Origin of the sequence: Halomonas sp. ML-15, from assembly GCF_014779595.1 — a bacterium.
In the GTDB taxonomy this organism is placed as follows: Bacteria; Pseudomonadota; Gammaproteobacteria; order Pseudomonadales; family Halomonadaceae; genus Franzmannia.
This window is the reverse complement of record NZ_JACXZT010000010.1, coordinates 57057-114249: the sequence shown is the minus strand read 5'-3', so window position 1 is coordinate 114249 and position 57193 is coordinate 57057. Positions and strand designations below refer to the sequence as shown.

54 protein-coding genes (2 of these 54 only partly in view) are annotated in these 57193 nt (G+C 63.2%); 28 read left to right on the top strand and 26 right to left on the bottom strand.

Features of this window, described 5'->3' with window-relative positions; translation table 11 throughout:
• Nucleotides 1-943 carry the 3' portion of an ABC transporter permease gene (locus IEI94_RS07530; protein WP_191166695.1) on the top strand. Its footprint begins 752 nt before the window's first position, so the window shows 943 of its 1695 coding nt (coding positions 753-1695); its start codon lies off the left edge, out of view; its stop codon occupies nt 941-943.
• Complete coding sequence (locus tag IEI94_RS07525; RefSeq protein ID WP_191166694.1) at nt 940-1569, top strand: ATP-binding cassette domain-containing protein; 630 nt, start codon at nt 940-942, stop codon at nt 1567-1569. Before IEI94_RS07530 ends, IEI94_RS07525 begins: the two co-directional genes overlap by 4 nt.
• Nucleotides 1570-1579: 10 nt before the next feature.
• Here IEI94_RS07525 and IEI94_RS07520 read toward each other — a convergent pair whose 3' ends face one another.
• Both IEI94_RS07520 and merR read right to left on the bottom strand, forming a co-directional pair.
• Nucleotides 1580-2350, bottom strand: a complete 771-nt coding sequence (locus tag IEI94_RS07520; RefSeq protein ID WP_224749995.1) for a YiiX/YebB-like N1pC/P60 family cysteine hydrolase — start codon at nt 2348-2350, stop codon at nt 1580-1582.
• 94 nt (nt 2351-2444) lie between these two features.
• The gene (gene merR, locus IEI94_RS07515) at nt 2445-2855 is read right to left on the bottom strand and encodes an Hg(II)-responsive transcriptional regulator (RefSeq protein WP_191166693.1); all 411 of its coding nucleotides are present in this window, start codon (nt 2853-2855) and stop codon (nt 2445-2447) included.
• A gap of 106 nt (nt 2856-2961) precedes the next feature.
• Here merR and merF point away from each other — a divergent pair, with 106 nt between their 5' ends.
• The 3 genes from merF to IEI94_RS07500 all read left to right on the top strand — a co-directional run bounded on the left by merF (nt 2962) and on the right by IEI94_RS07500 (nt 4824).
• The gene (gene merF, locus IEI94_RS07510; protein WP_191166692.1) at nt 2962-3219 is read left to right on the top strand and encodes a mercury resistance system transport protein MerF; all 258 of its coding nucleotides are present in this window, start codon (nt 2962-2964) and stop codon (nt 3217-3219) included.
• Nucleotides 3212-4618, top strand: coding sequence for a mercury(II) reductase (merA, locus tag IEI94_RS07505; protein WP_191166691.1), 1407 nt, complete (start codon nt 3212-3214; stop codon nt 4616-4618). Before merF ends, merA begins: the two co-directional genes overlap by 8 nt.
• A 68-nt stretch (nt 4619-4686) precedes the next feature.
• A complete protein-coding gene (locus IEI94_RS07500; protein WP_191166938.1) occupies nt 4687-4824 on the top strand; it encodes a hypothetical protein in 138 nt (45 codons plus the stop codon).
• A gap of 15 nt (nt 4825-4839) precedes the next feature.
• On the opposite strand, the gene IEI94_RS07495 is transcribed toward IEI94_RS07500, so the two are convergent.
• Complete coding sequence (locus tag IEI94_RS07495; RefSeq protein ID WP_224749994.1) at nt 4840-5337, bottom strand: DoxX family protein; 498 nt, start codon at nt 5335-5337, stop codon at nt 4840-4842.
• Nucleotides 5338-5472: 135 nt separating this feature from the next.
• Between IEI94_RS07495 and IEI94_RS07490 the strand changes: the two genes are divergently transcribed.
• Together IEI94_RS07490 and IEI94_RS07485 are read left to right on the top strand one after the other, a co-directional pair.
• Nucleotides 5473-6177, top strand: a complete 705-nt coding sequence (locus tag IEI94_RS07490; protein WP_191166689.1) for a TIGR04283 family arsenosugar biosynthesis glycosyltransferase — start codon at nt 5473-5475, stop codon at nt 6175-6177.
• Complete coding sequence (locus IEI94_RS07485; protein WP_191166688.1) at nt 6167-6790, top strand: TIGR04282 family arsenosugar biosynthesis glycosyltransferase; 624 nt, start codon at nt 6167-6169, stop codon at nt 6788-6790. The genes IEI94_RS07490 and IEI94_RS07485 overlap by 11 nt, the downstream gene beginning before the upstream one ends.
• 116 nt (nt 6791-6906) lie before the next feature.
• Here the strand turns inward: IEI94_RS07485 and IEI94_RS07480 are convergent, their stop codons facing one another.
• The gene (locus IEI94_RS07480) at nt 6907-7275 is read right to left on the bottom strand and encodes a hypothetical protein (protein WP_191166687.1); all 369 of its coding nucleotides are present in this window, start codon (nt 7273-7275) and stop codon (nt 6907-6909) included.
• 364 nt (nt 7276-7639) lie between these two features.
• Nucleotides 7640-7996, bottom strand: a complete 357-nt coding sequence (locus IEI94_RS07475) for a hypothetical protein (protein ID WP_191166686.1) — start codon at nt 7994-7996, stop codon at nt 7640-7642.
• A 254-nt stretch (nt 7997-8250) separates the two neighbouring features.
• Here IEI94_RS07475 and IEI94_RS07470 point away from each other — a divergent pair, with 254 nt between their 5' ends.
• Nucleotides 8251-8862 carry a sigma-70 family RNA polymerase sigma factor gene (locus IEI94_RS07470; RefSeq protein ID WP_318153374.1) on the top strand — a complete coding sequence of 204 codons (612 nt, stop codon included), beginning with the start codon at nt 8251-8253 and terminating at the stop codon, nt 8860-8862.
• A gap of 42 nt (nt 8863-8904) precedes the next feature.
• On the opposite strand, the gene IEI94_RS07465 is transcribed toward IEI94_RS07470, so the two are convergent.
• The 4 genes from IEI94_RS07465 to IEI94_RS07450 form a co-directional block, all read right to left on the bottom strand.
• Nucleotides 8905-9378, bottom strand: a complete 474-nt coding sequence (locus IEI94_RS07465; RefSeq protein ID WP_191166685.1) for a DUF302 domain-containing protein — start codon at nt 9376-9378, stop codon at nt 8905-8907.
• 106 nt (nt 9379-9484) lie between these two features.
• Nucleotides 9485-10036, bottom strand: coding sequence for a hypothetical protein (locus tag IEI94_RS07460; protein ID WP_191166684.1), 552 nt, complete (start codon nt 10034-10036; stop codon nt 9485-9487).
• Nucleotides 10033-11073, bottom strand: coding sequence for a DUF3179 domain-containing protein (locus IEI94_RS07455; RefSeq protein WP_191166683.1), 1041 nt, complete (start codon nt 11071-11073; stop codon nt 10033-10035). Before IEI94_RS07455 ends, IEI94_RS07460 begins: the two co-directional genes overlap by 4 nt.
• 41 nt (nt 11074-11114) lie before the next feature.
• Nucleotides 11115-11429: an EthD family reductase gene (locus IEI94_RS07450; protein WP_191166682.1), complete on the bottom strand. Its 315-nt coding sequence runs from the start codon at nt 11427-11429 to the stop codon at nt 11115-11117.
• A 275-nt stretch (nt 11430-11704) separates the two neighbouring features.
• Between IEI94_RS07450 and IEI94_RS07445 the strand changes: the two genes are divergently transcribed.
• Complete coding sequence (locus IEI94_RS07445) at nt 11705-12295, top strand: sigma-70 family RNA polymerase sigma factor (RefSeq protein ID WP_224749993.1); 591 nt, start codon at nt 11705-11707, stop codon at nt 12293-12295.
• Entirely contained in the window at nt 12295-12525 is a 231-nt protein-coding gene (locus IEI94_RS07440; RefSeq protein WP_224749992.1) for a zf-HC2 domain-containing protein, read from the top strand. The genes IEI94_RS07445 and IEI94_RS07440 overlap by 1 nt, the downstream gene beginning before the upstream one ends.
• Nucleotides 12526-12628: 103 nt before the next feature.
• Here IEI94_RS07440 and IEI94_RS07435 read toward each other — a convergent pair whose 3' ends face one another.
• From IEI94_RS07435 to doeA, 13 genes are all read right to left on the bottom strand, one after another.
• Entirely contained in the window at nt 12629-13945 is a 1317-nt protein-coding gene (locus IEI94_RS07435; protein ID WP_224749991.1) for a DcaP family trimeric outer membrane transporter, read from the bottom strand.
• A gap of 300 nt (nt 13946-14245) precedes the next feature.
• Nucleotides 14246-14605, bottom strand: coding sequence for a hypothetical protein (locus IEI94_RS07430; RefSeq protein ID WP_191166681.1), 360 nt, complete (start codon nt 14603-14605; stop codon nt 14246-14248).
• 34 nt (nt 14606-14639) lie between these two features.
• Nucleotides 14640-15134, bottom strand: coding sequence for a DUF302 domain-containing protein (locus tag IEI94_RS07425; protein ID WP_191166680.1), 495 nt, complete (start codon nt 15132-15134; stop codon nt 14640-14642).
• Between the two features lie 110 nt (nt 15135-15244).
• The gene (locus tag IEI94_RS07420; protein WP_191166679.1) at nt 15245-15913 is read right to left on the bottom strand and encodes a haloacid dehalogenase type II; all 669 of its coding nucleotides are present in this window, start codon (nt 15911-15913) and stop codon (nt 15245-15247) included.
• Between the two features lie 145 nt (nt 15914-16058).
• Complete coding sequence (locus IEI94_RS07415; RefSeq protein WP_191166678.1) at nt 16059-17462, bottom strand: aspartate aminotransferase family protein; 1404 nt, start codon at nt 17460-17462, stop codon at nt 16059-16061.
• Between the two features lie 264 nt (nt 17463-17726).
• Nucleotides 17727-19208 (bottom strand): NAD-dependent succinate-semialdehyde dehydrogenase, encoded by a 1482-nt coding sequence (locus IEI94_RS07410; protein WP_191166677.1) that lies wholly within the window; start codon nt 19206-19208, stop codon nt 17727-17729.
• Nucleotides 19209-19400: 192 nt separating this feature from the next.
• Complete coding sequence (locus tag IEI94_RS07405; RefSeq protein WP_191166676.1) at nt 19401-22184, bottom strand: aminotransferase class I/II-fold pyridoxal phosphate-dependent enzyme; 2784 nt, start codon at nt 22182-22184, stop codon at nt 19401-19403.
• The gene (locus IEI94_RS07400; RefSeq protein ID WP_191166675.1) at nt 22177-23205 is read right to left on the bottom strand and encodes a C45 family autoproteolytic acyltransferase/hydolase; all 1029 of its coding nucleotides are present in this window, start codon (nt 23203-23205) and stop codon (nt 22177-22179) included. The genes IEI94_RS07405 and IEI94_RS07400 overlap by 8 nt, the downstream gene beginning before the upstream one ends.
• A 5-nt stretch (nt 23206-23210) precedes the next feature.
• Nucleotides 23211-24677, bottom strand: coding sequence for a biotin carboxylase (locus IEI94_RS07395; protein ID WP_191166674.1), 1467 nt, complete (start codon nt 24675-24677; stop codon nt 23211-23213).
• 176 nt (nt 24678-24853) lie between these two features.
• The gene (locus tag IEI94_RS07390) at nt 24854-25729 is read right to left on the bottom strand and encodes a carbon-nitrogen hydrolase family protein (RefSeq protein WP_191166673.1); all 876 of its coding nucleotides are present in this window, start codon (nt 25727-25729) and stop codon (nt 24854-24856) included.
• A gap of 196 nt (nt 25730-25925) precedes the next feature.
• Nucleotides 25926-26396: an Lrp/AsnC family transcriptional regulator gene (locus IEI94_RS07385; protein WP_191166672.1), complete on the bottom strand. Its 471-nt coding sequence runs from the start codon at nt 26394-26396 to the stop codon at nt 25926-25928.
• A 26-nt stretch (nt 26397-26422) separates the two neighbouring features.
• A complete protein-coding gene (gene doeB, locus IEI94_RS07380) occupies nt 26423-27436 on the bottom strand; it encodes a N(2)-acetyl-L-2,4-diaminobutanoate deacetylase DoeB (protein ID WP_191166671.1) in 1014 nt (337 codons plus the stop codon).
• Nucleotides 27437-27651: 215 nt separating this feature from the next.
• The gene (gene doeA, locus IEI94_RS07375; RefSeq protein WP_191166670.1) at nt 27652-28851 is read right to left on the bottom strand and encodes an ectoine hydrolase DoeA; all 1200 of its coding nucleotides are present in this window, start codon (nt 28849-28851) and stop codon (nt 27652-27654) included.
• Between the two features lie 333 nt (nt 28852-29184).
• On the opposite strand from doeA, the gene IEI94_RS07370 reads away from it, so the two are divergent.
• From IEI94_RS07370 to IEI94_RS07350, 5 genes are all read left to right on the top strand, one after another.
• A complete protein-coding gene (locus tag IEI94_RS07370; protein ID WP_191166669.1) occupies nt 29185-30111 on the top strand; it encodes a 2-hydroxyacid dehydrogenase in 927 nt (308 codons plus the stop codon).
• A gap of 82 nt (nt 30112-30193) precedes the next feature.
• Nucleotides 30194-30760: an isochorismatase family protein gene (locus tag IEI94_RS07365; RefSeq protein ID WP_224749990.1), complete on the top strand. Its 567-nt coding sequence runs from the start codon at nt 30194-30196 to the stop codon at nt 30758-30760.
• Complete coding sequence (locus IEI94_RS07360) at nt 30757-32109, top strand: nicotinate phosphoribosyltransferase (RefSeq protein ID WP_191166668.1); 1353 nt, start codon at nt 30757-30759, stop codon at nt 32107-32109. Before IEI94_RS07365 ends, IEI94_RS07360 begins: the two co-directional genes overlap by 4 nt.
• Before the next feature lie 101 nt (nt 32110-32210).
• Nucleotides 32211-32900 carry a hypothetical protein gene (locus IEI94_RS07355; protein ID WP_318153373.1) on the top strand — a complete coding sequence of 230 codons (690 nt, stop codon included), beginning with the start codon at nt 32211-32213 and terminating at the stop codon, nt 32898-32900.
• A 118-nt stretch (nt 32901-33018) separates the two neighbouring features.
• Nucleotides 33019-33945 (top strand): lysine exporter LysO family protein, encoded by a 927-nt coding sequence (locus IEI94_RS07350; RefSeq protein WP_191166666.1) that lies wholly within the window; start codon nt 33019-33021, stop codon nt 33943-33945.
• 95 nt (nt 33946-34040) lie between these two features.
• On the opposite strand, the gene IEI94_RS07345 is transcribed toward IEI94_RS07350, so the two are convergent.
• A complete protein-coding gene (locus IEI94_RS07345) occupies nt 34041-35531 on the bottom strand; it encodes a carbohydrate porin (protein WP_191166665.1) in 1491 nt (496 codons plus the stop codon).
• A 454-nt stretch (nt 35532-35985) separates the two neighbouring features.
• Here IEI94_RS07345 and IEI94_RS07340 point away from each other — a divergent pair, with 454 nt between their 5' ends.
• From IEI94_RS07340 to IEI94_RS07290, 11 genes are all read left to right on the top strand, one after another.
• On the top strand, nt 35986-37257 hold the full coding sequence (locus IEI94_RS07340) for an ABC transporter substrate-binding protein (protein WP_191166664.1): 1272 nt from the start codon (nt 35986-35988) through the stop codon (nt 37255-37257).
• 16 nt (nt 37258-37273) lie between these two features.
• Nucleotides 37274-38251: a carbohydrate ABC transporter permease gene (locus IEI94_RS07335; RefSeq protein ID WP_191166663.1), complete on the top strand. Its 978-nt coding sequence runs from the start codon at nt 37274-37276 to the stop codon at nt 38249-38251.
• Nucleotides 38251-39093, top strand: coding sequence for a carbohydrate ABC transporter permease (locus IEI94_RS07330; protein ID WP_191166662.1), 843 nt, complete (start codon nt 38251-38253; stop codon nt 39091-39093). Before IEI94_RS07335 ends, IEI94_RS07330 begins: the two co-directional genes overlap by 1 nt.
• A 212-nt stretch (nt 39094-39305) precedes the next feature.
• Entirely contained in the window at nt 39306-40925 is a 1620-nt protein-coding gene (locus tag IEI94_RS07325) for an alpha-glucosidase family protein (RefSeq protein ID WP_191166661.1), read from the top strand.
• Nucleotides 40926-41007: 82 nt separating this feature from the next.
• On the top strand, nt 41008-42114 hold the full coding sequence (locus IEI94_RS07320; protein WP_191166660.1) for an ABC transporter ATP-binding protein: 1107 nt from the start codon (nt 41008-41010) through the stop codon (nt 42112-42114).
• 102 nt (nt 42115-42216) lie between these two features.
• On the top strand, nt 42217-43269 hold the full coding sequence (locus IEI94_RS07315) for a LacI family DNA-binding transcriptional regulator (protein ID WP_318153372.1): 1053 nt from the start codon (nt 42217-42219) through the stop codon (nt 43267-43269).
• A gap of 132 nt (nt 43270-43401) precedes the next feature.
• The gene (locus IEI94_RS07310; protein WP_191166659.1) at nt 43402-44661 is read left to right on the top strand and encodes an efflux RND transporter periplasmic adaptor subunit; all 1260 of its coding nucleotides are present in this window, start codon (nt 43402-43404) and stop codon (nt 44659-44661) included.
• Nucleotides 44658-47759: an efflux RND transporter permease subunit gene (locus IEI94_RS07305; RefSeq protein ID WP_191166658.1), complete on the top strand. Its 3102-nt coding sequence runs from the start codon at nt 44658-44660 to the stop codon at nt 47757-47759. The genes IEI94_RS07310 and IEI94_RS07305 overlap by 4 nt, the downstream gene beginning before the upstream one ends.
• The gene (locus IEI94_RS07300; RefSeq protein ID WP_191166657.1) at nt 47759-49204 is read left to right on the top strand and encodes an ATP-binding protein; all 1446 of its coding nucleotides are present in this window, start codon (nt 47759-47761) and stop codon (nt 49202-49204) included. The genes IEI94_RS07305 and IEI94_RS07300 overlap by 1 nt, the downstream gene beginning before the upstream one ends.
• Nucleotides 49188-49886, top strand: coding sequence for a response regulator (locus tag IEI94_RS07295; RefSeq protein ID WP_191166656.1), 699 nt, complete (start codon nt 49188-49190; stop codon nt 49884-49886). Before IEI94_RS07300 ends, IEI94_RS07295 begins: the two co-directional genes overlap by 17 nt.
• Before the next feature lie 101 nt (nt 49887-49987).
• On the top strand, nt 49988-50695 hold the full coding sequence (locus IEI94_RS07290; protein WP_191166655.1) for a hypothetical protein: 708 nt from the start codon (nt 49988-49990) through the stop codon (nt 50693-50695).
• A gap of 87 nt (nt 50696-50782) precedes the next feature.
• Here the strand turns inward: IEI94_RS07290 and IEI94_RS07285 are convergent, their stop codons facing one another.
• The 3 genes from IEI94_RS07285 to IEI94_RS07275 form a co-directional block, all read right to left on the bottom strand.
• Complete coding sequence (locus IEI94_RS07285; RefSeq protein ID WP_191166654.1) at nt 50783-52102, bottom strand: TRAP transporter large permease; 1320 nt, start codon at nt 52100-52102, stop codon at nt 50783-50785.
• The gene (locus IEI94_RS07280) at nt 52099-52695 is read right to left on the bottom strand and encodes a TRAP transporter small permease subunit (protein ID WP_191166653.1); all 597 of its coding nucleotides are present in this window, start codon (nt 52693-52695) and stop codon (nt 52099-52101) included. The genes IEI94_RS07285 and IEI94_RS07280 overlap by 4 nt, the downstream gene beginning before the upstream one ends.
• Nucleotides 52696-52795: 100 nt before the next feature.
• Nucleotides 52796-53953 carry a TRAP transporter substrate-binding protein gene (locus IEI94_RS07275; RefSeq protein WP_224749989.1) on the bottom strand — a complete coding sequence of 386 codons (1158 nt, stop codon included), beginning with the start codon at nt 53951-53953 and terminating at the stop codon, nt 52796-52798.
• Nucleotides 53954-54545: 592 nt separating this feature from the next.
• Between IEI94_RS07275 and betT the strand changes: the two genes are divergently transcribed.
• Both betT and IEI94_RS07265 read left to right on the top strand, forming a co-directional pair.
• Nucleotides 54546-56576 (top strand): choline BCCT transporter BetT, encoded by a 2031-nt coding sequence (gene betT, locus IEI94_RS07270; protein ID WP_191166651.1) that lies wholly within the window; start codon nt 54546-54548, stop codon nt 56574-56576.
• 149 nt (nt 56577-56725) lie between these two features.
• A protein-coding gene (locus IEI94_RS07265) for a L,D-transpeptidase family protein (RefSeq protein ID WP_191166650.1) crosses the window boundary here: on the top strand, nt 56726-57193 show its start. The gene runs 597 nt beyond the window's last position; the window shows 468 of its 1065 coding nt (coding positions 1-468); the start codon lies at nt 56726-56728; the stop codon falls past the right edge of the window.

Here is a 57193-nt window from a genome sequence, read left to right as displayed (position 1 = left end):
GGCTTCGGCGGGCGCCCTGCTGCAGTTGGGGGTAACCCTGGCGGCACTGGCCAGCTGGTGGGGGCTGGAGTGCCTGGTGCGACGGCTGGGCCGGGGCTGGGTGGCGGGCGGCCAGCGCCAGCGCGGCGAGCGCCGTCTGCGCATCATCGGCAAGACGTTGATCCTGCTCGCCGCGATCACCGCCCTGGTCGGCATCGCCGGCCTGGCGCTCAACTCCCTGGCCGGTTTCTGGCGCTTCCCCGACGCCCTGCCCCAGACCTTCACGCTGCAGCACTGGCAGCGCGCGCTGCCGTCACTGGGCGGTCCGGTCGCCGCCACCCTGATCATCGCCGGCGCGGCGACGCTACTTGCCACGGCGCTGGTGCTGGCCGCCCTGGAGAACGAACAGCGCAGCGGGTGCCAGCCGGCCCAGGGCCAACTAGCCTCGGCGCTGACCCTGCTCTATCTGCCGCTGATCGTGCCGCAGATCGCCTTCCTGTTCGGCCTGGTGGTGGTCATGGAAGCCCTCGGCACGCGCCCCACCCGCTGGCTGGTGATCTTCGGTCATCTGCTGTTCGTGCTGCCCTATGTGTTCCTGTCGCTGTCGGAGGCCTACCGGCGCTTCGATCCGCGATGGTCGCGGGTCGCGCTGACCCTGGGCAGCACACCCAACGGCGCCTTCTGGCGGGTACGCCTGCCGATGCTGCTGGCACCGCTACTGACGGCCATGGCGGTAGGACTGGCGGTTAGCATCGGTCAGTTCCTGCCGACTCTGCTGCTGGGCGCCGGACGCGTGACCACCGTCACCACCGAAGCCGTGGCCCTGGCCGCCGGCGGCAACCGCCGCCTGATCGGCGTCTGGGCGCTGGTCCAGGCCAGCCTGCCGCTGCTGGGTTTCATCATCGCCGTGGGCCTGCCGCGGCTACTCTGGTCCAACCGCCGCGGAATGCGAGGAACGCCATGACTGCTCCCTGCCTCGAATTCAACCAGGTGCATATCGCCCTGCAGGGTCGGACGCTACTCGCGCTCGATGCCCGGGTCGCTCCCGGCGAGGTGCTCACGGTGATGGGCCCGTCAGGCTCGGGCAAGTCGACCCTGCTGGCCTATGCCGCCGGCTTCCTGGCCCCCGCCTTCCACGCCTCGGGCCAGGTCCTGCTGGGCGGCCAGGACATCACCGCGCTGCCGGCGGAGCGGCGCGGCATCGGCCTGCTGTTCCAGGATCCGCTGCTGTTCCCGCATCTCTCGGTCGCCGGCAACCTGCGCTTCGGCCTGCCGCGGGGGACCCAAGACAAGTCGGCCAGGGTCGCGGCCGCGCTGGCCGATATCGGCCTGGCCGGCTTCGGCGACCGCGACCCGGCCACCCTCTCCGGCGGCCAGCAGTCGCGGGTGGCGCTGATGCGCCTGCTGCTCTCGGCGCCCAAGGCGGTACTGCTCGACGAGCCTTTCTCCAAGCTCGACACCACCCTGCGCCACGAGATGCGCCAGCTGGTATTCGGCCGCTTGCGTGACGCCGGCCTGCCGAGCCTGCTGGTGACCCACGACCACGCCGACGCCGAAGATGCCGGCGGCCGAGTGATCGAATTGTCGTGAAACCATGCGCTCAGGACGGCGGCAGTGCAGTGGGCAGCTCGCGCCAGACGAGACGATGGGGATCAAAACCAGCCTGGAGTGCTGGCTTGATGATCTGAAAATAGGGAGAGAGATCAAAATCCCGGGGCGTGAACAGGGTATGGTGCCGTCGGTGTAGCACGCCTCCCCACCTCTCCTGTCGCGATGTCTCGACGCGCTCGCGGATAGGCAATATCGGATATTGCACCGACTGGAAGGTCTGAGCGATCAAGGTCGAGCAGATCGCCCGGGTGGGGTCTCCACTCCCCAATGCCAGCATTCGCCGACGCCAAGGCACTGGCACGGGTGGCAAGGGCATCAAGTAGCGAGCCAGATCGAGGATATTGCGCAGATCATAGCGATATCCCACCCGCTGGCAGGCAAATTCGACTAACGCCTTTATCTCGTGAGCATCCAGGCCGACGGGACGACATATCCGTAGCGGGACATCGATAAATTCATCCCGCCCCACAAGGCGTACGCCCTCGGCCAGATCCGCCTCGACAAAGCAGTCCTGCGCTAGTCCTCCCGCTTTCAGTGCCGCGTCACTGCCGACGAATAGCGCCGCATGTGACCAGGAGGATTGCGTTAGGTACTTGATCACCGTGCTCAACCGAGAGGAGCCTTCCACCAGCAAGACATCCCCCGGCTGCAGACAGTCCAACACCTCGGGTTCGATCTGCGATAGAGATCGATGCCAGGGCCGTGGTTGGGCAAGCCAGCAGCTCAAACTGTAACCGCAACGTTCTAGCATCGTGGACATCAGCGCCTCCTCGAACCACTGCTCTAGGCTGCTGGTCCAGTTTTGTCGCCATAATGGCCGGCTGCCTTACAGGGGCATGTAAGTTAGCCCCTTGCTAGAGACCGCGATGCAATGACGCAATCAGCGGGCAGCTGACATTGCCTTGCTGGGCGTGGCATCGGTCGACCAGCTCGCTCAATACCCCCTCGATGCGTTGCAACCTCGCGATTTTGTCTCGCACGACTTGCCGTTTGTGTTCGGCAAGCTGGCTCGCTTCCCAACAGTGGGTGCCATCATCCAACCGCAGCAGATCGTCGATCTCGTCGAGACTGAAGCCTAGCTCCTTGGCACTTTTCACGAACGTCAAACGGCCGAGATCAGCAGAACCATAGCGTCGAATCCCCCCGTGGGGACGCTCGGGCTCAGGCAACAAGCCGCGGCGCTGGTAATAGCGAATCGTCTCGACATGTACATTTGCCGCCTTGGCCAGTCCGCCGATGGTCAGCGTGTTTGATGCCTTGTGCATACGCCTTGACTCCGTATCCAACTACGGAAGTAACCTTATCTCGTACAACAAGACCATGAAAGGCGAAGCGGCATGGCGGCCTCAACGCCCGGGATCAGGAGTGACCATGAAGAATCCCAAGACCCTACTGCACGTAGGCCTGATAGGCAGCGTCCTGGTGGCACTGTGCTGCGTTACACCGATCATTGCGATTCTGCTCACCACCTTGGGGTTGGCGGCCCTGATTGGCCATCTGGACCTCGTGCTGCTGCCTGCCCTGGCCTTCTTCATCGGCCTGACCCTGTATGCGCTATGGCGCAAGAAGCAATGCGCCACCTGCAATGACAACGCCACGTCCCAAACAAGGAATCCCCCTCATGCGTGATGACAAACCCCTGCATATCGCAGTCATCGGCAGCGGCGGCGCGGCCATGGCGGCCGCCTTGAAGGCGGCCGAGCGCGGTGCCAAGGTCACCCTGATCGAACGCGGTACTCTCGGCGGCACCTGCGTCAACACCGGCTGCGTGCCCTCGAAGATCATGATCAACGCCGCACATATTGCGCATCTCCGCAGGGAGAGTCCCTTCGACGAGGGGGTGAGTGCCCAAGCACCGGTGGTAGATCGGGCGAGACTGCTTCAGCAACAGCAGGCGCTCGTGGAGGAACTGCGTGACACCAAGTACGCAGGAATACTGCGCGACCACCCTGCCATTACGGTCCTCAACGGGGAAGCCAGATTTGTCGATTCCCACAGCCTGACGGTCACGTTGAATGAGGGCGGCGAGCAGACGGTCCGCTTCGATCGCGCCTTCATCGGCACCGGCGGCCGCCCGGCACTGCCTCAGATCCCCGGCCTGGTTGACACCCCGTACTTGACCTCCACCAGCGCCCTGGCACTCGACACCCTTCCCAAGCGGTTGATCATCATCGGCGCCTCGGTGGTGGCTCTGGAACTGGCCCAGGCCTTCGCCCGGCTCGGCAGCCGGGTGAGTCTGCTAGCCCGCAACCGAGTGCTGTCCCAGCAAGACCCGGCAGTGGGAGAGGCAGTGGAGGAGGCGTTTCGTCGCGAGGGCATCGAGGTATTGACCCAGACCCGGGTCAGCCACGTGGACCACAGGAACAATGAGTTCATTCTAGACACCGGTGCCGGCAACCTGCGCGCGGACCAACTGCTGGTGGCTACCGGACGCACACCCAATACCGAGACGCTGAACCTGGCAAATATCGGCGTCAGAACCACACGAGGCGCGATTCTGGTCGATGAGCAGCTTCAAACCAGCGTCCCCGGCCTCTATGCTGCCGGTGACTGTACCGATCAACCGCAGTTCGTCTATGTCGCCGCCGCCGGGGGCAGCCGGGCCGCTGTCAACATGACCGGCGGCGCAGTCTCTCTGGACCTTAGCGCAATGCCGGCGGTGATCTTCACCGATCCCCAGGTGGCTACCGTCGGCCTGATGGAAGCCGAGGCTATCGAGCAAGGCTTCAGCGTGGAGACCCGCGTGCTCGACCTAGAGAAGGTGCCGCGTGCACTGGTCAACTTCGACACCGGAGGATTCATCAAGATGGTGGCAGAGCAGGACTCGGGACGCTTGCTGGGCGTACAGGCAGTAGCCAGGGAAGCCGGTGAGCTGATTCAGACCGCGGTGATGGCGCTACGCGCCCACCTGACAATAGAAGAGATCGGCGATGAACTGTTTCCCTACCTGACCATCGTGGAGGGGCTCAAGCTTTGCGCACAGACTTTCACCAAAGACGTGACGCAACTCTCCTGCTGTGCCGGATAATATGCGCTTGACCGACAGGCAGCACCAAGGTCGCAAAATACCCTCAAGTTCCTCGCAAGGAGTCAATCATGATGGGCATGACCGCCGAAAACTGCATGATGATGGACGCCATGGGCTGGATGATGCCCATCGTCGGCATCGCGCTCTTGGCATTGCTCGGATTGAGCATCGCCAGCCTGATAAGGTACCTGTTCGGCGGGCAATGATTCGGCGCCAAGCTTTCACTGCCCGCAGCGACGGCTGGCTTTCCAACTGACGGGAGCCGGCGTTTTCTTGGCATCCAGCGCCAACTGGTCTTGATCCACAAATGCCATTACCACCAGGCTACCAGCAAAAATGATCAGCGAAGGGTAGAACAGCGCATTGGTCCCCTCCAGGAACCAGCCCCAAGGATCGATCACTGAGGCAACGACCGCCACCAGCGATACGCCATTGATCAGCAGCTGGACAGGATATACCCAGCGCCTGGCCAGCCCGACGACGATCAGCAGGCCCACTGCCATCTGGGCAACTCCGGCAATCGGCAACCAGGTCTCCGCCGCAAGCAGGCCGAAATAGAAGTTCTCGGCAATGGCCATGCTGTGATCGATATTGACGACCTTGTTGACACCCCACACCAGAAGCAATCCCCCCAGCGACACCCGTAGCAATAATAAACTCAACCTTTTGGCCATATCGCCTCCCGACCTTTCGTCAACTGATACCCGAATTTCCCTCATTCGTGAGAGAATGTCCTTTTGGTGAGCCGGATACAGGATTCCTTACAGGTGACAGGCATATCCGTCTGTCGAGTTTTTTTCGGCTGGCGTGTAAGTATCCCTTCGTCACGACGACTCGGGGTGATGACAAAGCCCATGCCCTATTCCACATCTCCATCGCCCTGCTGCTCCATTGGCCTGATAATGCCAGTGCTCGATGAAGCTGGCGGCCTTGACCAGCAGCTGTCGGACCTGAAGCATTCGGATATCGATGAGATCGTCATCGTGGATGGCGGCAGTCGCGATAACACCCGGTCCATCGCCCGGCGTTGGGAGGTAATGATCATCAGCAGTCCTCCTGGGCGTGCCCGGCAGATGAATCAAGGTGCAGCATTAGTCAACGCCGACTGCCTGCTTTTCCTGCATGCGGATACTCGCCTGCCCCGAGACGCCACGAAGGTCATACGTGAAGCATTCGCCGCAGGACGCTGCTGGGGCCGCTTCGATGTGCGCATCGAGGGCCGCCACCCATTGTTGCCAATCATTGCCACCGCCATGAACTGGCGCTCAAGACTCACCGGCATCGCCACCGGCGACCAGGCCATATTCATGAGCCGCGAGGCGTTTATCGGCGCCGGCGGCTTCCCTGAACAGCCGCTGATGGAGGATATCGAGATGTCGCGGCGTTTGAAGAAGCGCTCGGCGCCGGCCTGCCTAACGTCTCGAGTGACGACCAGCGGACGACGCTGGGAAAAGCATGGGGTGTGGCGCACCATGGTCTTGATGTGGCGGCTGCGTTACCGCTACTGGCGCGGCGAGTCACCGGAAAGCCTGGCCCAGGCGTACCACCATGCCCGCTGACGCCCCCTTGGCGATTCTCGCCAAGGCCCCCATACCCGGCCTGGCGAAAACACGCTTGATCCCGGCATTGGGTGACGCCGGAGCCGCCCGTCTCCACGAGCGGCTGCTACGCCATACGCTTAGGGTGGCGCTCGACACCACATCAGCGGCATCCATCACGCTATGGACGGCGCTGGATCATGACCACCCCGTGTTCAGGGAAATGGCCGAACACCATGGCATTTTGCTCCGCCCCCAGCCTGAGGGCACCCTAGGGGTGCGTATCCACCAGGCATTCCACGACATGCCTGAACCAGGACTGCTGGTGGGTACCGACTGCCCCGTGCTGACCCCTGCGCTTCTGGCTCGCTGCCATCATGCGTTGAGCCTGGCGGACGTGGTGATGCTGCCTGCCGAAGATGGCGGCTATGGACTGATCGGGGTTCGCCATGTCGACCCACGGCTGTTCGATGGCATCGCTTGGGGAACGGGGTCAGTCATGGACGAGACACGTCAGCGAATTGCCGCACTGGGCTGGCAGCTCGACTGCCCCGCCACGGTATGGGACGTCGACCGCCCCGAGGACCTGCCAAGGCTTGCGGCGATATATCCAGGAATGGTCGACGACGCTTGATGCCCAGGGGAGCAAGCGCTTGGGCTATCCCATGCCCATAACACATCGGGCCACCCCGTCGGGTGGCCCGATTAGCCATGTACAGGCTGGAAGTCGTAGTGTTCTCATTATTCAACTCAGCCCCGCGTTCCCTGCCTCGGCCTGTCGACTCTTGGCCCACCGTACTCGGGGCTGGAAGCCTGTTGAGCAGACAACTGAGGTCCCTCAAACTTGACCCGCTCACGGTGGATCCCTTCCCGGGTGCCACCCAGCATTGGACTGCCCACCTCCAAGCTGATGCGATAGTCCATATGATCGCCGGATTGAGCGGCCTGCTCATCAATGGGTACACGAAACTCATGAGTACCCTCCCGCGTACCGCCCAACAGGGGACTACCCACTTCGAAGCGAACCTGCGTCAACTCCGCGGCAGTGGTCTGAGAGGCCATACCCAGGGTCAAGATACCTGCAATGAGCGTGGTCGTGATCAGTGTAGTGCGTTTCATGGTGCTTCTCCTTTTATCTACTTTGTCATCATCGGGATCGCATATCTCGCGTCCTTTTTACTTAGTAGATAAGCGGCCACCATTATTACACCAACCCCTGCAATAACTTATAATTTTTTCACCAACCACCGTTATAAAAGTTCTACTTAGAACGGTTACTCCGACACCTTACATGCAAAGCGAAGAACATCATCTTAAGCGGCTACAGCTATCCTCTCACTGACCACTATTAATACGAGCCCCGGACAGATAGCCTTCGGTGGAGTCGCTGCAACGTGCCATGCAAACGGGCCACCCTATGGAGTGGCCCGTACTGGACTTGCCGTGCTGAAAGATATCCGTTTGCGCGCTCTAACAGTCGTCCTCAGCCCGTTGTGCCTTGCCGAGGAGTATCGACCCGGGGGCCTGCATACTCAGGCTGACCCGCCTGGTGAGGCGTGACCTGCTGGACCTCGACCTTGACCCGCTGACGGTTGCTGCCTTCGCGAGTGCCGCCGACTGCCGGACTGCCGACGTCGACCACAGTACGATATTCGGCTTGGCGATCTTGCGGCGTTATGTCCACGCTTTTTTGATGCGTTCCTTCTCGGGTACCGCCCAACATGGGACTACCAACTTCGAAGCGAGTCTGTGTTACTTCCGCGGCAGTGGCCTGAGAGGCCATACCCAGGGTCAAGATACCAGCGATAAGCGTAGTGGTGATGAGCATAGTATGTTTCATGATGTTTCTCCTTTGCCTACATTGTCATGGTCAAGATCACGTATCGAGTGTTCTTGTGATTTAGTAGCCAAGCCGGCTCTTTCATTACGTCGATCTTAAAAAAAATCCTATGAGTTTTTGAAATAAACACTTCGCAAAAAATTCTTTTACAGCACTGTAATGTTTTTCCCTGGCAGCCGACCGAGTGTTGGTGGGCGTAGCAAAAATGAAGCTGCCGCGCCGCTCCATACCACTGACGATGGAATATTGATGCAATGACGGATAAGAGATCTTCAGAAAGCGACGGCCAACCACCACCCCCTAGCCGTATGCAACGGCTGACGGCGGTCAGGCCCAGGCTACTCTCCTATGCACGCCTTCATCTGAGGGACAACGCCTGGGCGGAGGATGCCGTCCAGGATGCGCTGATGGCCGCTATTGAGAAGGACGCCAGCTTCGCCGGTCGCTCCGGGTATGAAACTTGGGTCTTCGGCATTCTCAAGTACAAGATTCTTGACGTGATGCGCTACCAGAAGCGCCAAGGGCACTTTCAGCCACTGCTGGACGATAGTAACGACGATACCATCGACCAGCAGTTTCAGCAGAATGGACGCTGGCAGGAGAGTGCCCGCCCGGCCAGTTGGGGAGAACCGGACCAGATATTCGAGAACGAGCATTTCTGGCAGGTATTCGATGCCTGCATGGTCACGCTGCCGGACAGTACGGCCCGGGTCTTCTCCATGCGGGAACTGATGGGGCTATCTACCGAGGAGATCTGCGGGGTACTCGAGATCAAAGAAAACAACTGCTGGGTCATTCTGCATCGTGCCCGACTTAAGCTGCGGGCCTGCCTTCAGCAGGGCTGGCTCAAAGAGGGAGCCGCGTGAGGGGCGAAGCCCGCCCCCCAAGATCAAGTGCGGCAGCGGCCCTCAGTCACCAAGCGCTTCGCTGGCCACTTCCGAGAGCACACTGGCAACATTGTCCAACGGCAGCTCGCACTCATCGAGGCCGTGGCGCTCGGCCAGATAGTGCGGGTCATTCCACTCGATATGCACCTGATCGCCGTCCTGGCGAATCACCATCTTCTGCGGCAGGTCCAGTGCCACACTGCCCTGACACTGCATCATCGGCGTGCCGACCTCAGGATTGCCGAACATGAACAGGCGGGTCTCGGATAGATCGAGCTCGACATTGGCCGCATTGGCGGCGTGATCGACCATCTGAACCAAGGTGAGATCGCGATCATCGAGCGCCTGACGCAGGCGCGACTCCACATCGTCGATATTGGCACTGCCGCTGAGTCGTTCAATGCCCTGGGGAGCGGCATCATCGGCGTGAAGCGAGCCAGCGGCCATCAGCCCGGCGGTTAGTGCAGTGATCAGTGACGCGTAATAGCGGCTCATTCCTCTACCTCCATGTGCGTTGGAGCGACCTGCTGAGCACAGGCCACTGCTCTGTGATGGCTTGCCAAGGGTGAAGTTCAGTTCACTTGAACTCGCTTGGCCAGGTTCACGCCCCCTCTCTGGTCAGTCGATGCAAGCTGAACCAGAGCCCCGCTGTCAGTATCAGCAGTGCCACAGGCATCAGTAACGGCGCCACCCCTGCCACAATGCCAGCAATCGGTAGCCCCACCCAGATCAGAATCAGTGGAGCACAGCAGGCACCACCGGCAAGCAAGGCCGGCAACAGCGCCACCCAACCGCTACTGGCGCTACCCAACCCACACTGCCGTGGACGCATTCTAAGCCACCACCCAGCCACGATATTCACCCCCACCAGCAGCCCAATGATGGCGGCCAGCAGGGTGTTGAGCGGACTGAAGGTCCAGACCAGTGCGCCGAAGGATATCAAGCCCACTGGCTCGAATTGAAACGGGCCTCTCATCTGGAGGGCTCTTTCCCAGGCGGGAAAGGCGGTGCTCCACCCGCCCCTCCCTCCACCGGCAATATCGCCGGTCAGCCACAGGTAGAGCAGCGTATACAGGACCATGATCCCACTGATAGCCAGCAGTGTGCCCGGTCGAGATAGCATCCTGACCAACACCCGAGCCATCGCTTTCATGGCTGCTCCTGCTTCTCATGGAGATAAGTGTCGGGATAGAAGGCCGCCCAGGCAAACCACATCGCTTCGAATCCGTTCACCGCTTCAAGCGAGGCAATACCTGGGCCGCTTACGCCTTCGGCAGTGAAGTCGAGCTCCGCAGGCTGGATATCGACATGCTCAGGATTATAGAAAGCCCAGCCGGTATCCAGCCCCGGGTCATGAATCACGGTGTAGCGACGCTCTCCCAGGGTCAGGTCGACAACACCCTCATCCCGCAGTGCCTGCTGGGTAATCGCCAAGGCTCCTTCGGGGCTTCTCACGCCGAACACCACAGTCTTGGGGGGAAATCGATCATCGCGCTGCATGACCGGAAACAGACGTCGACTGTCGGGGGCATAGTAGCCGCTGGGCGGGTCATAGCTACCATAGGGATCGCGCCGGTAATTGCGAACATAGCCTGTGTCTTCTGTTAGCACCTCCGTCTCGGGATGGCGTTCCTGCCACGCTCCCCAGGTCGTCCAGAAGACGCGAAACTCCTCGAGACCTTGATCAACCATGGGACCATCGATCGCCACACCCAGAATCTGGGGCCATTCACTGTCGGTAGCGCGGTCGTACATGATCAGATTACTGTTGACCAGTTTCCCGGAAACGCCAAACTCGGTTTCGCCGCGCTTGAACCCCAGCGCCGTCCCTGTCAGCGGGCAGTAAGTGATGCTGAGCGAGTCCCCGCCTACCTCGTCGTTGACAATCTCGTGCCAGACAAGGATTCGCTGAGGATAGGCCCTGGCCTGGCCACGGTGGTAAACACCGATGACCTTGTCGCCTTCACTTAGCGTCGCCTGGCTAGCGGATACAAAGCGTGGGCGATCAATGGAAGGAATCCCATCCTTTCCCGGTCCGCCCGAGCGTATTGCCTCCTGGAATTCCTCGATAGAGTACGCAACCGGCACCTGAGGCGGGTCTTGGCTAGGGGGTGATGCTTGGGCTGGCAGCATCGACGCCAAGCCCAGGGAAACACTCAGTGTTGAGTAGCGCAGTATGTGCAGTGCCATGGTGAACTCCTGTCTATCGGCCACTGATTGTCGCGATTACCTCAGCTCACCTGCTGCTCGCAGACGACATAGCTGACCTGAACTAAGGGCTCCACATCGGTGAATCGAGGGATATCTTCGAAGAGGGTGGCGCCGATCGCTTCGATTGCGGATTCGAAGCTCTCGAGCGAGTCAAGGCCTAGGCAGGTCACCGCGTGATAGGGAGACATGGCATCAGTGCCTCTGGCAATGCGGATGTAGTTCAATCCATACCCCTGCAGTAAGCGTGTGACCAGATCAGCGTGCTCCTTGAGGTAATACGCCACATCGAAGCGCATCCCATCACGGTTGGGGTACATAACCAGTACTTCGAGCATCATCATGATCCTTCTGTGACATTTCTCTATCCCTACCGATAGCGGTGTAGGGCCACCTTGGTCTCTCTCTACTTGGTAGAGATACACCAGCTTTCATTACAGTGGATTGGCTGTCCGGGCCAGCACCTCAGGGAAAATGAACTTGCACGGCCGTGTAAGGAAATCTCATATCTGCCGACAAAGCCGTGTGAATACGAAATGACAATATCCCCTCAATGAATGCACTCATCACGCCAGCTCACTCTCCGGGAGCAGGCCTCAACAGGTAAGATCCCATGCAACAGATCACGACGGAGGGCAACCAGGAGCGAATGCAGCGACTGGTTGCGGTCAGGCCTCGGCTGATCTCCTTTGCTCGGCTACAGCTTCGCGACCTGGCTCGAGCCGAGGATGCCGTACAGGAAGCAATCGAAGCAGCCATCGAGAAAGACGATACGTTTGCCGGTCGATCAGGTTACGAAACCTGGGTGTTTGGTATTCTCAAATACAAGATCCTGGACTCACTGAGAGCTCAGAGACGCGAAGGCTGGTGGCAACCGCTTGATGAAGAACTCGATGAGGCGGCTATAGATCGCCAATTTCAGAAAAATGGCCGTTGGGACCAGGAAGCCAGGCCCTCTGACTGGGGAGACCCTGAAACGACACTGCACAGTGAGCGCTTCTGGAAAATCTTTGATCTTTGCATGACCGCTCTTCCTGATACCGCAGCGCGTGTCTTTTCGTTACGAGAACTAATGGGCCTATCAACAGAGGATATCTGTCGAGAAACAGGCCTGAAGCAGAATAATTGCTGGGTAATACTGCATCGTGCCAGGTTACGCCTACGTGCATGTATCGAACGCGACTGGCTCGCGGAGGAAGCGTGATGTTCAAAATGATGATGTGTAAAGAAGCAACCCACCTGATGTCAAAGAGACTCGATGTCCCACTGACATTTCAGGAAAAACTATCACTCAAGGTTCACCTTGCCATGTGCAGCTATTGCACTCAATGCAATCAGCAGTTTAGCCTTCTTCATGAAACCGGAAAACAGTATGAAAAACTGATTGAACGAGACATTGTTACATTGTCATCTGGAAGCGGCGATAGTCGTTGAAAATCAGACCGTTGATTATTGATCGGCGCACCATGGAGACGTAATTTTCGCATAGAGCGCCGATTTTCAACTTACATTGCTGTCACTTACTAGAGCCATGAGCTCAGAAGCTGTACTGCGCCGAGAACTGCAAGCGAGTATTATCCTCTGACTCATGATTCTGCAACTCCTTCCTTCCATGGGAAACTTCAAACCCAAGCGTAACCGGTTCCGTCACTTGATAGAAGTGACTGAAGTGTACGCTCTCCAGCTTCCGGGTAGACGTCGGGAAAAGTTCCCCTGGTCGGTCTCCTCTGACCTGGCCATATGACAGGCTAGAGCTAAACTTATCCGTCCACTGTTGGGCTACAGCTGCGTTAAAACCATAGGCCTCAATGGTTTCTAGGGAACCGTTGTCATTGACGAAAGCCGCTCCAATCCCGGTCGTTCCGTCATCTGAACCATCTGCCGTGTAGAGGTACCGCCCGACACCGTCTCCATAAATGGCGCCAGCCATCAAGGTAGTGTCGGTTCCCACCCCGATATTCCCAGCCAGCATCAGGCCATATCCTGTCGCAGAATCATTGGCTATGCCGTCATCCACTTTGAGCCTTCGGACCAACGCCGCCGTCTCAATTCCTGCATTCGCACCATTCCATTGATAGCGGGCAGTCAGGTCTGGAGCACTATCACGCGAGCCGGAAAAGCCCGTGGCTTCAGCATTTTCGGCCGAGAACGACAGCGCGCTATCTCCCAGTGGCAGCGTGTAGCGAAGCTGAGCCTGGCGAATGAAGCTCACTCCTACCGGACCATCGAAATCGACCGTGCTAGGATAAGCAGTGAACTGCATGAAGTTGCTCCAGGTCTGGCCTGCCAAAAGTCCATTCCACTCACCATAGGCGTGCCTGAGGCGAAAGCCCCGTGAGTTGGAGAAAACTTCATTTCCGCCACCACCGAAGAAATCGCCTTCCAGATGAGTCGTAACCGGTCCAGATTCTGTCGGCGTCGAACTCTTTATGAACAGACGTGACTGACGGGCATGAGCGCGAAATGAACCATTGCTTGCCCCGTCAGAGATATCGATACTTTCGACAAAAAGGCTATCTCCCAAGTCCTGATCGAGGTCATAGATTGCATCGAACTTGATATAGCCACCAACCTCTATGGATGTATTGGTTCCCGGCACCTTAAAGCTGCCCGGTGTATCTCCTGCCGTGACCACATTCGAAGCTAGCTCCTCCCGGGCTTCAGCCTCGTGCTGCTGTGCTTGCGCCTGTTCACTCTCGAGCCGCTCAATTTGTTGTTGCATCTCCTGCATCTGGGCACGCAGCTGATCGATATCAGCATCCTGTGCCATTGCGGGTGAATTCATTCCCGCAAACAGCAAGGCAGCGATACCGGCTGAGGCAGGGAGATGCATATTGTTGTGTTGCATATTCATGGTTTTCCCCTTTCTCTCCAATCGTGGCTTATTACCACTCTATAGAGTCTGAGAAAGGGAAGGTTTCTTACATTATTAGCGGAAATTTAACAGAGCGTTTTCATCGATATTTATTCTTGAAATGCAGCACACTCTCCGCAAATACTCCCCAACAAGCGGGGACCAGTAGGCAGTGGAATATTTCCAGTGACAACTGAAAACCATGACCATCATCAATAGACGAGGCGCTTCGGGACTGCACTCAATGATAGCGCTGGGTATTGTATTAGATATCTAACCGCGACACTTTATCATCCGATTTCACGCAAACAGCAGGTCTCCGTAGCTCCAGATCAGGGTGCCGACGACGATAGCGAAATAGCAGGCAAAAGGCACGGCGCGCCAGAAGCGAATGATGATGCGCGCCATCCGGGTCGAGACGCCCTCTGTCGTCTCACTTAGGGATAGATATTGGCAGGACATCAGGTGCTTTCGATGGTATTCAACGCCCACCGAGAAGAGCACCATCAAAGCACCTGATCGCTGGAACCAGTGTCCATCTCCGGTCACTAGACTGATATAGAACGAGACCAACGTGGGCAGTAATGCCAGCCCCATCAAGCCAGCTTCGATAAGAGTATCCCTGGGGGCAGGAAGCCGTTGCTTAGAGCCGGTAGCCATCTTGCTATCTCCTCAGACACGTTGTGGTGCCCTTCTATCGGGTAGCGACTTCAACCCGGCGCGCAATAGCGGCAAAGATGCTATCGAGTTCCTGACCGATCTCATCCAACCCAGCTCCGGCATCCTCCACATAAGAGGCCAGAATGTGGCTGGGGATCTTCCATGCCAGAGTGGCACTGCCATCCCGCTCTTCGGTCACATAAAAGCGCATTGGTGCCTCGATCATCGCCGGCACGCTGAGCCGTAGAGTACGCACGGCAAAGTCATTGCGAAAAACGCCCACCACCCGATTACCTGGAATCGACTCTCCACGGCGAGCGGCTGCCTCGGTCGGGCCCACGTCGGTGACAACGAACATGCCCTCGGCCTCGACGGCTTGGCGAAGGGCAGTCAGTAGTTCATCGTAAGTAACGGAGGTGGCGAATACCTGCCACCCCTTCTCTGGCCAACGGGTGTCAGCCATGACGGGAGCTGCTAATAACAGTAACAGCAACAGCAACGACGCCCACTGTTTCTTCACAATCACCATGCCTCCTCGACCACCCCGCCACGGGCAATGCAGCGAAGCGCACCGGCTTCGCCCACTGTGATGTGTCCTATTACGACTTAGTCGCTGAAGTTCCGGACGCCTTACAGCGCCTAGTCGAGTCGCTCGACCAGACTAAGCAGGTCGCTTACCGTCATATCCGGCTCACCGCCCCAGGGATCGAAGGGCGCGTCGCTGCCGCGCCGCACCCAGACCGCATGCAGGCCGGCGTGGCCGGCACCGATCACATCGAAGGGGTTGCTGGAGACCAGCCAAGTATCCGCGGCGCGGGCCTCGAGTCGAGTACGCAGATGCGAGTAGACGGCGGGGTCGGGCTTGAAGCGCTTGACCTCGTCGACGCTGACGATATCGCTGAAGTGCTGGTCGATGCCGGCCTGGCGCAGCAGGCCATCCACCGCCTCGCGAGTGCCGTTGGAGAAAGCCACGCAGGTAATGCCTCGGCGGGTCAGCTGCGCCAGCGCCTCGGACACTTCGGCAAACGCCGGCAGCCGGCCATAGGCGGCCATCAAATGCTCCTTGGCGGTCTCCGAGAGGTGGGTGCCCAGCGCACGGTCGGTATACTCGAGGGCCTCCTGGGTGCATACCGAAAACTCGGCATAGGCGCCCATCAGGCTGCGCCGAAAGCTGTACTCGAGCTGCTTGTCACGCCAGCGGCGCGAGAACTCAACGGCGCCGTCGCCAAGCGTCGTCTCCAGTTCAGCGATCACGCCGTGGGTGTCGATCAGGGTGCCATAGACATCGAAGGCCAGTAGCGTTGCCATGCTGTGCGTCTCCTTGCCAACCGGTAGCTGTTGGATGCTGTCAGCTTGGCTCAGCGCCGCCAAGCGCACAACTCGCTGGCGCACAAAGCGCAGCGCCCCCGTCCCTTGACAGGGACGGGGGCGCTCGACACGCCTGTGCAGTGGCTTACTTGAGGTCTTCGTTATTGGCCAGGTCGTCGAGCACCCGATCCACGGCGCGCCTGGCGCGGGCGACGATCTCGTCGACTTCGGCGCGGCTGGTGGTCAACGGCGGCGCGAAACCGAGGATATCGCCCTGGGGCATGGCGCGGGCGATCAGGTTCTCATCCATGGCCGCCGTGGCGATGCGCGGGCCGACCTTGAGGCCCGGGTCGAACTGGGTACGCTTGGCCGGGTCCGGCGAGAACTCCAGTGCCGCCAGCATGCCGACGCCGCGCACGTTGCCGACGATCGGATGGTCGCCGAACGCCTTGGCCATCGCCTGCTGCAGATAGGCGCCGGTTTCGGCGGCGTTCTGGGTCAGCCCCTCGCGCTCGATGATCTCCAGGTTGGCGAGGCCCGCGGCGCAGCCCAGGGCGTGGCCGGAGTAGGTCCAGCCGTGGCCGATGGGTCCGAACTCACCGGTGCCCTGCTCCAGCACTTTCCATACGCGGTCACCGACGATCACCCCGGAGAGCGGCTGATAGGCGCTGGTCAGGCCCTTGGCGATGGTGATCAAATCGGGCTTGATACCATAGAAGTGGCTGCCGAAATCGGCGCCGATGCGCCCGAAGCCACACACCACCTCATCGGCGATCAGCAGCACGTCGTACTTGGCGAGCACCGCCTGGATCGCCTCCCAGTAGCCCTCCGGGGGCGGCACGATACCGCCGGTACCCAGCACCGGCTCGCCGATAAAGGCGGCCACGGTATCCGGTCCCTCGTCGAGGATCATCTCCTCGAGCTTGGTGGCGCAGTAGTGGGAAAACTCACGCTCGCTCATGGCCGACTGCTCGGCGCTGCGCTGATAGTAAAACGGCGCCTCGGTATGGCGGATGGTCTCGATGGGCAGATCGAAGTGGTCGTGGAACGCCTTGAGCCCGGTCAGCGAGCCGGAGGCGATACCCGAGCCGTGGTAACCGCGCATCCGCGAAATGACCTTCTTCTTGTGCGGGCGCCCGAGCACGTTGTTGTAGTAGCGCACGAGCTTGAGCTGGGTCTCGTTGGCGTCACTGCCGGACATACCGTAATAGACCTTGGACATGCCGGGGCCGGCCAGCTCGAGAATCTTCTCGGAGAGCTGGATCTGTGGCTCGTTGGCGTGGCCTACATAGGTGTGGTAGTAGGACAGTTCGAGGGCCTGGCGGTAGATCGCCTCGGCCACCTCGGTGCGCCCATAGCCGATATTGACGCAGTAGAGCCCGGCGAAGCCGTCGATGAACTCGCGGCCGTCCTTGTCGACGATATGGATGCCCTTGCCGCCGCTGATCACCCGACCCGGCGCGTCGCCGTGGGCGAAGTCACGCAGATGGGTAGAGGCGTGAAAGGTGACCTTGCGGTCGCGGTCGATCAATTCCTTATGCAGACTCATCACTGTTCTCTCTTTTCAGATATCCCAACATGGCGGGGAGATATTCATACTCGTTTGTGTGGCTGTGCGGGCCCGGATACACCCTCTCGCGATGCCCAAGGACGAAACCCTGAGGCTGCGCTTGCGGCCTGCGCGTCGAATCGGAACAAGGTCCCTCTTGCCGATTCTCGATCGACATCCCTGTCGATCGCCGCGCGCCGCTGCGCTTGCCCCAGCGTCCTTGGTAAATATCGCTCGACGGTGCATTCCGGTCCCTTGATCTCACTAGCTCCCCGATACCGAGCCCAGGGCGCCCAGGCAGTAGTACTTGGTTTCCAGATACTCATCGATACCGGTAATGCCGCCCTCGCGGCCCAGCCCCGACTGCTTGACGCCGCCAAACGGCACCGGCGGGCCGGTCATCTTCACCGAGTTGACGCTGACCATGCCGAACTCCAGCGCCCGCAGCAGCTTCCAGATGCGGCGAATATCGTGGGTATAGACATAGGCCGCCAGGCCATACTCGGTATCGTTGGCCATCTCGATGACCTGGTCGTCATCGGCGTAGGCGGTAATCCCCGCCACCGGCGCGAAGTTCTCCTCGCGCCACACCTGCATCTGCGGCGTAACCCCGGTAAGTAGCACCGGCATGAAGAAGTTGGGCCCCGGGGCCTGGCTCTGGTCGCCGGCGACCAGGGTCGCGCCGCGTGATAGGGCGTCATCGACGATACTGGCCGCCTTGTCCACGGCCTGACCATGAATCAGCGGGCCAAGGTCGATCTCGCTCTCCAGGCCATTGCCGACGGTCAGTGCCGCCATGCGCTCGGCAAAGTGCTCCACAAACGCATCGTGGATCGATTCGTGGACCAGGATGCGGTTGGCGGCCAGGCAGTCCTGGCCGGCGGTCTGAAACTTGGCTGCCACCGCCGCCAGCGCCGCCTCCTTGGGGTCCATGTCGGGGCCGACGATAAAGGGCGCGTTGCCGCCCAGCTCCAGCGATACGCGCTTGACGGTCCCGGCGCACTGCTCGAGCAGCAGCCGCCCGACCCGGGTCGAGCCGGTGAACGACAGCGCCTTGACGCGCTCCTCGGCACACAGGATTCGCGACACCTCGGGCGGGTCGCCCAGCACCACGTTGAAGACCCCGGCGGGGATGCCGGCGCGCTCGGCCAGTTCGGCCAGCGCCAGCGCCGAGAACGGCGTCTCGTTGGCCGGCTTGACAATCACCGTGCAGCCGGCGGCCAGGGCCGCGGCGGCCTTGCGGGTGATCATCGCCAGCGGGAAGTTCCACGGCGTGATCAGCGCGGCAATGCCCACCGGCTCCTTGAGGGTGCCGAGGGCGGCATTGGGAATATGGCTGGGAATGGTCTCGCCGAAGGTGCGCTTGCCCTCCTCGGCGAACCAGCGCACGAAGCTGGCGCCGTACTCCACCTCGCCGCGGGCATCCGGCATCGGCTTGCCCTGCTCCAGGGTCATGATGGTCGCCAGATCTTCACGGTGCGCCTGCAGCAGGTCATACCAGGCCAGCAGCCGCTCGCAGCGCTCGTCGGCGCGCAGCGCCCGCCACTGCACGAAGGCGGCCTCGGCGGCATCCACCGCGCCGCGAATCTGCTCGGCCTCGAGCAGCGGAATATGCCCCAGCACGCTGCCGGTGGCGGGATCGGTCACCGCCTCGTCGCGGCCACCGTCACCGTAGGTCCACTTGCCGTCGATATAGGCATGCTGACGGAACAGGCGTGGATCTTCGAGCTTGATGGACTGGGTCATGGGACACCTCCCCCTGTCGCGCCGGCGCGCTTTGATAGCGCACCCGGCATTGGCAAAACGTGTCGCGAGCGGCCGGAGCCGCTCGCTGTATGCCTACAGGGTAACGCCGCTGCGGCGGCGAGACTTTTTGTTCGCCGCCGCCGGAGGATGCGGTTTTTTTTGTCTCACCGCGGGAAGGGGCAGAATTTTCTGTCAGTCGGCGCCCTGCTCGGTGTCTTTCAGGGCTTCTTCCGTGAACACGATCAGACCGAGTTCGGGGCGATAGCCGTGGATCTCGGTGACGTCGAGGGCCTGCAGGAAGCGCAGGATCCCGGCGCTGATCACCTGCCCCGGCACCAGCACTGGAAAGCCCGGCGGATAGGGAATCACGAAGCTCGCCGACACCACATCGCGCCCCGCCTGCATCTCGGCCTGCAGCGCGCCGTTGTCGAAACGCAGATACTCGGTGTTCTCCTCATCGTAGCTGAGGAAGTAGGCACGTCGAATATCCCCCTCTGGGCTCTCGGTCAGCGGCCGGAAGGCGTCGTGGAAGCGGCTGAAATCGGGCAGCGGCGGCAGGTCCTGGGTCAGCGACTTGATCTGGTGCTCGATGATCTTGCGCTCGGGCCGGCTGCTATCCTCCCAGCGCCGGTCGAAGGACTTGGCCATCTTGATCAGCACATCGAGCAGGTAGGCGATAGAGCCGCGCGTGGTGCCGATATTGGTCATGAACAGCACGGTATTGCGCGAGGTCTTGTTGATCTGAATACCGTACTTGTTCATCAGGTATTCGTTCTTGAAGGTATCGCCGTCGATCCCGGTCTTGCCGATCGCCATGGTCACGCGACTCGGGTCGACAACGAACTCGTCGTGGGCCCACGCCTCCTCCATCTTGTTCCAGCCGGTGCTGGGGTCGTAGAAGGTATCGACGCCGGACTGGCGGTACTCCAGCGGAATCATGTCGCTGTTCTTAAGCACCTGGAAGTACTTCAGCAGCAGCGGATTGGTATACAGCTGCTCGCGCAGCGACAGCGCCGCCTCGACCTGGGCATGCACCAGCTCGAAGCCCTCCATCTCGGCCTGCATCCGCCCCACGTCCAGCGACGCCACGATCTGGTAGTTGGGCGAGGTCGAGGTATGGGTCATATAGGCCTCGTGGAAGGGCCCCTCGACCTTCTGGCGGAAGTCCTGGTCGTGAACGTGAATCATCGAGCCCTGGCGCAGCGAGGTCAGCGTCTTGTGGGTCGAGTGGGTGGCGTAGGCGCGCACCCGCACCTGATCCGGATCGGGCATCAGGCGCTGCTCGAGCCAGGTAGCGTCATCCTCCGGGTCGCACTGATCGAACTCGGCCTTCCAGGCGGCGTACTCCTCGCGGTAGGCATCGCTGCGATAGCGGTCGAGCAGGGTGCGCGCCGCATGCATGGCGGTACGCGGCCGGTAGGTGGGGTTGAAGGTGGCAAAGGCGAACCACGCCTCGTCCCACAGGAACACCAGGTCGGGCTTGATCGCCAGGCACTCCTCCATCACCCGGCGCACGTTGTAGACCACCCCATCGAAGGTGCAGTTGGTCAGCAGCAGCATCTTGACCTTATGCAGCTGGCCGGAACGCTTGAGGGCCAGCAGCGTCTTCTTGATCTCCTTGAGCGGCACCGCGCCATACATCGAGTAGTCGTTGAGCGGGTAGGAGTCGAGGTAGGCGACGTGGGCGCCGGCCAGCACCATGCCGTAGTGGTGCGACTTATGGCAGTCGCGGTCGATCAGCACGATGTCGCGGGGCTTGACCAGCGCCTGGACCACGATCTTGTTGGCGGTGGAGGTGCCGTTGGTCACGAAGAAGCTCTGCCGCGAGCCGAAGGCGCGGGCGGCGTACTCCTGGGCCTTCTTGATCGGCCCGTAGGGCTGCAGCAGCGAGTCGAGGCCGCCGGAGGTCGCCGAGGTCTCGGCGAGGAAGATATTGATGCCGTAGAAGTCGATCATATGCCCCGCCCAGTGGGAGCGGGTCACCGACTTGCCCCGCGAGATGGGCATGGCGTGGAAGACCCCGGTGGGCTTCTTGCTGTACTCGCGCAGGGCATCGAAGAACGGCGTGCGGTAGCGGTCATCGATGGCACGCAGGATGGTGTGGTGCTGCTCGATGTAGTCGGTCTCGCGGTAGAAGATCCGGTTGAAGTGGCGGATATCCTGGCTGGCGGTGGCCTCGACGTCGCCGCTGGTGACCAGGAACTGGTCGATCTCCGGACGGATTTCACGAATCATCGAGCTGAGCAGGATGCTGCGCTCGGCCTCGGATTTGCTCTCCAGCTCGCTCTCCGAGAGTCCCTCCAGGTAGTTACGCAACGCACTCAGGTTGTACTTCGACTTGTAGGGAAACTCGTAGCGAATCAGGCAGGCCTGGATATTGGGATTGACCAGGATCGCGATCAGCGCATCCTCGAAGCTGCGAACCGTGACCACATCGTAGACGAAGCGATCCTCGGGGCGGCGCAGGTTATGGAAGGCTTCGCGCACCACCTCCTCCTCCTGCACCGACATGGCGTCGACGATCAGCAGCTCGAAGTAGGGCTGCGACGAGCTGTTGGAGGCCGGGTGGCCGCGGCGCAGCTGGGCCAGGGCGTCGAGCGCTTCGAGGTCCTCGGCGCCGGCATCGGACTCGCTGAGATCGACGTTGCGGCGGCGATATGACTCGCTGATCAGCGCCCGCACCAGGCGCTTGACCACCTTCTCCAGCAGCGAGTACTCCTCGCGGTCGAACAGCGACCAGAGATGCCGAAAGTCCTCCTTGGAGGGGAAGGCGTGGTAGTCCTCGATGATCTCCAGACGGGTCAGCTTGACGTCGACCGCCTTGATCAGGTTACGCGCCTGGCTGCTATCGCTGACGCGCACCAGCTTGCCCAGATCGCGTTTGAGAGCATTCCAGGTGTCAGCGCGAAGCTGCGAGATCTTGTGGTAGAAGCCCAGCGCCGTGTACGGCGTTTCCGACTCGGTCAACTCACTCATTATAGTGTCCCGTCCTGTTGCTCTCAGCCGTGCTCGTCGCCCGGCTGCCGTAGTGGATCGTCAACTGCTGCTCCCGCGGGTCGTCGAAGGAGAGCGCCAGGCTGGCGCCAGGCCAGAAGAAGCTGGCCCGCCCTTCCAGGGGGTGATAGACCGCGGTGTAGATGGTCCCCAGGCCGCGTCGATAGTCGCGGCGAAACAGCGGTGGTGCGAAGAACGCCGACACCAGGCGTTGCTCGGTAGTGGTCTCGTCGCCGACCAGTATCGACAGCTGCCGTTCGCGGATCAGCGTCTCCGAGGCCAGCGCGTGGGCGTACCATTCGATCTTCTTCTGGTGATTAGTCGCCACCGGCACGCGGCGTATCGAGGCCGGACGGTCCGGCGAGATCATCGCCGTGACGTAGCGGCCGCGGGCATCGCTGACGGTGATGTTGTAGGCCATGTGGGTGGGTACCCGTGCCAGTACCTCGACCGCCTCGGGGGTAGTTTCGCAGAACTCGAGGATATAGCGCAGGATGATCGGCGCGCCGAAGCCGTCGCCGACCACGGTGCGCCCCCCAAACGCCAGCGATACCGTCAGCCCCTGCTCATTGATGCCATCGAGCACCCCCCACAGGCAGTCGCTCATGGCGATCACCCGGCGGCCATTCCAGCAGGTGGAAAGAATCGTGCCTTCGCACAGCTCCGGCGGATAGTCGTAGTTGCGCACCAGCAGATTGGCATGGGCATTGACCAGCACCGCCTGGGAGCAGCCGGTGATATAGGCCGGCGGCCGGTAGAGGCTGAGCATACGCGAGGCCAGATCACCGCCACCGGACAGCTCACACAGCCGCTCATAGGTCGGCAAAAGCTCCGGCATATGCCGCCTGAGCGCGTTGTAGCAGGCCAGGTAGCCGGGGCGCTCACGCTCCGTCTCCGACAGGTACCAGCGCTCATAGGCAGGCCAGTGGTGCTGGAACAGTGCCTGCCATTTGCTGCCCGGCTGCGCTTCCGCGACGCTGCGAAATTCCAGCTGCTTGTTCATAGCCCCTACAGAATCTTGAAGTTGCCACCGCCGATGGCATGACTGACGGCGACTTCCTCGACCACCGGATCCTGCACCGCCTGGCCGGCAAACTGCCCGCGAATGGCACCGATCCACGCCTTGGCGCGCTCGTTGAGCTGGAAGTCGTCGTCCATCAGCCGGCCGCGGGTGATCAGGATGCCCAGATCGGCGCCCTCGTAGCGGAAGTCACCGACGCCACTGATGCGCACGAAGAAGGCTTCCTCCTCGCTCTCCGCGGCGTGGGGGTGATAGCTGTAGTGGTCATAGTCGATGCTGCCGTCGGCGGCCATCTTCCAGACCCCGGACTGGGGCGCCTGGGTGAGCAGGTCGATGCTCTCATCGGTGTGCTTGATGACCAGTTGGCTCCAGCTGTCGATGCTGTCGGGATGCGCCCAGCGTTCGTTGATCTCGGCGATGTCGATGTCGAAATCGACGTCGGAGAACTCCAGCAGATGAAACAGGAACAGCGGCACGTCGGAGTGGGCGAAGGCCGCCACGTTGGTCAGCGAGCTGGCGCCGGTGACCCGCGGGTTGAGCTCGCCGAGATAGACCTCCTCGGTGTCCATGTCGATCAAGAAGTCGAGCTCGAAGTAGCCGCGATAGCCCTCTTCGCGCAGCGCCTCGCCAAACTTGAAGGTGTATTCGCGGGCCTTGTCACGCACCTCCTGGCTGAAGGCGCCGGCGAACATCTCATTGCCGCACCAGCCACCCTTGTAGGGGGTCAGGGTCTTGAAGCCCACCAGCTCGGTCATCAGCGGGCCGACGACGGTGCCGCAGCGGGTGGTGCAGGCCTCGATGGCCGAGCCGCGGCAGTTGATACGCTTCATGATCTTGACCTCGGGCTCGGCCTCGATCTCCTCGGCGTACTTGTAGTACTCATCTTCGTTGGAGACGAAGAAGGTGGTGTGCCCGGAGTCACCGTAGGCGGACTGGATCACCAGGTCCTGGGTGCCCAGCTCGGCGCTGACCTCCTGCAGGTGCGCATAGCTGTCGACCTTGGCCAGCACGTTGGGGACGCTGGGCACGCCCACCTTGTTGCCGATGCGCACCGTCTCGATCTTGTTGTCCATCCGCGAGCGCAGCGCCGCCGGTGGAAACACCACCTTGAGGCCGAGCTGCTGACACACCTCTTCGGTGTGCTCGTCGAACATCAGGAAGGTCGCGATGCCCTCGCTGCCGCGCGTCTTGAGGAAGTCGATGACCTCCTTGTGCTCGAGCAGGTAGTTGTTGATGTCCTCGATGCTCTCGAAATCGCGGGGAAACTTCTGCTTGGGTACGAAGACATTCTTCTGGCGCCCATCGAAGCAGTCGATGTAGTTGATATGCCGAAAATTCCCGACCCAGTCGCCGATGCCCAGCAGATTGAAGTTGGTCGCCGAAATGAAGTAGATCGGCGTCTTGTTGTTGTGAAAATAGCGACGAACATCGGAAATGCTTGTGATCTTGTTCATTTCTCTTGCTCCTTGGAGGTGACGAGCCTCTTGGGTGGGCGATGATGGCTCCGTCGCAGCCGACGGCGAGTCCTGACGTCCATCTCTCTGAGCGGACAGTGACATGAACCATTGGCGCAGCTGGCGGATGATGTCGGCTAGCATCTAGCGGTTTCCCTCCTGCGCCTGCGGCGCGATCAGATCTCGTGGTGGCCGCTGCCGGGGCGGCTCGGCTTGACCAGCGGCCCCAGGGTGTCGAGAAAAGGTGTCGGCGCATTTTCGGTGCGGTAGACGCCAAAATCGACGCTGCGGTCGCGGAAGCTCTTGAGCGGCTGACCGAGCCCGCGCAGGCCGACTTCGCGCTCTCGGCGCACCCGATTGAGGTCGATCTCCAGCGGAATGATCTCTTCGCCGATACCGGCCTGATGAATCACGTCGCCGGCCGGCCCAACCACGATCGAGCGGCCGTTGCCCATGGCACCGGCACCGTTGATATCGAAGAAGTAGCACTGATTAATCGCCGCGTTGGTGCGCGCAATGGAGAGCTCGATATCGCGATCGATGGTGTCGGTCATGGTCGGGTGCAGAATGACCTCGGCGCCCATCGCCGCCAGCGTACGGGTGGTCTCGGGGAACCACATGTCGTAGCAGATCGAGACCCCGAAGCGCCCCACTTCGGGGACATCGAAGACCACGAACTCGCTGCCGCCTTCGACACCCTCCTCGAAAGGACGGAACGGAAACAGCTTGCGGAAGCGCGCCACGATCTGGCCCTGCGGGTTGATCACGCTAAGGGTGTTGTAGATCTTGTCGCCCTCACGCTCGAACATCGAGCCGGGGATCAGCCAGATGCGGTGCTCCTCGGCCAGCTGACAGAACATCGCCTCCATATTGCTGGGTAGCGGCTCGGCGTTATGGGGGGAGGCCCCGTTGGCGACCAGTTCGCTGAACAGCACCATCTGCACATTGGGAAAGCGTGCCATCAGCAGATTGATACGGTGTCGCATGGCATCGGTGTTGTCACCGTGGTGCAGGGCATGTAGCTGAACCCCGGCAATCGTAAAATAAGACATATCCTTCCTCTCGAATGGCGAACGCCCGGAAATTAATGACATCGTGGGGGCCAGGCCCCTGCAAGGCGATATCGCCACACTCGCTTACCTGAATCAGCTTATGCCAAATTCAGTAGCCGTGTAACCATCGTTAACGGCTTGACGAGCGCCTAGATTCGCGGTTCATGCGCGGGGAGGGTCGGGTGAGCGCCGCGTTTCAGCGGCTATCCAGTTGAATTGGCGGGGCTTGTTGCTTGACCGTCTTGGTAACGATGTAAGTGAAATAGCGCTCGATACCGACCTCAGAGACCAGCCAGGCGTCAATCAGGCGTTGATAGGCGTCGATGGATTCGGCCTCGACCTTGAGCAGGTAGTCGACACCGCCACCCACTGCCACGCACTCGGTAACCTCGGGGGTGGCATGGACCAGCGCCTCGAAGCGCTGGAAACTCTCGGCGTTGTGGGCCTTGAGCTCGACCTGCACCCACACCGGGGTGCGCTTGACCAGCACGCTGGCGTTGATGCGCGCCGAATAGCCGTCGATGATGCCGGCCTTCTCGAGGCGCCGCACCCGCTCCCAGCAGGGGCTAACCGAGAGGTTGATGGCCTCGGCCAACTTCGACTTGGTGATGCGGCCATCGTTGGCCAGGATCTCGAGGATCTTCAGATCATAGCGATCGAGCTTCATGCGCCTTCCAGGTTGGAGTGGGTGCCTTAGCCGAGTGAGTCGACAACGTCGGCGATCACCGCAATGGTATCACCCATGTTGACCAGTGCTGGATGGCGCCGCGCCGCCAGTATGCCGCTACGGCTGGCGTGGTACTCCACCGGCGCGCTACCGCTGCGGGTCATGTCATAGACCCGCGCCACCACCTCGCCCTTCTCGACCGGTTCGCCCAGCGCAAAACAGAGCTCCAGCACGCCTGAGTGCTGACTCTGCACGTAGCAGCTGGCGTCGGGCATATCGAGGTAGATCTGCGGCTCGGCGGGCTTCTCCACCTCACCCGACAGCAGGCCGTAGTGGATCAGGAAATTGCGCACGCCGCGCTCGGTGATCGCCATGCTCTGTGGGGTGGAGGTGCCACCGCCGCCGAGTTCGGTGGCAACGAATATCTTGCCCTGGCGCTCGACGGCGGTATCGAACAGCGCCGCGGCGTCGAGCTCGAACATCATCATGGCGTAGGGCGCACCGAAGGCCTTGGCGCCTGCCAGCGCCTGGCGCTGCTGCTCGGGGTCGTCGAGCACGTGGGAGGCGCCGAAGGGGATGATATCCAGGGTGCGGCCGCCAGAGTGCAGGTCGAGTACCACGTCACACATCGGTGTCATTACCCGGGTGAAGTAGTCGGCGATCTTTTCGGTGACGCTGCCGTCGGGGTCGCCGGGGAAGCTGCGATTGAGATTGCCGCCGTCGAGCCCGGAGGTGCGCTTGCCGGCCATCACCGCCGGGGTGTTCATGCACGGCACGATGATCACCCGACCCGACACGTCTTCGGCGCGCAGGCTGCTGGAAAGCTTGAGCAGCGAGGTAATGCCCTCGTACTCATCGCCGTGGTTGCCGCCGGTGAGCAGCGCCGTGGGGCCGTCGCCGTTCTTGACCACGGTGACGGGGATCATCACCGCTCCCCAGGCGGAGTCATCCACCGAGATCGGCAGCTTGAGAAAACCGTGCTGGACGCCGTCGGCGTCGAAGTCGACGGTGGCGCTGATCGGGCTGGGGCGCTTGGTCATATGGTGGAACTCCTTGTTCTCAAGTGGCATGGGCATCATGGCTCCGGTGCCACTCGGGCTATTCTGGCGGTATGCCTGGATCGCGGGGCTACCCTGGGGGCAAGCCTACGAGGAGGCGCTGTGAATACCTCCCTGTACGCTACTTTTGCCTTCCCTGGCAAAAAACCTCCTCTTCGGCTTGCCCCCAGCGCCCCTTGGTTGGTGGTATCGAGAGATCACCGCACAAATAGCTGGCGCGGGAAATCGGCCAGGGTTTCGCAGCCGGTCTCGGTGATCAGGATACTCTCGGTGATCTCCAGGCCCCACTCGTCCTCCCACAGGCCGGGCATGAAGTGAAAGGTCATGCCTGGCTGGAGGATGGTCTCGTCGGAGGGGCGCAGACTCATGGTGCGCTCGCCCCAGTCCGGCGGGTAGGAGATGCCGATCGGGTAGCCACAGCGCGCGCCGCCGCGGTCGAAACCGTACTTGTCCATCGCAGCGCCCAGCGCCATGGCGATATCCGCGGTGCGGTTGCCGGGCTTGGCTACCGCCAGGCCGTTCTCGATGCCCTCGAGCAGCGCCGACTCGGCGCGCACGAAGTCCCTGGGCGGCTTGCCGAGGAATACGGTGCGCGACATCGGCGCATGGTAGCGCTTGAACACGCCGGCGATTTCGAAAAAGGTGCCTTCACCCTCGCGGAAGGGCGTGTCATCCCAGGTCAGGTGCGGCGCGGCGGCATCCTTGCCGGTGGGCAGCATCGGCACGATGGCGGGGTAGTCGCCGCCGTGAACCTTGCCATGCTCGTCGATCCAGCCCTCGATGCCGACGCGGTAGATCTCCGAGACCAGCTTGCTCTTGGGCAGGCCCGGCTCGATCACCTCGAGAATGCGCGTATGCATGCCCTCGACGATCTTGCCCGCCACCCGCATATAGGCGATCTCCTGGGGCGACTTGATCGCTCGGCACCAGTTGACCAGCGCGTTGGCGTCCATGAAGCGCGCGTGGGGCAGTTCGCGAAGCAGGCTCTGATAGGCCTTGGCCGAGAAGTAGTAGTTATCCATCTCCATGCCCACCACGCCCCGGTGCCAGCCGCGGTCCGGCATGATCGACTGGGCCAGGTAGTCCATGGGGTGCATGTCCGGATTCTGCACGTAGTAATCCGGGTAGTAGGTGATGTTGGACGGGTCGATCCAGCAGGTGCGCAGCGCCCCATTGGCGTCCATGCGCCGACCGTACCATACCGGCTCGCCTTCCAGCCCCAGTAGCACGCACTGGTGGACGTAGAACGACCAGCCGTCATAGCCGGTCAGCCAGGCCATATTGGACGGATCACTGATGATCAGCACATCGATGCCGCGATTGGCCATCTCCGCCCGCACCTTCCATAGGCGGCTGGCATACTCTTCACGAGTGAAAGGCAGGGTTACCTGAGTCATGTGGCCACTCGCCATTACCGAAAATCACCAAAATCGGCACTTCTCCTGTGGAAAAGGCCGCGCCTGCGCATTGACCTGCTTGCACTACCTGCGTCGGAACCCGCTTCACTGTCGCAGCCGGCACGACAATCCATGGCCGCGGCCAGAGCTCCCTGCCAGCGGGCACGATAACGGAGGGGGGTGATGGCACCCCATCAACATCCTGGCGACGATACTAGCACCATCGCCAAGCCCGCCGTCAAAGGCTTTATTGACCGATCCGACCTCGCGGCTTTACTCCATGCCCCGCCCCGGCCGATGATGCATACCAGACACCGCGACTCAGGAGACATCATGCGTATTCTGGTGCACATCGACGATGCCGCCGACTGGCAGGCAGCGCTGCAGGAGCGGCTTCCCCAGGCCGAGGTTTTCACCAGCGATCAGACGGTCGAGAGTATCGACTATCTGGCGGTCTGGAAGCCGCCCGCCGAGCTGCTGGAGCGCCACGCAGAAGCCCGCGGTATCATCAACCTCGGTGCCGGCGTCGATGCGCTGCTTGGCAACCCGGGGCTGCCGGCTGACACGCCGATCGTCAAGTTGCGCGACGCCGGCATGGGCGAGCTGATTGCCGACTACTGCCTCTACGGCCTGTTCCATGTCCAGCGCGACTTCGACCGCTATCGCGAACAGCAAGATCGCGCCGAGTGGCGCGAGCACCAGGTGATCGATAAGCGCGACTGGTCCGTGGGAGTACTGGGGCTGGGCGCCATCGGCCGCCATGTCGCCGAGCGCATCGCCGCGGCGGGCTTTCCGGTCCGTGGCTGGAGTCGCTCACCGAAGACCCTGGAGGGCATCAGCTGTCACCACGGCGAGGACGGCCTCTACGATCTGCTCGGCCAGGTACGTACGCTGATCACTCTGCTGCCCAACACCCCCGAGACGTACCACCTGATCAACGCCAAGACGCTGGCCACCCTGCCCGAGGGCGCCAGCCTGATCAATCCCGGCCGTGGCACCTTGATCGATGAGAGTGCCCTGCTCGACGCGCTCGGCGAGCCCAACGGCCAAGGCCGCCTGCGCAGTGCCCTGCTTGACGCCTTCCCAGAGGAGCCGTTGCCCAGCGACAGTCCGCTATGGCGTCACCCGCGGCTGTTGATCACGCCGCATATGGCCGGCCCGACGCCGCTCGGCGCGGCGCTGGATCAGGTTGTCGAGACCCTCGAAGCGTGGGGCGCCGGCCGTGAGGTGCCGACCATCGACCGCAGCGCCGGCTACTGACTAAGCCAAACTCCCCCTTCACCACAGCGGGCGGTGGCGATACGCTGAGGGCGACCACTCCCACACTCTGGAGAGGTAGGCGATGACCATGCACATCGATTACGGCCCCGGCGACGCGCTGCTGGTGGTCGACATGCAGAATGACTTCTGCGAGGGCGGCGCCCTCGCCGTCACCGGCGGCCGCGGCCTGGTTCCCGGCATCAACGCCGAAATCGCCGCCGCTGCCGCCGCCGGCGCACTGGTGATCGCCTCCCGCGACTGGCACCCGGTCGACCACGCGAGCTTCTCCCATCGCGGGGGGCCCTGGCCGCCCCACTGTGTACAGGACACCCCGGGCGCTGCCTTTCACCCCGACCTGTCGCTGCCCGGCGAGGCCCTGCGCGTCAGCAAGGCCACCGCCTTCGACGCCGACGCCTACTCGGCCTTCGATGCCACTGGACTGGCCGGGTATCTGCATGAACGAGGCATCACCCGGGTGGTGATATGCGGCCTGGCGCTGGACGTCTGCGTCCGCGCCACGGCCCTCGACGCACGTCGGGCCGGCTTCGACACCCTGCTGCTGGCGCCGCTGAGCGCTGCGGTGGCCCCCGAATCGGCCGACGACTGCCTGGCCGAGCTCGAAGGTGCCGGGGTCGAGGTTCGTCAATGAACACGGGGCCGCTCCTGCAGGTCGCCGACGATGACCTGGCGCTGCTCACCGACCTCTACCAGTTGACCATGCTGCAGGCCTACTGGAAGGAGGGCATGCATGCCCGCGCCACCTTCAGCCTCTACTTTCGCAAGCTACCCGCCAGCCGCCGTTTCATGCTCGCCTGCGGCCAGCAGCATGCCGCCGCCGTGGCCAGTCGGCTGCGCTTTCGTCCACATCACCTCGAGTGCCTGGCTGCCACCGGCCAGTTCGACGCCGAGTTCCTCGCCTGGCTCGGTGAGTGGCACTTCAGCGGCGATATCTGGGCGCTGCCGGAAGGGACTCCGGTATTCCCCAATCAGCCGCTGCTGGAGGTCGAGGCGCCCATCGCCGAGGCCCAACTGCTCGAGAGCCTGATCATGAACCTGGTGCAGCTCGAGACCCTGCTGGCGTCGAAGGCGGTGCGCCTGGTGCTGGCCGCTAAGGGTCGGCCGGTGGTCGATTTCGGCATGCGCCGCATGCACGGCGTCGATGCGGCAGTGCGCGGGGTGCGCGCCTACCGCACTGCCGGCCTGGCTGGCACCAGCAATGTCCTCGGCGGGCTGCGCCACGACCTGCCGCTACGCGGCACCATGGCCCACAGCTATATTCTCGCCCACGACGATGAGCACGAGGCGTTCCGCGTCTTTGCGCGGCAGTATCCCGGCACCACCCTGCTGGTGGATACCTACGACACCCTCGACGGCGTGCGCGGCCTGATCGCGCTGCTCGATGACGAGCCCGAACTGCGCATCGGCGCCATCCGCCTCGACTCCGGCGACCTGGGCGAGCTGGCCAGGGCATCGCGTCGCCTGCTCGATGACGCCGGCCATTCACAGGTCGAGATCGTCGCCAGCAGCGGCCTCGATGAACACAAGATCGCCGCGCTGGTGGCCCAGGGCGCCCCCATCGACGTGTTCGGCGTCGGCACCCAGTTGGGGGTATCCGCCGATGCACCGGTCATCGATCTCTCCTACAAGCTGGTCGAATATGCCGGCACACCCCGCGCCAAGCGTTCGCCGGGCAAGCTCAATCTGCCCGGCCGCAAGCAGATCTACCGATGTCACGATGAACAAGGGCAACTGGCCGGCGATACCCTCGCCCTGCGCGACGAGGCGCCGCCGCCCGGCACCCCGCTGCTGGAGAAGCTGGTCGAGGGAGGACACCTCGATGCCGAGCAGATGGCCCTGGCCGAGCAGGCACCGCAGCGGGTCGCCGAGACGTTGCGGCGGCTGCCAGCGTCGCTGCGTAGTCTGGAGAGCGGCGACTCCGGCTATCCGCTGACGTTCACTCTCAAGCTGGAGCAGCTTGCCGAACGCCACTGCCGCTGAGGCCGACATCGCGCAAAGATTGCGCAACCCGACTCGCGGCGGGAACCTGATGCCGTTAGCGGGGCTCTCAGGCGTGTCGCTTATTGTCCCGGGAGCCCCAGGTGTCAAGACTCCGCTTTCCCCCTGTACTGCTGATCGCCGCGCTATTGGCAAGCGCCCCCTGCGTTGCAGCGGATGGCGAGGACTTCGCCGAGCCCACGCCGTTCACAGCCCACTATCAGCTGCAGATCAGCGGCTGGCCCAATGCCAGCGTCGAGCATCGCCTGAGCCAGCACGGCGAACAGTGGCAGAGTGATATGCGCGCAGCAATTGCCGTGGCTCGTGGCAACGAACGCAGCCGCTTTCGCGTCAACGCCGATGGCGTGCGGCCCAGCGCCTACTCCAGCGGCTATTCGCTGCTTGGCATCGGTGGCGACTATCGCCTCGGCAGCGGCGACCTGAGTTCGCTTCCCGACCGCCAGGCGGCGCTGTTCGACCTGTCGCGGCGCAGCGCAGTGACAACCCGCTGCGAAGGGCAGGAGGCGGCTCCCTGCGAGCTGCACTTCGTCGACCATAAGGGCGAGCAGGAGACGCTGCGCTATCGGGTGCTGGAGCGCGGTCAGTTGGAGAGCCCCGCCGGCACCTTCGACGCCGTTACCGTGGAGACCTGGGACCCGGAGACCCCCGAGCGCCAGCTGGTGTTCGATTTTCATCCCACGCTGCCGGGATTGCTGCTCGGCGTCGACTACCACCGCGATGGCGAACGCCGTAGCCGGCTGACGCTCAGTGCTCTGGAGACCGCCGCACACTAATGCAGCATCAGCGAAATTGGCTTCCCCAGCGTCCAGGCAATCCGTAAAGTAGCCCCCCGGCAGCCGTACTGGCTGCCTTTTTGTTGCTCATCCGTCCTGTCGTCTCACAAGGAACGCCATGTTCACCGGCCTGCTGATCGTTCTCCTCCCTCTGTTGCTGGGTTACCTGGTGCCGGTACGCCATGCTGGCGCCATGGCGCTGATCAACCGCGGGGTCAACCTCTCGGTCTACGCGATCCTGCTGCTGATGGGCGTGAGCCTGGCCGGACTCGATAACCTCGCCAGCCAGCTGTCGCGGATGGGCGCCCAGGCCGGCCTGCTGTTCGCCTTCACCGCCGCCACCAACCTGATCGGGCTAGTGTGGCTATCGCGCCGTTTGCGGATGAATGTCAGCGGTTCGCCGGTGGTCGCCAATGCGCCCACCAGCAAGCTGTCCGCCATGCTCGGTTCGCTGGCGCTGGTCGGGGTGGTGATAGGCGGGGTGCTGATCGGCCTGCTGCTCGGCTGGCTGGTCGGCGACACCGCCTACGCCTGGTCCGAACAGCTCGCCGAGTGGGCACTGTATGCGCTGCTGGCGCTGATCGGCTGCCAGCTGCGCAACTCCGGCATGCCGCTCAAGCAGATCCTGCTCAACCGCTTCGGCCTGGCGATCGCCGCCACCGTTGCTGCCTGCTCGCTGCTCGCCGGGCTGCTCGCCGCGCCGCTGCTGGGGCTGACCTGGAATCAGGGGCTGGCGATGGCCTCGGGCTTTGGCTGGTACTCGCTGTCAGGCATCCTGATCGGCGACCAGCTCGGGCCGCTGATGGGCGGGGTGGCCTTCTTCAACGACCTGGCCCGCGAACTGCTGGCGTTCGTGCTGATCCCGCTGTTTATCCATCGCGCCACGCCGCTGGCGATCGGCTACGGCGGGGCCACCTCGATGGACTTCACCCTGCCGGTGATCCAGCAGCACGGCGGTGTCGCCTGCGTGCCCATCGCCGTGGTCAGCGGCTTTATCCTCTCGCTGCTGTCGCCACCGCTGATGCTGTTCTTCCTGTCGCTGTAGGCGTCACTCCCGCCGCCGTCACGCCAGACAAAAAGCCCGCGTCCAACGACGCGGGCAAGGATCGAAACGACTAGCCGTGGTGCTATGAGCGAACGTCAGAACCACACTTCGGATTGCACTCCAAAGCTCCACTGGCCACCGGTGAAGCCCTCTTCACCGAAGCTGCCATCGAAGTTGTTGAGGTCCTCATCCCAGTCTGTGTAGGAGGCGAACAGGCGAATCTCGGGGCGCTCCCAGAAGCCGCCTACCTGAGGCTTGAAGGTGGGCGCAACTGTGAGTTTTCCGAAGTCGCCTTTCACGGCGTTGCCGCCGGCCCCCTGATCGAGGTCCATGTACTGGTAGCTGGCCTCATACTGCATCTCGAAGTTCTCGGTCAGTTCATTGGCCAGCCGCACGTTGAGGCCCGCCCAGTTGAACTCGTCGCCTTGCACGTAGCGATCCTTGCTGGTCTCGGCGAGGATCGAGGGCGCCACACGCCAGGTCGGCGCCAGGTAGGTGGTGCCGTAGAGGCCGAGGCGGGTCGCCTGGGCGTCATCGGTGAGGTTGCCGTCGGCACCCAGCACCTTCGCCTCGGCGCCCAGGCCTTGGCCGTGGATCAGGGCCGCCTTGAAGTTGCCCTCGCCGAGACCGAAGAAGCTGTCGCCGTGGTACGCCACCATAGTGTGGAAGCCGCTGTCGGCAGCGGTCTGGCCGGCGGCGATATCGCGCTCATCGTTGTCCGCAGCAGAGAGGCCACTGACCATGAACTGCCAGTTGCCCACATAGTTGTTCGAGGTGAGAATCAGGCTGTCGGAGCTACCCGGATCTTCGCTGCCGATGATGTCGAAGTCGCTGAAGCTGCGGCCATAGAGCGACAGGTTGGAGGTCCAATCGTCGGCCAGCTGCATATCGTAGATCCCCGCACCGGTGCCGGCCAGGAACACGAAGTCGCTGTCGATCCAGTGAATATCGAAGTTGTCGCGGTCGAAGCGCTTGCCGGCCCAGATCGAGGCGTTCTCGAACACGCCAGTGAAGCTCGGCAGGTCGCTGAATTCCGCAAAGACCTGGCGCACGTTGAGGTTCGACTCGTCGGCGGTCCAGTCATTGCTGGTGCTGACGGAGTCGGCCAGCATCATGCGGTAGAGGGCCCTGGCGCCGTTGTCATAGCGCGTGCGGTAGTTGAAGACGCCCTCCACGTAGGTGTCGCCCTCGTTGCCCAGGCGCCCCACGGCACCGCCCAGCGAACCGGCGGGGGTGACATAAGGGCCTCCTGGAATGCTCTTGCGATCCTCGCCAAGCAGCAGCCCCGAGCGGGCATAAGCGCCAAAGGAGAACCCCTCCTCGCCGCTGGACTGGCGTTCGACTCTGGCTAGACGCTCTTCCACGCCCTCATCGAGGGGGCGGCTTTCCGCCTGAGCCTCGGCGATTTCGGCGCGCTGCTCGGCGGCATTGGCACGCTGCTCGGCGGCGGCGATGCGCGCCTCGAGATCGGCCAGACGCTGCTCTAGATCGGTCGATTGGGCACTGGCGGCTCCGGCCAGGGAAATCCCGGCAGTGGCAATGGCGATGGCGATGGCGAGCGGTACCTTGAAAGTGGCGGGACTCATCTTCGTTTTCCCCTGTTGTTGTGATTGATGATGTGCCGTGGGGGATGACCGTGCCGCCGCACTACTGTCATGGCGTAGCGTCGTCAGCGGTCGCGTTCGTCTTCCTGGTGGCATACCCCTTGCCGCGTCCTTCCCAATCGAACTGTATCGTTTAAGCTTTATGACACATTGTTGGGTCGTGGCGGTGTGAAGAACACGACCAGAACTTAATCGTTTAAGTCGCTTCTCTCAATGTCGGCAGACGCAATTTCGACCAATGTCTAGTGGCTCAAAGGCTAGGCCATCACGCCGTGAAGCCCTCTTGTCAGGGAGATTCCGGCACCGTGAACAGTGCACAAACAGTGATGATAGACAAAAGTCTAGGTTGATGAGGCCACGGCCATGGTCTTAACTAGGCCCACGAACTTAATCGTTTAAGATTACTGCTTCATAATAACAACTGCGAGGATGCCACATGCTCAAGAAATCCCTGCTCTCAGCCATCGTCCTGGGCTCCACCGCCCTGGCCGGGGCCGGCCACGCCAAGGCCGCCGACCTGACCATCTCGTGTGGCGCCGTCGGCGCCGAACTGCAGCTCTGCCAGGAGGGCGTTAGTGCCTGGGAGGAGAAGACCGGCCACAGCGTCGATGTGGTCTCGACGCCGAACTCCTCCACCGAGCGTCTCTCCCTCTACCAGCAGATTCTCTCCGCCAACTCCACCGACATCGACATCATGCAGATCGACGTGGTCTGGCCTGGCCTCCTCGCCAACCATCTGCTGGACCTGCGCGAGGTGCTCGGCGACGCGGCCGGTGGAGGCCATTTCGAGACCATCGTCGAGAACAACACCATCGACGGCCGCCTGGTCGCCATGCCGTGGTTCACCGACGCCGGGGTACTCTACTACCGCCAGGACCTGCTGGAGAAGCACGGCCATGACGTGCCCGAGACCTGGGAGCAGCTCACCGAGACCGCCCGGGAGATCCGCAATGCCGAGCGCGCCGAAGGCAGCGAGCGCATGCAGGGCTTCGTCTTCCAGGGTCGCGCCTACGAAGGCTTGACCGTCAACGCCCTGGAGTGGGTGGCAAGCCACGGCGGCGGCTCTATCGTCGATAGTGAAGGAGAGATCACCATCGACAACCCGCAGGCCGCTGCCGCCCTCGACCGCGCGGCGTCCTGGATCGGCGATATCTCGCCCAACGGCGTTCTCAACTACACCGAGGAAGAAGCCCGAGGCGTGTTCCAGGGCGGCAACGCCGTGTTCATGCGCAACTGGCCTTACGCCTGGGCCCTGGCCCAGAGCGAGGATAGCGAGGTACGCGGCAAGGTTGGCGTGACCCAGCTGCCCTACAGCGGCGACGGTCAGAGTGCCGCGGGCCTCGGCGGCTGGAATCTGGCGGTCTCCCGCTACAGCGAGCACCCCGAGCTCGCCGTCGATCTGGTGGCCTTCCTCGCCGGCGAAGCGGAGCAGAAGCGACGCGCCATTGCCGGCGCCTACAACCCCACTCTGGAGTCGCTCTACCAGGATGAGGAAGTGCTCGAGGCAGTCCCCTTCTTCGGCGATCTCTACGAGACCTTCGTCAATGCCGTGGCGCGTCCCTCCGCGCCCACCGGCGATGCCTACGGCCGCGTCAGCAATGCCTTCTTCAGTGCCGCCCATGACGTGCTCTCCGGCAACAAGACCGGTGAGCAGGCAGTCAGCGATCTCGATCGCGACCTGTCCCGCGTCAAGCGTCGCAACTGGTAACCCCCTGGAGCCCGAAATGTCGACTCCCGTAACCGAAAGCGCGCCGCTACCGGCGCGCCCCCTGCCAAGACACAAGCGCAGCACCAAGGTACGGCGCCAGCGGGTACGTGCCGCCTGGATCTTTCTGGCGCCGATGCTGGTCGTCCTTGTCCTGGTTGCGGGCTGGCCGCTACTGCGCACCTTCTACTTCAGTTTTACCGATGCCTCCCTGTCCGACCTGAGCGATACCCTGTTCATCGGCCTGGAGAACTACCTGATCTATGAAGACGGTCGCTGGTATGGCGTGCTGGCCGACCCGATCTGGTGGCGCGCCGTCTGGAACACCGTCTACTTCTCGGTGGTATCGGTATCGCTTGAGGTGGTGTTCGGCATCATCGTGGCGCTGGTACTCAACGCCGAGTTCAAGGGGCGCACCCTGGTGCGTGCCGCCGTGCTGATCCCCTGGGCGATCCCTACCATCGTCTCGGCGCAGATGTGGGCCTGGATGCTCAACGACCAGTTCGGGATCATCAACCACCTGCTGATGATGCTCGGGATCATCGGCGAACCGATCGCCTGGACGGCGGATGCCAGCTACTCCATGTGGGCGGTGATCATGGTCGACGTGTGGAAGACCACCCCCTTCGTCGCCCTGCTGGTGCTGGCCGCGCTGCAGATGCTGCCCAAGGACTGCTATGAGGCCGCCGAGGTCGACGGCATCCATCCGGTACGGGTCTTCTTCAGGGTCACCCTGCCGCTGATCACACCTGCTCTGATGGTGGCGGTGATCTTCCGCCTGCTCGATGCCCTGCGTGTGTTCGACGTCATCTACGTGCTGACCTCCAACTCCACCAGCACCATGTCGATGTCGATCTATGCGCGCCAGCAACTGGTCGAATTCCAGGACGTGGGCTACGGCAGCGCCGCCTCCACCCTGCTGTTCCTGATCATCGCCCTGGCGACCATCGCCTACCTCTACCTCGGTCGCAAGCAACTGAAACTGGGAGGCGACTGATGACCTCACGCCAGCTCTCCAAACACGCCACCCGCATCGGTTTCTGGGTACTGGTGGCGCTGATCGTCGTGATCGCGGTCTTTCCGTTCTACTATGCGGTGAAGACCTCCTTCACCCCCTCCAGCGAGCTCTTCCGGGTCGAGCTGTGGCCCTCTCGGCTGGACGTCAGCAACTACGTACAGATCTTCAGCCAGCGCAGCTTTCTGCAGGCGATCTTCAACTCGATCCTGGTTGCCACCAGCGTGGTGTTCATCGCCCTGCTGCTCGGCATCACTGCCTCCTACGCCCTGGGCCGGGTTCGCTTCCGCGGCCGCAGCACCGTGCTGCTGGTGATCCTGGGCGTCTCGATGTTTCCGCAGGTGGCGGTGCTCTCCGGCCTGTTCGAGGTCATCCGTACGCTCAACCTCTACAACAATCCGGGCGGGCTGATTCTCAGCTATACCATCTTCACCCTGCCCTTCACCGTCTGGGTGCTGACCACCTTCATGCGCCAGCTGCCCATGGAGCTCGAGGAGGCCGCGATCATGGATGGCGCCACCCCCTGGGTCATCATCACCAAGGTGTTCCTGCCGCTGATGTGGCCGGCCATGGCGACGACGGGGCTGTTGGCCTTCATCGCCGCCTGGAACGAGTTCCTGTTCGCCCTGACCTTCACCCTCACCGACAGCCAGCGCACCGTGCCGGTGGCCATCGCCCTGCTCTCCGGCGGCAGCGCCTACGAACTGCCCTGGGGGCCGATCATGGCCGCCTCGGTGGTGGTCACCGTGCCCCTGGTGATCCTGGTGATCATCTTCCAGCGGCGCATCGTCTCGGGGCTGACCGCCGGCGCGGTGAAGGGGTGACGCCCCAACTCTAGGCAGGAAATCCTCAAGGGGCGCCGGGGGCAGGTCGAAGCGAAGGTCTTTTGCCATGGATGGCAAAAGTAGCGCCCAGGGACGGGTTTACAGCGCCTTCGTATAGGCCTGCCGCCGGATCAGCCCCGAACGTGATAGGGCTCAAGGTTAGCTAAAAATTGCCAGACCCCATCGCTTTCATTGACTCAAGGACTGCATCAATGCAAGACAACACCTTCTGGTGGCGCGGCGGCGTCATCTACCAGATCTATCCGCGCAGCTTCATGGACGCCAACGGCGACGGCATCGGCGACCTGGCGGGTATTACCGAGAAGCTGGACTACGTGGCCTCGCTCGGCGTGGACGGGATCTGGCTGTCGCCCTTCTTCACCTCGCCGATGCTCGACTTCGGCTACGACATCAGCGACTACCGCGATGTGGACCCGATGTTCGGCACCCTGGACGACTTCAAGGCGCTGCTCGCCAAGGCGCATGATCTCGGCCTCAAGGTGATGATCGACCAGGTGATCAGTCACACCTCGGACCGCCATCCCTGGTTCCAGGAGAGCCGTACCGACCGCAGCAACCCCAAGGCGGACTGGTTCGTCTGGGCCGACCCCAAGCCAGATGGCACCCCGCCCAACAACTGGCTATCGATCTTCGGCGGACCGGCCTGGACCTTCGACTCCCGGCGGCGCCAGTACTACCTGCACAACTTCCTGACCAGCCAGCCAGACCTCAACTTCCATCACCCGGAAGTGCGTCAGGCCCAGCTGGACAATATGCGCTTCTGGCTGGAGCTTGGGGTCGACGGCTTTCGCCTTGACACCGTCAACTTCTACTTCCATGACGAGCAGCTGCGCGACAATCCGCCGGTGCCCGCGGGCGCCGCCAAGACCCTGGGCGCACCGGAGGCCAACCCGTACACCTGGCAGCGCCATGTCTATGACCTGAGTCGCCCGGAGAACCTCGACTTCCTGCGCGAGCTGCGCGCCCTGATGGACGCGTTCCCCGGCACCACCACGGTGGGTGAGATCGGCGACGACAATCCTCTGGAGCGCATGGCCGAGTACACCGCCGGCGGCGACAAGCTGCACATGGCCTATACCTTCGACCTGCTCAACGCGCCCCACTCGGCGACCTATATCCGCGAGGTGATCGAACGCTTCCAGCGCCTGGCCGGTGACGCCTGGCCCTGCTGGGCGCTCTCCAACCATGACGTGGTGAGAAGCGCCACCCGTTGGGGCAATGGCGAGGACCCCGTCGCCTACCCCAAGGTGGCGCTGGCCATGCTCTTCTCGCTGCGCGGCAGCGTCTGCCTCTACCAGGGCGAGGAGCTGGGCCTGCCCGAGGCCGAGGTACCTTTCGAGCGCATCCAGGATCCGTATGGCAAGGTACTGTGGCCTGAATTCAAGGGCCGCGACGGCTGCCGTACCCCCATGCCCTGGGAGAACGCCGGGCATGGCGGTTTCACCGCCCCTGGCGTGGAGCCCTGGTTGCCGGTGGAAGCCCGCCAACTGCCGCTAGCCGTCGCCGAGCAGCAGGACGACCCGGCGTCGGTACTCAGCGCAACCCGCCGCCTGCTCGCCCTGCGCACCACCCACCCGGCGCTGTTCGATGGCGATCTGAGCCTGGTGGGCGTCGGCGACGAGCTGCTGGGCTTCGTCCGCGAGAAGGGCAACGAACGCATCCTCTGCGTCTTCAACCTTACCGGCCAGACCCATGAGGCTCGCCTGCCACTTGCGGTGGACAGGGCTCTGGAAGGGCACGGCTTCACCCATGAGCGCAACGGCGATAACCTGCGACTGCCGCCCTATCAGGCCGCCTGGTTCGCCCTCTGAGCCACATTCATAACAGCTCTCATAACAACACCGCCGGCCCGCGGCGAGGCAACCCAGTTGCAGGCCGGCAAGGAGACATACCATGGCAAGCGTCACTCTCGACAAGGTCAACAAGGTCTTCGGCAGCACCCATATCATCAAGGATGTGGATCTGGCCATCGGTAACGGCGAATTCGTGGTTTTCGTCGGCCCATCCGGCTGCGGCAAGTCGACCCTGCTGCGGCTGATCGCCGGGCTGGAGTCGATCAGCGACGGCGAGCTCTCCATCGGCGACAGCGTGGTCAACGATCTGCCGCCCCGGGAGCGGGGCGTCGGCATGGTGTTCCAGTCCTACGCCCTCTATCCGCATATGTCGGTCTACGAGAACATGGCCTTCGGCCTCAAGCTGGCCAAAGCCGCCAAGGAAACCGTTCACGAGCGGGTGATGGCTACCGCGCGCATCCTGCAACTGGAGGAGCTGCTGGAACGCAAGCCCAAGGCACTCTCCGGCGGCCAACGCCAGCGCGTGGCCATGGGCCGCGCCATGGCCCGGGAGCCTCGCATCCTGCTGTTCGATGAGCCGCTCTCCAACCTCGACGCTTCGCTGCGGGTGCAGATGCGCAATGAGATCGCCCGCCTGCACCACCGACTCGGCTCCACCATGATCTACGTCACCCACGATCAGGTAGAGGCCATGACGCTGGCCGACAAGATCGTGGTGCTCAATGGTGGCCGCATCGAGCAGGTAGGCAGCCCCCAGGAGCTCTATCAGCGTCCCGCGACCCGCTTTGTGGCCGGTTTCATCGGCTCGCCGACCATGAACTTCCTGCCCGCGAAGCTGCTCGGCGCCGACGAGTCGGGCTGTCGTGTCAGCGCCAGCGGCATGCCCCACCTGGAGCTGCCCCAGGATGCTGCTGGCCTGACCAAGGGCACCGCTCTGACAGTCGGCGTACGCCCCGAGCACCTGCGCCTGACCGAGGCCCAGGGCGACAACAGCTTCGAGATCGTCAACGTCGAGTACCTGGGCAATGAGGTCTACGTCTACCTCGATCCCAAGGAGGGCGACACCCTGCTGATCCAGCGCAGCGAGGCACCGACCTACTGGTCGGTCGGTCAGCGTGTTGCACTGAGCCCGGACCCGGCGCATGTTCACCTGTTCAACGAGCAGCACCAGGCGCTGGGGCTTGACCAAGCGAGCGTCGCCGCCTAGGAGCCGGTGCTCGGGTATCCAGGTACCGGCTTGATTGTCGTGGTATTCATGGCGACACGGGGCCGGTATTCTGTTGCTTGAATACTTAGCAGGAAAAGCACTGTGCCCTCATCGCCACGCCGTATCACGCTGAAAGACCTGGCGCTCGAGCTTGGCGTCTCCACCGCCACCATCTCCAATGCTTTCAACCGTCCCGACCAGCTGTCACCTGCACTGCGTGAGCGGATCCTCGGCGAAGCCAAGCGCCTCGGCTATGCCGGCCCCGACGCCAAGGCCCGCAGCCTGCGCACCGGCCGCTCACGGATCATTGCGGTAGTGCTCGCCGAGAGTCTGACATACAGCTTGAACGACGCCGTGGCCAGCGAGTTTCTCTCCGGGGTCGCCGAGGTCCTCGATACCCACGGCCACACCTTGCTACTGGTATCTGGTCGCGAACACGCCTCCCAAGCCCCGGGCTCGGCGAATATCGCCGATGGTTTTATCGTCTATGGCTTGATGCCGACCCTGGCGCTACTCGGTGACCTGCCGCACCATCAGCCGCTGGTGGCGGTGGATTTCGATATCGAGGGGCGCCCGGCGGTACACGTCGACAATCGCCAAGCTTGCTACGCCATTGCCCGCCACGCCCTGGCCACGCCGACCCGCCGACCGGCAGTGGTCAACCTGCGCCTCACCCAAGAACCCTGTAACGGACGTGTCAGCCCCGCTCATACCCTACTGCCAGGCAATCGCACGATCACCCGCTCGCGTCTCGATGGGTTTTACCAGGCGCTGGAGGAGCACGGCTTTGAGCGCGATGCGATCCCGCTATGGAATATCGAGGAGAATACCTTCGAGGTCTGCTCGCCGGTGCTCGAGGAGATCCTCGATCTCCCCGATTCAGAGCGGCCCGACCTGCTGCTGTGCATGTCCGACCGCATCGCCTTGACCGCCCTGACCCTGGCCGAGCAGCGTGGCCTACGGGTACCCGAGGATCTGCGTCTGATCGGCTTCGACGGTATCGCCGAGGGCCAGTACCGGGCGCCGCGACTGACCACGGTGCGCCAGGACAGCGGCGAGAAGGGGCGCATGGCTGCGCGCATGATTCTAGGCCTGACGCCCGCCGCCGATAGTCTACTGAGCACCGAGTTGATGATCGGCGAGAGCTGCCCCTAGGCCAAGCCCAACCCGTGTTGTCTAAACGCTCGCGGTCGCCATCGCTTGCACCTTGCTTGCACAGTTCGTGACCAATAGCTGCATCCCTCGGGAGGATGCTGTTCGCTGCCCAACCCCGTTCATGAGCCGCCCATGCCCGTCACTTCGGTACGCATCGCCTTGCCCCGCCGCCCCCGCCAGCAGGGGCGTATTCGGCTGGGGGCGATCACCGCGCTGTTGGTACTGGCGATCGGACTGGCCAGCGCCTACTGGCTAATCAGCCAGCCGCCGCGGGTCGAGCGGCGCCCGCCGCCGGAGGTGCCGCCGCCGGTGGTCGACGTGATCGAGGCGATCCGCGGCCCCGCCGCACCGCAGATCCACGGCTATGGCCGGGTGCTCGCCGAGCGTGAAACGCGCCTGGCGAGCCGCGTCGCCGGTCGCCTCGAGGCCTTCGCCCCTGGCGTGATCCCCGGCCGAGTGGTCGACGCCGGCGAGCCGCTGCTGCATATCGACGATAGCGACTACCGCCTGGCCGTGCGGGCTGCCCAGGCCGAACTCGCCCAGGCCGAGGCCGAGCGCGCTACCGAGCGCGGCGAGCAGCTGCGCGCCCAGAGCGAGTACCAGTCATTTGGCCGCGAGCTGCCCGCGGAACGCCGTGCTCTGGTACTGCGGGAGCCGCAGCTGCGCGCCGCCGAGGCCGGTGTGGAACGCGCCCGGATCGCCCTCGAGCAGGCCGAACTCGACCTGGCTCGCACGCAGTTGGCCAGCCCCTACCAGGCCATGATTCAGGAGCGGCTGGTGGGCAGCGGCAGCGAGATTTCTGCAGGTACCGAGCTGCTGCACCTTGTCGATATCGCGCATTTCTGGGTCCAGCTCTCGCTGCCCGGTGATGCCCTGACCTGGATCGATGCCGGCCAGACCGAAGGGGATGTCGCCAACGGTGCCGAGGTGCGCTTGACCAGCCGCGGCTGGCCCGCTGGCGCCGAACGACAAGGGCAGGTGCTGTCGGTACTGCCGGCTCTCGACGAGGGCGGTCTGCAGGCCCAGTTGCTGGTGCAGGTCGACGACCCACTGGCACTGAATAGCGACGGTCCGGCGCTGCGCCTCGGCGATCTGCTGCGCGCCGAAGTCATCGCCAACCCCCGCGACGACCTGTTCGCGCTACCGGCCCAAGCGCTGCGGCCCGGCGACGAGGTGTGGCGGCTCGACGATGAGGATCGTCTGCGGCGCGCCCGGGTCGAGGTGCAGCACCGCGGTGAGGATCAGGTCCTGATCAGCGCCGGGCTCGAGGCCGGCGAGCGTATCGTGGTCTCCAATCTCGGCCAGCCCCGCGACGGCATGCAGTTACGGCCACGCACCCTGGGCAGCACCGAGCTTGCCACGCTGTTGGGTGACGCGGAGGACGAGTCATGATGCGGCGTGGCCCGATCGCCTGGATGGTCCACCACGGCGTGGCACCGAACCTGCTGATGCTGCTGCTGATCGTCGGCGGCCTGATGGCGTCGCTGACGATCAAGAAGGAGGTGTTCCCGGACTTCGACATCGAGGTGGTGCAGATCTCGGTCAGCTACCCCGGGGCAACCCCCGAAGAGGTCGAGCAGAGCATCCTGCTGCCTGTCGAGGCCGAGCTCGCCGATATCGAAGGCATCGACGAGGTCACCGCCACCGCCAGCGAGGGCAGCGCCAGCCTGCGCGCGACCCTGATCGATGGCGTCGAGGTGATGCGCGTCTACCAGGACATCCAGCAGGCGGTGAACGCCATCACCACCCTCCCCGCCGCCGCCGATCCGCCGCGCATCAACCTCGCCGGACGCTCGCGCAGCGTCATGCGCCTGCAGGTGCACGGTAACGTCAGCGATCGCGCCCTGCACGACGCCGCCGAGGATGTCCGCGCGGAGCTGATCGCCAGCCGCGGCATCGCCAAGGCCGAGCTTTCGGGCAATCGCGAGCGCGAGATCCAGGTATGGCTCGATGAAGAATCGATGCGTCGGCTGGGCATGACCCATAGCCAGCTCGCCGCGCGCATCGGTGAGGAGGCCCTCGACCTGGCTGGCGGGCGACTCTCCACCCAGGAGGGCGAATGGCTGATCCGCTATCAGGGCCGCCGTGACAGTGCCCCGGCCTTCGCCGAGCTGCCGGTGGGCAGTACCACTAACGGGGGCACCATTCGCCTCGGCGATGTCGCCGAGGTGCGCGATGGCTTTGCCGAGAGCGACCGTGAAGTCCAGTACAACGGCCAGCCGGGGCTGACCATCGACGTTTATCAGATCGGCGATCAGACACCGCTGGGTATCTCCGATGCGGTTCACGCCGAGCTCGACCGGCTGATCGCCAACCTGCCCGAGGGCGTCACCCTGAGCGTCGCTCGCGACAGCTCCGAGATCTATCGTGACCGTCTCGACCTGCTACTCAAGAACGCCTGGCTGGGTCTGGCCATGGTGATGGTGATGATGGCGCTGTTTCTCGAGGCACGGCTGGCATTCTGGGTCACTCTCGGCATCCCCACCGCCTTCCTCGGCGCCATGCTGTTTCTGCCGTGGATCGGCGTGTCGATCAACATGATGTCGATGTTCGCCTTTATCATCGCGCTGGGTATCGTGGTCGACGACGCGATCATGGTCGGCGAGAATATCTACAGCTATCGCGAACAGGGCCACTCGCTGCGCGAGGCGGCGGTGCGTGGTGCCCGTGAGCTGGCCACGCCGATCACCTTCGCCATTCTCTCGAACATCGTCGCCTTCCTGCCGCTGCTGTTCCTGCCTGGATTCCTGGGCATGATCTTCGCCATGGTGCCGCTGGTAGTGATCACGGTGTTTGTGATGTCGCTGGTCGAGGCGCTGTTTATCCTGCCCGCTCACCTTGCCCACGGCACCAACCGACGCCCGACGCCGCGCTGGCAGCAGCCGCTGGAGCATGTCAGGCGCTATCTGCAGGGCGGCTTGACCCGTCTTACCCAGCAGCGCTTCGCGCCGTTGCTCGAACGCGCCCTGGACCAGCGCGCCCTGACCATCTGTCTGGCGGTAGCGATACTGGCGGTGGCGCTGGCCTACGCCATGAGCGGTCGGCTGGGCTTCTCGCTGATGCCGCGGGTCGAGTCGGACCAGGTCCAGGCCAGCGTGACCCTGCCGGTGGGCAGCCCGATGGCCGATGACCGCCGCATTCGCGACCAGTTGATGGAGGCCGCGGAGCGGCTCGCCGAACAACAGGACGGCCCGCGCTTCACCGGCACCCGCACCCGCCTCGATGGCGACAGCCTGGAGGTCCTGCTGCAGCTAGACCCGGCCAGCCTCGACGCCTGGCCCCCCTCACGGGTCGCGCGGGAGTGGCGTGAGCTGACCGGCGAGCTGACCAACGTCCAGGCCGCACGCTTCGAATCCGACGTCGGCGGTCCGGGGCGCGGCGCCGGTCTGACCCTGCGCCTGTCGCACCCCGACAGCAACGTGCTCGAAGCCGCCTCCCAGCGGCTCGCAGAAGAGCTGGGCCAGTTCGGCGGACTCACCGATATCGACAGCGGCCTGGGCGACGGCCTGCCCCAGCTCGAAGTGCGGCTCTCCGCCGAGGGCCGCGCCCTGGGCTTGAGCGGCAGCGACCTCGCCGCCCAGCTGCGCGGCCCGCTGCAGGGCGTTACCGCCGTGGAGCAGCACGCCGGGCGCACGTCGGTAAGCGTCGAGGTGCGTCTGCCGCCGCAGTCCCGCGATAGCTTGAGTGAGCTCTATCAGCTGCCGATACGCACCGCCGAAGGGCGTGAGGTTCCGCTGTCGCGAGTCGCCGATATCGATATCGGCCGCTCCTCCACCACCCTCAGGCGCACCGACGGGCGCCGCGATATTAGCGTGACCGCCGACCTCGAGGGCGGCGCGCAGGTCAATCAGGTGCTGGCGACGCTCCAGGAGCAGGTCTTCCCCGGGGTCGAGGCCGCCTACCCGGGCCTCGAGATCGGCCTCGGTGGCCGCCAGCAGGACACCGCCGATAACCTGGCAACGCTCAAGACCGCGATGTGGCTGACCCTGGCGGCGATCTACTGCCTGCTGGCGATTCCGTTCCGCAGCTACCTGCAGCCGCTGCTGGTGATGGCGGCGATCCCGTTCGGAGTGATCGGCGCGGTGGGCGGCCATCTGATCATGGGCTTCGGCCTCTCTATCGTCAGCCTGCTGGGCATGCTGGCGCTCTCCGGAGTAGTGATCAACGATGCGCTGGTACTGATCGACTACGCCAATCGCCGCCGCCGCGAGGGCATGGGCGCTCGCGAGGCGATTGTCGCCGCCGCCACGCGCCGTCTGCGGCCGATCATGATGACCACCATGACCACCTTCCTGGGGCTGGCGCCGATGATCTTCGAGACTTCGCGTCAGGCCCGCTTCATGATTCCCATGGCCATCTCGCTGGGCTTCGGCATGCTGTTCGCCACCCTGATACTGCTGATTCTGGTCCCGGTGCTCTACCTGGGCCTGGAGCAGCTGCGTGCGCGCTTTGCCCACCCCCTTGCCAACCCTCTTCAGGAGACTCGCTGATGCCTGCCCTCTTCCCCCAACGCAGGCCGGTGCTGTCGCGACTCGGCGTCAAGCTGTTCGTGATCATCCTGGTGGTCAACGTAGTGATCTCCGGGCTGGTGTTTCTGGCCGTCTCGCGCAGCATCGACCGCGGCTTCATCGACTACCTGGAAACCACCCAGACCAGCCGCGCCGAGACGCTTGCCGAAGGGCTCGCCGAGGAGTGGCAGCGGCGCGGCGACTGGCAGTGGCTGCGCGATGACATGAGCGCCTGGCATCGCCTGGTGCGACGCCAGCTGTGGCCCGGCGACGGCCCGCCACCGCAGGGCATCGACCGGCGCCTGGGAGATCCTGGCGACTTCGTGCTTCACGATTCCAACGGCCTGCCGGTGATTGGTCTACGCCCCAGTGAGGACGACCAGGCCAACGGCTCCGAGCTGCACTGGCTGCCGATCATCAGCCAGGGTGAGCAGGTCGGAGCGCTGGGCTATCGTCCGCCGCAGCAGCTGATGGCACGGATGGACCGTATCTTCCTGTCGCGCCAGCAGCGCAATCTGGGGATCATCGTCGCCTCCCTGGCGCTCGCCTCGCTGCTGCTGGCCGGGGGGCTATCATGGTGGCTCGGCGGTCGCACCGGCCATATGGCGTTGGCCACCCGGCGCCTCACCGAGGGCGACTACGATATTCGCCTGCCGGAGCACGGCGGCGATGAGTTGTCACGGCTGTCCCACGATTTCAATGTGCTGGCGGCCACCCTCGAAGCCAACCGCGAGGCGCGCCAGCGCTGGGTCTCGGATATCGCCCATGAGCTGCGCACCCCACTGGCGGTACTGCGCGGCGAGATCGAGGCAATGCAGGACGGCATCCGTCCGATGAACGACGATAATCTCGGCTCGCTGGCCCAGGAGGTCGGCCAGCTCGAGCGTCTGGTCGCCGATCTGCGGCTGCTCGCCCAGAGCGACGCCGGCGTACTCGAGGTGTCGCTGGCGCCCCTCGACCTGGCCGAGACGCTGGCCTCACGCCTCGAGGAGCGCCGCGACTGGCTGGACAATCAAGGTATCGACCTCGAGATACAAATCACCGAGCGTGCCCCGATCCGCGGCGATCTGCAGCGCCTGCGTCAGCTATGGCACAACCTGCTCGACAACACCTGCGCCTATACCCAGGCGCCAGGCCGGCTCCGGGTCAGCCTCGAGTGCGACAAAGAGATCGCCCGGATCACCTGGGAGGACACTGCCCCCGGGGTGCCCGAGCGCGAGCTGGCTCACCTTACCGAACGCCTCTACCGGGTCGAGGGCTCGCGTAACCGCGCCAGCGGCGGCAGCGGCCTGGGTCTATCCATCGCCACCGCCCTGGTCACCGCCCATGGCGGCAGCATGCAGGCCACGAATTCCGCCCTCGGCGGGTTATGCTGGACCCTCGAATTTCCACTGCTCAAGGAGGACATGCATGAGCACCGCGCCTAAGGAAGCCGTTCTGATCGTCGAGGACGAGCCCAAGATTGCCAGCCTGGTCGCCGACTACCTAAGCGGCAGCGGCTTCGCCTCGCACCACCTCGACCACGGCGACAGCGTGGTGCCGTGGCTCGAGCAGCAGCAACCCGACCTGGTGCTGCTCGACCTGATGCTGCCGGGTACCGACGGCCTGACCCTGTGCCGCCAACTGCGCGAGCGCTGGCCGCGGCTGCCGGTGATCATGCTCACCGCGCGGGTCGAGGAGGTCGACCGCCTGCTTGGCCTGGAGCTCGGCGCCGACGACTATATCTGCAAACCGTTCAGCCCCCGCGAGGTGGTCGCGCGAATCAAGGCGGTGCTGCGCCGCAGCCGCGCCGCGGAGGTGCCGGGCAGCATCGATGGTGCCGCCCTGAGCCTCGATGAAGACGGCTGGCGGGCGCTGGCCGACGGCCAGGATCTGGGACTCACCGCAGTGGAGTTCCAGCTACTCAAGGTACTGATGAATGCCCCCGGCCGGATCTTCTCCCGCGACCAGCTGATGGACCATATGTACCGCGACCACCGCATCGTCTCCGAGCGCACCGTCGACAGCCATATCAAGAAGCTGCGCAAGAAGATCAGCGACGTCTGGCCCGAGCGCGAGATCATTCGCTCGGTCTACGGCGTCGGCTACAAGTACCAGCCGGAGGAGTGAGGAAGTGCTTCCCTTGCGCGATGGTTGCACCATTGCTGCAACCTGATTGCACCGCCGCAGGCGACAGTGTCAGCGTCACCCCTAGGGACGAGGAGTCCACCATGATTCGATTGACCGCTCGCAAGACCCTGATGCCAGCCCTGCTGGCGCTGGCCATCGCCCCGCTGTCGCTGACCGCCACTGCCGGCAACCATGGCGACGATGCCGCCAAGGGCGAGCGCTACCAGCAGAAGCATGTCGAGCGCCTGGATGCCATGCAGGAGCGGCTGGGGTTCGGTGACGACACCCGCGCCGAACTGGAAGCCGCCCACGCCGAGCTGCGCGATGCTCATCGCGACCTCAAGGACCAGGACTTTGCGTCCCGCGACGAGCGCCGCAACGCCTACCACGCGCTACATGAACAGCACCGCGCCGCCCTCGACGAGATCTTTACCGACGAGCAGCGCCAGGAACTGCGCAGTGCCATGCACGAGAAGATGCAGGAGCGCCGCGCCGAGTACCGCGAAGCGATGCAGGAGCGCCTTACCGCGCTGGTCGACGACTGGGGCCTCAGCGACGAGGAGCGTAACGCCCTGACCGAGATCCGCGAAAGCCTGTATGCCGATATGCGCGAACTGCGCGACCAGGACTTCGACTCCCGCGACGCGCGCCGCGACGCCTATAACGCCCTGCGCGATGAGCATCATGCGGCACTGGCAGAACTTCTCGACGAGCAGCAACTGGAGGAGCTCAAGGCCGCCATGCAACCCAAGGGCGGCCACCGCCACTACGGCAAGCGCGGCCACCACCACCCCGAGCGCGACGCCTGACAGACCCGGCGCCGCTGCCCGCACCAGTGACGCCAAATCTTACCATTCCCCCAACGCCCGACACTCGCTGCCGGGCGTTGTCCTGTGTCAGCCGTACAGCACTCCTGGCAGCCAGAACACGATGCCCGGCACCATGTAGAGGATGAACATCGCCACGAACACCATCAGCAAGAAGGGCGCGATACCGATGAAGATATCGTTGAGCTCGATCCCCTTGGGCGAGATGCCCTTGAGGTAGAAGGCGGACATCGCCATCGGCGGGGTCAGGAACGAGGTCTGGATATTCAAGGCCACCAGCACCCCGAAGAACAGCGGATCGATGCCGAACATGGCCAGCAGGGGCAGGAAGATCGGCACGAAGATGATGATGATCTCGGTCCACTCCAGCGGCCAGCCAAGAATGAAGATCATCAACTGAGCGAGCAGCAGGAACTGTAGCGGCGTCAACGACATGCCACTGATCCAATGTTCGATCAGCGAGTGACCATCGAGCAGCGAGAACACCGAAGAGAAGATCCACGATCCCACGAACAGCCAGCACACCATGGCACTGGTGCGGGCGGTGAGGAACACCGCCTCACGCAGCCGCACGAAGGTCAGCTGGCGGTAGGCTGCGGCCAGCAGGATCGCTCCCATTGCCCCAATACCGGCGGCCTCATGGGGCGTGGCCAGACCAAACAGAATCGCCCCCAGCACCGACATGATCAGCACGAACAGCGGCACGAAGGAGGTCAACAGCCCCCAGTAGACCTTGCCCAGCGGCACATTCATCTGCTCCGCCGGGAGTTTCGGCGCCACCTTGGGGTTGATCATCGCCCGCCCCATTACGTAAAGGATGTAGAGCCCGGCCAGCAGCAGCCCCGGTATCAGCGCCGCAGCATAGAGCCGTACCACCGAGACCCCGGCCATGGCGCCGTAGAGGATCAGCATGATGCTCGGGGGTATCAGGATTCCCAGGCAGCCACCGGCGCAGATTACACCGCTCGACATGCGCTTGTCGTAGCCGGCGTTGAGCATCGCCGGCAAGGCCAGCAACCCCATCAGGGTGACCACCGCTCCCACGATGCCAGTGGCAGTGGCAAACAGCGCACAGGTGATCAGGCTGGCCACAGCCAGTGAAGCCGGCATGCCTCGCGCCGCGAGTTGCAGGCTCGAGAATAACCGATCGAGGATATTGGCACGCTCGACCATGTAGCCCATGAACAGGAACAGCGGTACCGCTATCAGCACGTCGTTGGACATCACGCCATAGGCCCGCTGCACCAGCAGTGAAAAGATAATGTCGCCGATGGCGAAGTAGCCAAAGGCAATGCCCATGGCGATCAGCGTGAAGGCGATGGGAAAGCCAAGCATGATCAGTATGATCAGCATGCCTAGCATCATGATGCCGATTTCCGGTTCGCTCATGGACGATCCTCCCCAGATGCTTGCTGGGCGGCGAGAATTTCATCCTGCTTGTTGATCGGAATGGCGATCTCTTCCACGTCGCCAAGACGTCGCGGCCACTTGCCGTGTTTGAGGCACAGGATGCAGCGACTGACCTCGGCCACCCCCTGCAGCGCCAGAAGCGCCGCACAGGCGGGAATCACGAACTTGTAGGGATATACCGGGGGCCCCCCGGGCGTATAGGAACTGTGTTCGTTCTGGCGATAGGAGAGAGCGAAAAAGTCCCAGCCATAGAACACCAGTGCCAGGATGCCGGGATAGAAGAAGACCAGGTAGAGTGCCAGGTCCATACCCGCCTGCACCCGAGGTGGAAAGTAACGCGACACCACGTCGGCCCGCACATGGGCGTTATGGGCCAAGGCATAGGCCCCGGCCATCATGAACAGGGTGCCGTAGAGCATGTAGCTGGTGTCATAGGCCCAGGTGGTAGGCGAGCCCATGACATAGCGCATGAAGACCTCGTAGCTGACCACGAAGGTCAGAATCAGGATGGCCCAGGCAAAGACCTTGCCCACCCAGGTACTGATGTGGTCAATAAAGAAGATGAAGCGCATGACGACCTCTCACCATGGGCTGCACTGCCACATCATGGGCAGCGCAGCCGATCGACGTCCCCCGCGGCCTCCTGGCCACGGGTGAATAGGGCCCGCAGGCCTAGAGGAGGATGGAGGTGTCGGTGGGTTCCTTACCGTAGAAGTGGCGGTAGGCGGGTCCCTTGGGCGTGGTGTGCTCGAGGTGGAAACCGACCACGCGATCACAGTACTCGCGCTGATGCTCGACGACCCGGCGGAATAAGTCGTCGTTGGCCGATTCGCGCTCGATCACCGTGTCCCAGGCCGATAGCTGCGCCTCGAGCACGGAGTCGGGAGTAATGTAGGTCTGCACGCCCTGCTCCTCGCGCATCGCCTGAAGGTCGCGGGGGTAGCGCTCCATGGCCTTCCAGTACATCTCCGACGAGGCCGCCTTGGCGGCATACTGCAGGATCGCCTGGAACTCCTCGGGCAGCTCGCTGTGCTTCTGTCGGTTGAGAATGATCTCGAACGACTCGCAGTCCTGATGGTAGCTGCGCAGCATCCAGGTCTTGCTGACATCGGGGAAGCCCAGCAGGCGGTCCGACGACGGATTGTTGAACTCGGCACCGTCGAGCAGGCCGCGGTCCATGGCCGGCACGATATCGCCACCGCCCATGATCGTCACCGCCGCACCAAACTCGTTCATCAGATCGGCGGCCAGCCCCACCGTGCGGTACTTGAGACCTCGCAGGTCATCGGCACTGCTGATCGGCTCCTTGAACCAGCCCAGCGCCTGGGTCGGCATCGGGCCAGTGAGGTAGCCCACCAGCGGCAGTTCCATCTGCTCCAGCAGTTCGTTGTAGAGCTCCATCCCCCCACCCGTCCAGAACCAGGCCAGGAACTGATGGGCATCCCAGCCGAACGGCGGCGGCGTGCCGAACAGCGAGAACGCCTTGTGCTTGCCGTACCAGTAGGCGGATACCCCATGACCGCCGTCGAGGGCACCGGAGATCACCGCATCCTGCATCTGCAGGGCACCGACCACCGCTCCTGCAGGCAGCAGGTTGAGACGCAAGCGGCCACCGGACATCTCATTGACGATGCGCACGTAGTCCGCCGCGAACTCATGGAAGATGTCCTGGTTGGGCCAGGTGCTCTGAAAACGCAGCGTAGTGGTCTGGGCCACGGCGATGCTGGGAAAGCCCACTGCAGCGGCGGCACCGACGGCGGCCGCTGAACCGGTCAGGAAACGTCGACGCGAAGCGTTGAGTGGCACGGCAGCCGGCTCGGGAGATGGCATCGTGGTAGTGGCCTCTACAGACGATGCAGAAGCGCTCGGAGGCATATCGTGAGTCATTGGGTTCTCCAACGAGGAATTTATCGTTATTGGTATGACCTTCGCTGAACCGGGTCTCCCTACCCAGAGGAGCGTCGTGCGACTGACCGCGCGTCACCGGGGCATCCTGTACCCATCGCCTGACATATCACAATCAGTTACATCAGGTATAGCCGGGTAAATGCGGATTGCAAGGCAGCATAGACATCATCGTTGAATGAGAGTCGAGCCCGGCCATTGTCCTGCAAGGGTTGAAGGAAGTCGTCAGGTCGCGTATTTTATTTGAACAGTCAATCAAAAAAGAATCACCTTACGCACTGTCGTTGACTACGCACAAGTAGCCCGACTGCACGTACCGACACGGCACCCACGGTGCCAAACACGTCTCACCGCATGTCACCTTGCGACATGTCCCGCGCCTGTACTGGGCAAGCGATAGCACTTGGCGTTATTTTGATTGCTCAATCAATCAAAATAACAGCAGCGTCATAACCTGCCCGCTGCGCACGCCGCGGCCCGAGACACCATGCCAACAACTCTACAGGGAGTCTGCCCAATGGCGAATGAGCACCATGTCCCCGAACGACGAGACCGGCTCAATCCGGCCGTTTTCCACGGCTCGGTAGCCGGTATCCTGATATTCCTGGTCGTCACCATGACCTTCACCGAGCAGGCCGGCGCCTTCTTCGATGCCGGCCTGGCCTGGGTCAGCGCCACCTTCGGCTGGTACTACATGCTGGCGGTGGTGGCCTATCTGGTCTTCGTGGTGCTGATCGGCTGCTCGCGGTTTGGCAGTATCCGTCTCGGCCCCGACCACTCGCGGCCGGAGTTTTCGCTGCTCTCCTGGTCGGCGATGCTGTTCGCTGCTGGCATCGGTATCGACCTGCTGTTCTTCAGCGTCGCCGAGCCGGTGGCCCACTATCTGGCACCACCCGATCTGGACCCCGAGAGCCAGGAGGCGATGCGTGCCGCCGTGGTGCAGACCTTCTTGCACTGGGGGCTGTCGGGCTGGGGGCTCTACGTGCTGATGGGCATGGCACTGGCTTACTTCAGCTATCGCCATCGTCTACCGCTGGCCATCCGTAGCGCCCTCTACCCGCTGCTGGGCAAGCGTATCTACGGCCCCATCGGCCACGCGGTCGACATTACCGCCGTCATCTCCACCGTGTTCGGCATCGCCACCAGCCTGGGCATCGGGGTGATGCAGCTCAACTACGGGCTGGCCTATATGTTCGACGTGCCCGAGAGTCTCTCGGTGCAGGTGATCCTGATTGCGCTGGTGGTGGTGATGGCGACCATCTCGGTAGTCAGCGGCGTGGAGAAGGGTATCCGCCGGCTGTCCGAGTTCAACATGCTGCTGGCACTGGCGCTGCTGCTGTTCGTGCTGTTCCAGGGCCACACCCTGCAGCTGCTCGACATGGTGGTCAACAACGCCGGCGACTACCTGTCGAGCTTCGTTGCCAAGAGCTTCGACACCTACGCCTTCGCCGGCGAGGAAGCCCAGGAGTGGAAGATGTGGTGGACGGTCTTCTTCTGGGGCTGGTGGATCGCCTGGACACCCTTCGTCGGCCTGTTCCTGGCGCGCATTTCCCGCGGTCGCACCATCCGCGAGTTCGTGGCCGGCGCACTGGGCATCCCGCTGGCGTTCATGATGGTGTGGATGTCGGTGTTCGGTAACAGTGGCATCGAACTGGTCGCCAATCAGGGCGTCGCCGAGCTCGGTGAGCAGGCCCTGAGCACGCCGCAGACCACCCTCTATACACTGCTCGAGCACTACCCCTGGGTAGGCCTTACCGCGGCGGTGGTGACCGTGCTCGGCATCGTGTTCTTCATTACCTCGGCGGACTCCGGAGCGCTGGTGTTGGCCAACTTCACCTCGATCCTGTCCGACGTCAACCACGACGCGCCGGTCACCCTGCGCATCTTCTGGTCGGCGGTGATTGGTCTGATTACCATCGCCCTGCTGATGGCCGGCGGTCTCGCCGCGCTGCAGAGCGCGGTGGTGATTACCGCCCTGCCCTTCTCGCTAGTGATCTTCGCGATCATGGCCGGCATGTACCGCGCCCTGCGTATGGAGGGCGACAAGGCCGACGCCCGTCGCCGTATCGCCGGCACCGCACCGGGCGGCGACTGGCGCGAGCGTCTCGACCGTGCGCTGGACACCTCCAACCGCGCCGGCGCCGCAGCGACCATCGAGCACTCGATTCGTCCGGCGCTGGCCCAGTTCGCCCAGGAGCTCGACGGCCGAGGACAGGTCGCCAACGTCAGCGAAGAGCAGGTCGACGATGAGCCATTGCCGCGCCTGACCCTGCAGGTCGAGCTCGACAATGCGCCGCACTTCGTCTATCAGGTGTGCCCGCACCGCATGCGCACCCCGAGCTTCCTGCCGGTAGACGACGACTACTATGTGCGCCTCGACGTTTACCTCTCCGAGGGCGGCACCGGCCAGGATCTCAACGGCTATACCCGCGGCCAGGTGATAGGTGATGTGCTCGCCGAATACGAACGCCACCTGCACTTCCTGGCGCTGGCCGGTGAGAACGGCAGTGTCCCCGCCATGCCCGGTGCGGTGGGCGACACGCCCTGACCCACGCATAGGCAGCAAGCACGCGGCGGCTCCGAGGAGCCGCCGCGTTGCGTTGGCCACCATACCAACGACAGTTGCACCGCTGCAGGCGGCGTGGAACACTGTTCGGCAACCTTCATCCACGGCCACAGGCCGATATTCGGACTATCGTGACGACACCATTTTTCGCATCACCACGCCCTCTGTGGCTCGCCCCGCTGGCGCTAGGCATCTCGCTTGCCAGCGGCTCGCTGCTGGCCGAGGACGATAGGGACTGGCCGCTGGGCCACTATCCGCTGCCCGAAGACGGTAACATCGTCGGCGAGCGCTACATTGTCGAGGTCGAGGGCGACGAGACCCTGCTCGATATCGCCCGCGCCCACAATGTCGGCTATGAAGAGATTCGCGCCGCCAATCCGGAGGTCAGTATCTGGATTCCCGGGGATGGCACCGAGGTGGTGATTCCCGCCAAGCATATCCTGCCCGATGCGCCGCGGGAGGGCCTGGTGGTGAATCTCGCCGAGCTGCGCCTGTATTATTTTCCGCCCACCGACAACGGTGAGATACCTCGGGTCGAGACCTACCCCATCGGCATCGGCCGTGAGGGCTTCAATACCCCGCTGGGCACCACCGAGACC

Coding starts and splice junctions, on each gene's coding strand:
- IEI94_RS07525 (WP_191166694.1), top strand. CDS start 940: ATGACTGCTCCCTGCCTCGAATTCAACCAGGTGCATATCGCCCTGCAG.
- IEI94_RS07520 (WP_224749995.1), bottom strand. CDS start 2,350: ATGTCCACGATGCTAGAACGTTGCGGTTACAGTTTGAGCTGCTGGCTT.
- merR (WP_191166693.1), bottom strand. CDS start 2,855: ATGCACAAGGCATCAAACACGCTGACCATCGGCGGACTGGCCAAGGCG.
- merF (WP_191166692.1), top strand. CDS start 2,962: ATGAAGAATCCCAAGACCCTACTGCACGTAGGCCTGATAGGCAGCGTC.
- merA (WP_191166691.1), top strand. CDS start 3,212: ATGCGTGATGACAAACCCCTGCATATCGCAGTCATCGGCAGCGGCGGC.
- IEI94_RS07500 (WP_191166938.1), top strand. CDS start 4,687: ATGATGGGCATGACCGCCGAAAACTGCATGATGATGGACGCCATGGGC.
- IEI94_RS07495 (WP_224749994.1), bottom strand. CDS start 5,337: ATGAGGGAAATTCGGGTATCAGTTGACGAAAGGTCGGGAGGCGATATG.
- IEI94_RS07490 (WP_191166689.1), top strand. CDS start 5,473: ATGCCCTATTCCACATCTCCATCGCCCTGCTGCTCCATTGGCCTGATA.
- IEI94_RS07485 (WP_191166688.1), top strand. CDS start 6,167: ATGCCCGCTGACGCCCCCTTGGCGATTCTCGCCAAGGCCCCCATACCC.
- IEI94_RS07480 (WP_191166687.1), bottom strand. CDS start 7,275: ATGAAACGCACTACACTGATCACGACCACGCTCATTGCAGGTATCTTG.
- IEI94_RS07475 (WP_191166686.1), bottom strand. CDS start 7,996: ATGAAACATACTATGCTCATCACCACTACGCTTATCGCTGGTATCTTG.
- IEI94_RS07470 (WP_318153374.1), top strand. CDS start 8,251: ATGACGGATAAGAGATCTTCAGAAAGCGACGGCCAACCACCACCCCCT.
- IEI94_RS07465 (WP_191166685.1), bottom strand. CDS start 9,378: ATGAGCCGCTATTACGCGTCACTGATCACTGCACTAACCGCCGGGCTG.
- IEI94_RS07460 (WP_191166684.1), bottom strand. CDS start 10,036: ATGAAAGCGATGGCTCGGGTGTTGGTCAGGATGCTATCTCGACCGGGC.
- IEI94_RS07455 (WP_191166683.1), bottom strand. CDS start 11,073: ATGGCACTGCACATACTGCGCTACTCAACACTGAGTGTTTCCCTGGGC.
- IEI94_RS07450 (WP_191166682.1), bottom strand. CDS start 11,429: ATGCTCGAAGTACTGGTTATGTACCCCAACCGTGATGGGATGCGCTTC.
- IEI94_RS07445 (WP_224749993.1), top strand. CDS start 11,705: ATGCAACAGATCACGACGGAGGGCAACCAGGAGCGAATGCAGCGACTG.
- IEI94_RS07440 (WP_224749992.1), top strand. CDS start 12,295: ATGTTCAAAATGATGATGTGTAAAGAAGCAACCCACCTGATGTCAAAG.
- IEI94_RS07435 (WP_224749991.1), bottom strand. CDS start 13,945: ATGAATATGCAACACAACAATATGCATCTCCCTGCCTCAGCCGGTATC.
- IEI94_RS07430 (WP_191166681.1), bottom strand. CDS start 14,605: ATGGCTACCGGCTCTAAGCAACGGCTTCCTGCCCCCAGGGATACTCTT.
- IEI94_RS07425 (WP_191166680.1), bottom strand. CDS start 15,134: ATGGTGATTGTGAAGAAACAGTGGGCGTCGTTGCTGTTGCTGTTACTG.
- IEI94_RS07420 (WP_191166679.1), bottom strand. CDS start 15,913: ATGGCAACGCTACTGGCCTTCGATGTCTATGGCACCCTGATCGACACC.
- IEI94_RS07415 (WP_191166678.1), bottom strand. CDS start 17,462: ATGAGTCTGCATAAGGAATTGATCGACCGCGACCGCAAGGTCACCTTT.
- IEI94_RS07410 (WP_191166677.1), bottom strand. CDS start 19,208: ATGACCCAGTCCATCAAGCTCGAAGATCCACGCCTGTTCCGTCAGCAT.
- IEI94_RS07405 (WP_191166676.1), bottom strand. CDS start 22,184: ATGAGTGAGTTGACCGAGTCGGAAACGCCGTACACGGCGCTGGGCTTC.
- IEI94_RS07400 (WP_191166675.1), bottom strand. CDS start 23,205: ATGAACAAGCAGCTGGAATTTCGCAGCGTCGCGGAAGCGCAGCCGGGC.
- IEI94_RS07395 (WP_191166674.1), bottom strand. CDS start 24,677: ATGAACAAGATCACAAGCATTTCCGATGTTCGTCGCTATTTTCACAAC.
- IEI94_RS07390 (WP_191166673.1), bottom strand. CDS start 25,729: ATGTCTTATTTTACGATTGCCGGGGTTCAGCTACATGCCCTGCACCAC.
- IEI94_RS07385 (WP_191166672.1), bottom strand. CDS start 26,396: ATGAAGCTCGATCGCTATGATCTGAAGATCCTCGAGATCCTGGCCAAC.
- doeB (WP_191166671.1), bottom strand. CDS start 27,436: ATGACCAAGCGCCCCAGCCCGATCAGCGCCACCGTCGACTTCGACGCC.
- doeA (WP_191166670.1), bottom strand. CDS start 28,851: ATGACTCAGGTAACCCTGCCTTTCACTCGTGAAGAGTATGCCAGCCGC.
- IEI94_RS07370 (WP_191166669.1), top strand. CDS start 29,185: ATGCGTATTCTGGTGCACATCGACGATGCCGCCGACTGGCAGGCAGCG.
- IEI94_RS07365 (WP_224749990.1), top strand. CDS start 30,194: ATGACCATGCACATCGATTACGGCCCCGGCGACGCGCTGCTGGTGGTC.
- IEI94_RS07360 (WP_191166668.1), top strand. CDS start 30,757: ATGAACACGGGGCCGCTCCTGCAGGTCGCCGACGATGACCTGGCGCTG.
- IEI94_RS07350 (WP_191166666.1), top strand. CDS start 33,019: ATGTTCACCGGCCTGCTGATCGTTCTCCTCCCTCTGTTGCTGGGTTAC.
- IEI94_RS07345 (WP_191166665.1), bottom strand. CDS start 35,531: ATGAGTCCCGCCACTTTCAAGGTACCGCTCGCCATCGCCATCGCCATT.
- IEI94_RS07340 (WP_191166664.1), top strand. CDS start 35,986: ATGCTCAAGAAATCCCTGCTCTCAGCCATCGTCCTGGGCTCCACCGCC.
- IEI94_RS07335 (WP_191166663.1), top strand. CDS start 37,274: ATGTCGACTCCCGTAACCGAAAGCGCGCCGCTACCGGCGCGCCCCCTG.
- IEI94_RS07330 (WP_191166662.1), top strand. CDS start 38,251: ATGACCTCACGCCAGCTCTCCAAACACGCCACCCGCATCGGTTTCTGG.
- IEI94_RS07325 (WP_191166661.1), top strand. CDS start 39,306: ATGCAAGACAACACCTTCTGGTGGCGCGGCGGCGTCATCTACCAGATC.
- IEI94_RS07320 (WP_191166660.1), top strand. CDS start 41,008: ATGGCAAGCGTCACTCTCGACAAGGTCAACAAGGTCTTCGGCAGCACC.
- IEI94_RS07310 (WP_191166659.1), top strand. CDS start 43,402: ATGCCCGTCACTTCGGTACGCATCGCCTTGCCCCGCCGCCCCCGCCAG.
- IEI94_RS07305 (WP_191166658.1), top strand. CDS start 44,658: ATGATGCGGCGTGGCCCGATCGCCTGGATGGTCCACCACGGCGTGGCA.
- IEI94_RS07300 (WP_191166657.1), top strand. CDS start 47,759: ATGCCTGCCCTCTTCCCCCAACGCAGGCCGGTGCTGTCGCGACTCGGC.
- IEI94_RS07295 (WP_191166656.1), top strand. CDS start 49,188: ATGAGCACCGCGCCTAAGGAAGCCGTTCTGATCGTCGAGGACGAGCCC.
- IEI94_RS07290 (WP_191166655.1), top strand. CDS start 49,988: ATGATTCGATTGACCGCTCGCAAGACCCTGATGCCAGCCCTGCTGGCG.
- IEI94_RS07285 (WP_191166654.1), bottom strand. CDS start 52,102: ATGAGCGAACCGGAAATCGGCATCATGATGCTAGGCATGCTGATCATA.
- IEI94_RS07280 (WP_191166653.1), bottom strand. CDS start 52,695: ATGCGCTTCATCTTCTTTATTGACCACATCAGTACCTGGGTGGGCAAG.
- IEI94_RS07275 (WP_224749989.1), bottom strand. CDS start 53,953: ATGCCATCTCCCGAGCCGGCTGCCGTGCCACTCAACGCTTCGCGTCGA.
- betT (WP_191166651.1), top strand. CDS start 54,546: ATGGCGAATGAGCACCATGTCCCCGAACGACGAGACCGGCTCAATCCG.